42 protein-coding genes and 1 pseudogene (1 of these 43 running past the window's edge) are annotated in these 57,671 nt (G+C 69.1%); 28 read left to right on the plus strand and 15 right to left on the minus strand.

Annotated features, from left to right (window positions below; all coding sequences use genetic code 11):
- Positions 1-306, minus strand: a pseudogene (locus tag HUA75_RS37105) (AAA family ATPase); the annotation flags it as partial.
- A 263-nt stretch (positions 307-569) separates the two neighbouring features.
- Between HUA75_RS37105 and HUA75_RS37110 the strand changes: the two are divergent.
- The 4 genes from HUA75_RS37110 to HUA75_RS37125 all read left to right on the plus strand — a co-directional run bounded on the left by HUA75_RS37110 (position 570) and on the right by HUA75_RS37125 (position 5,115).
- Positions 570-2,249: a DUF1592 domain-containing protein gene (locus HUA75_RS37110; protein WP_371746278.1), complete on the plus strand. Its 1,680-nt coding sequence runs from the start codon at positions 570-572 to the stop codon at positions 2,247-2,249.
- Complete coding sequence (locus HUA75_RS37115; protein WP_174489123.1) at positions 2,246-3,592, plus strand: DUF1552 domain-containing protein; 1,347 nt, start codon at positions 2,246-2,248, stop codon at positions 3,590-3,592. The genes HUA75_RS37110 and HUA75_RS37115 overlap by 4 nt, the downstream gene beginning before the upstream one ends.
- A 71-nt stretch (positions 3,593-3,663) precedes the next feature.
- A complete protein-coding gene (locus tag HUA75_RS37120; RefSeq protein WP_174460622.1) occupies positions 3,664-4,317 on the plus strand; it encodes a CAP domain-containing protein in 654 nt (217 codons plus the stop codon).
- A gap of 69 nt (positions 4,318-4,386) precedes the next feature.
- Positions 4,387-5,115, plus strand: coding sequence for a CAP domain-containing protein (locus HUA75_RS37125; protein WP_174489124.1), 729 nt, complete (start codon positions 4,387-4,389; stop codon positions 5,113-5,115).
- A 9-nt stretch (positions 5,116-5,124) separates the two neighbouring features.
- On the opposite strand, the gene HUA75_RS37130 is transcribed toward HUA75_RS37125, so the two are convergent.
- The 4 genes from HUA75_RS37130 to HUA75_RS37145 all read right to left on the minus strand — a co-directional run bounded on the left by HUA75_RS37130 (position 5,125) and on the right by HUA75_RS37145 (position 9,409).
- Entirely contained in the window at positions 5,125-6,423 is a 1,299-nt protein-coding gene (locus HUA75_RS37130) for an alpha/beta hydrolase (RefSeq protein WP_174489125.1), read from the minus strand.
- Positions 6,424-6,539: 116 nt separating this feature from the next.
- Positions 6,540-7,370 carry a dienelactone hydrolase family protein gene (locus HUA75_RS37135; protein WP_174489126.1) on the minus strand — a complete coding sequence of 277 codons (831 nt, stop codon included), beginning with the start codon at positions 7,368-7,370 and terminating at the stop codon, positions 6,540-6,542.
- A 112-nt stretch (positions 7,371-7,482) separates the two neighbouring features.
- Positions 7,483-8,268, minus strand: a complete 786-nt coding sequence (locus HUA75_RS37140) for an FKBP-type peptidyl-prolyl cis-trans isomerase (protein ID WP_141645450.1) — start codon at positions 8,266-8,268, stop codon at positions 7,483-7,485.
- Between the two features lie 190 nt (positions 8,269-8,458).
- Positions 8,459-9,409: a DUF3445 domain-containing protein gene (locus HUA75_RS37145; RefSeq protein ID WP_174465701.1), complete on the minus strand. Its 951-nt coding sequence runs from the start codon at positions 9,407-9,409 to the stop codon at positions 8,459-8,461.
- Positions 9,410-9,617: 208 nt separating this feature from the next.
- Here HUA75_RS37145 and HUA75_RS37150 point away from each other — a divergent pair, with 208 nt between their 5' ends.
- The 7 genes from HUA75_RS37150 to HUA75_RS37180 all read left to right on the plus strand — a co-directional run bounded on the left by HUA75_RS37150 (position 9,618) and on the right by HUA75_RS37180 (position 17,280).
- Entirely contained in the window at positions 9,618-11,150 is a 1,533-nt protein-coding gene (locus tag HUA75_RS37150; RefSeq protein WP_174489127.1) for a parallel beta-helix domain-containing protein, read from the plus strand.
- A gap of 25 nt (positions 11,151-11,175) precedes the next feature.
- Positions 11,176-12,456, plus strand: a complete 1,281-nt coding sequence (locus HUA75_RS37155) for an SO2930 family diheme c-type cytochrome (protein WP_174453788.1) — start codon at positions 11,176-11,178, stop codon at positions 12,454-12,456.
- A gap of 124 nt (positions 12,457-12,580) precedes the next feature.
- Positions 12,581-13,627, plus strand: a complete 1,047-nt coding sequence (locus HUA75_RS37160; RefSeq protein ID WP_174453787.1) for an ABC transporter substrate-binding protein — start codon at positions 12,581-12,583, stop codon at positions 13,625-13,627.
- The gene (locus tag HUA75_RS37165) at positions 13,624-15,285 is read left to right on the plus strand and encodes an iron ABC transporter permease (RefSeq protein ID WP_174453786.1); all 1,662 of its coding nucleotides are present in this window, start codon (positions 13,624-13,626) and stop codon (positions 15,283-15,285) included. Before HUA75_RS37160 ends, HUA75_RS37165 begins: the two co-directional genes overlap by 4 nt.
- The gene (locus HUA75_RS37170) at positions 15,285-16,319 is read left to right on the plus strand and encodes an ABC transporter ATP-binding protein (RefSeq protein ID WP_174453785.1); all 1,035 of its coding nucleotides are present in this window, start codon (positions 15,285-15,287) and stop codon (positions 16,317-16,319) included. The genes HUA75_RS37165 and HUA75_RS37170 overlap by 1 nt, the downstream gene beginning before the upstream one ends.
- Before the next feature lie 106 nt (positions 16,320-16,425).
- Complete coding sequence (locus HUA75_RS37175) at positions 16,426-16,839, plus strand: hypothetical protein (RefSeq protein WP_174465706.1); 414 nt, start codon at positions 16,426-16,428, stop codon at positions 16,837-16,839.
- A gap of 21 nt (positions 16,840-16,860) precedes the next feature.
- On the plus strand, positions 16,861-17,280 hold the full coding sequence (locus HUA75_RS37180) for a VOC family protein (RefSeq protein WP_141645442.1): 420 nt from the start codon (positions 16,861-16,863) through the stop codon (positions 17,278-17,280).
- Positions 17,281-17,325: 45 nt separating this feature from the next.
- Here the strand turns inward: HUA75_RS37180 and HUA75_RS37185 are convergent, their stop codons facing one another.
- Positions 17,326-18,648: an amidohydrolase family protein gene (locus tag HUA75_RS37185; protein WP_174489128.1), complete on the minus strand. Its 1,323-nt coding sequence runs from the start codon at positions 18,646-18,648 to the stop codon at positions 17,326-17,328.
- Between the two features lie 98 nt (positions 18,649-18,746).
- Positions 18,747-20,168 (minus strand): MATE family efflux transporter, encoded by a 1,422-nt coding sequence (locus HUA75_RS37190; RefSeq protein ID WP_174489129.1) that lies wholly within the window; start codon positions 20,166-20,168, stop codon positions 18,747-18,749.
- 378 nt (positions 20,169-20,546) lie between these two features.
- Between HUA75_RS37190 and HUA75_RS37195 the strand changes: the two genes are divergently transcribed.
- Together HUA75_RS37195 and HUA75_RS37200 are read left to right on the plus strand one after the other, a co-directional pair.
- Positions 20,547-21,512, plus strand: coding sequence for a gamma carbonic anhydrase family protein (locus HUA75_RS37195; RefSeq protein ID WP_246137437.1), 966 nt, complete (start codon positions 20,547-20,549; stop codon positions 21,510-21,512).
- Positions 21,513-21,706: 194 nt separating this feature from the next.
- Positions 21,707-27,415, plus strand: coding sequence for an AAA family ATPase (locus HUA75_RS37200; protein ID WP_174489131.1), 5,709 nt, complete (start codon positions 21,707-21,709; stop codon positions 27,413-27,415).
- 105 nt (positions 27,416-27,520) lie between these two features.
- Here HUA75_RS37200 and HUA75_RS37205 read toward each other — a convergent pair whose 3' ends face one another.
- Positions 27,521-29,755: a M4 family metallopeptidase gene (locus tag HUA75_RS37205; RefSeq protein ID WP_141645437.1), complete on the minus strand. Its 2,235-nt coding sequence runs from the start codon at positions 29,753-29,755 to the stop codon at positions 27,521-27,523.
- A 390-nt stretch (positions 29,756-30,145) separates the two neighbouring features.
- On the opposite strand from HUA75_RS37205, the gene HUA75_RS37210 reads away from it, so the two are divergent.
- The 8 genes from HUA75_RS37210 (at position 30,146) to HUA75_RS37245 (ending at position 37,153) form a co-directional block, all read left to right on the plus strand.
- Entirely contained in the window at positions 30,146-31,180 is a 1,035-nt protein-coding gene (locus HUA75_RS37210) for a DUF2169 domain-containing protein (protein ID WP_174489132.1), read from the plus strand.
- Between the two features lie 117 nt (positions 31,181-31,297).
- Positions 31,298-31,816 (plus strand): DUF6484 domain-containing protein, encoded by a 519-nt coding sequence (locus HUA75_RS37215; RefSeq protein ID WP_174489133.1) that lies wholly within the window; start codon positions 31,298-31,300, stop codon positions 31,814-31,816.
- 95 nt (positions 31,817-31,911) lie between these two features.
- Entirely contained in the window at positions 31,912-32,376 is a 465-nt protein-coding gene (locus HUA75_RS37220; RefSeq protein WP_174453774.1) for a DUF4150 domain-containing protein, read from the plus strand.
- A gap of 36 nt (positions 32,377-32,412) precedes the next feature.
- Positions 32,413-33,591 (plus strand): hypothetical protein, encoded by a 1,179-nt coding sequence (locus tag HUA75_RS37225; protein WP_217446467.1) that lies wholly within the window; start codon positions 32,413-32,415, stop codon positions 33,589-33,591.
- A gap of 39 nt (positions 33,592-33,630) precedes the next feature.
- Positions 33,631-34,401 carry an AHH domain-containing protein gene (locus HUA75_RS37230; protein ID WP_174489135.1) on the plus strand — a complete coding sequence of 257 codons (771 nt, stop codon included), beginning with the start codon at positions 33,631-33,633 and terminating at the stop codon, positions 34,399-34,401.
- A 9-nt stretch (positions 34,402-34,410) separates the two neighbouring features.
- Entirely contained in the window at positions 34,411-34,998 is a 588-nt protein-coding gene (locus HUA75_RS37235) for an imm11 family protein (RefSeq protein ID WP_254627980.1), read from the plus strand.
- Between the two features lie 11 nt (positions 34,999-35,009).
- The gene (locus HUA75_RS37240) at positions 35,010-35,828 is read left to right on the plus strand and encodes a hypothetical protein (RefSeq protein WP_174489136.1); all 819 of its coding nucleotides are present in this window, start codon (positions 35,010-35,012) and stop codon (positions 35,826-35,828) included.
- A complete protein-coding gene (locus HUA75_RS37245) occupies positions 35,825-37,153 on the plus strand; it encodes a TIGR02270 family protein (protein ID WP_174489137.1) in 1,329 nt (442 codons plus the stop codon). Before HUA75_RS37240 ends, HUA75_RS37245 begins: the two co-directional genes overlap by 4 nt.
- 21 nt (positions 37,154-37,174) lie before the next feature.
- Here HUA75_RS37245 and HUA75_RS37250 read toward each other — a convergent pair whose 3' ends face one another.
- From HUA75_RS37250 to HUA75_RS37260, 3 genes are all read right to left on the minus strand, one after another.
- A complete protein-coding gene (locus HUA75_RS37250) occupies positions 37,175-37,573 on the minus strand; it encodes a hypothetical protein (RefSeq protein WP_141648584.1) in 399 nt (132 codons plus the stop codon).
- Positions 37,574-37,687: 114 nt separating this feature from the next.
- Positions 37,688-38,185: a CinA family protein gene (locus HUA75_RS37255; protein ID WP_174489138.1), complete on the minus strand. Its 498-nt coding sequence runs from the start codon at positions 38,183-38,185 to the stop codon at positions 37,688-37,690.
- Positions 38,186-38,346: 161 nt separating this feature from the next.
- Positions 38,347-39,462, minus strand: coding sequence for a GRAS family protein (locus tag HUA75_RS37260; RefSeq protein ID WP_174489139.1), 1,116 nt, complete (start codon positions 39,460-39,462; stop codon positions 38,347-38,349).
- 334 nt (positions 39,463-39,796) lie between these two features.
- On the opposite strand from HUA75_RS37260, the gene HUA75_RS37265 reads away from it, so the two are divergent.
- From HUA75_RS37265 to HUA75_RS37275, 3 genes are all read left to right on the plus strand, one after another.
- A complete protein-coding gene (locus tag HUA75_RS37265; RefSeq protein WP_174489140.1) occupies positions 39,797-42,559 on the plus strand; it encodes a TonB-dependent receptor domain-containing protein in 2,763 nt (920 codons plus the stop codon).
- A 1-nt stretch (position 42,560) separates the two neighbouring features.
- Positions 42,561-43,850 carry a hypothetical protein gene (locus HUA75_RS37270; protein WP_174465720.1) on the plus strand — a complete coding sequence of 430 codons (1,290 nt, stop codon included), beginning with the start codon at positions 42,561-42,563 and terminating at the stop codon, positions 43,848-43,850.
- A 100-nt stretch (positions 43,851-43,950) separates the two neighbouring features.
- Positions 43,951-44,547 (plus strand): hypothetical protein, encoded by a 597-nt coding sequence (locus HUA75_RS37275; protein WP_174453769.1) that lies wholly within the window; start codon positions 43,951-43,953, stop codon positions 44,545-44,547.
- A 195-nt stretch (positions 44,548-44,742) separates the two neighbouring features.
- On the opposite strand, the gene HUA75_RS37280 is transcribed toward HUA75_RS37275, so the two are convergent.
- Positions 44,743-47,334, minus strand: coding sequence for a glycoside hydrolase family 15 protein (locus tag HUA75_RS37280; RefSeq protein ID WP_174489141.1), 2,592 nt, complete (start codon positions 47,332-47,334; stop codon positions 44,743-44,745).
- Positions 47,335-47,544: 210 nt separating this feature from the next.
- Here HUA75_RS37280 and HUA75_RS37285 point away from each other — a divergent pair, with 210 nt between their 5' ends.
- Positions 47,545-50,289, plus strand: a complete 2,745-nt coding sequence (locus HUA75_RS37285; protein ID WP_174489142.1) for a YncE family protein — start codon at positions 47,545-47,547, stop codon at positions 50,287-50,289.
- Positions 50,290-50,428: 139 nt separating this feature from the next.
- Positions 50,429-53,503, plus strand: coding sequence for a P-loop NTPase fold protein (locus HUA75_RS37290; RefSeq protein ID WP_174489143.1), 3,075 nt, complete (start codon positions 50,429-50,431; stop codon positions 53,501-53,503).
- Between the two features lie 9 nt (positions 53,504-53,512).
- On the opposite strand, the gene HUA75_RS37295 is transcribed toward HUA75_RS37290, so the two are convergent.
- Positions 53,513-54,097 carry a Crp/Fnr family transcriptional regulator gene (locus HUA75_RS37295; protein ID WP_217439508.1) on the minus strand — a complete coding sequence of 195 codons (585 nt, stop codon included), beginning with the start codon at positions 54,095-54,097 and terminating at the stop codon, positions 53,513-53,515.
- An 87-nt stretch (positions 54,098-54,184) separates the two neighbouring features.
- Between HUA75_RS37295 and HUA75_RS37300 the strand changes: the two genes are divergently transcribed.
- Both HUA75_RS37300 and HUA75_RS37305 read left to right on the plus strand, forming a co-directional pair.
- Positions 54,185-54,631, plus strand: coding sequence for an isoprenylcysteine carboxylmethyltransferase family protein (locus HUA75_RS37300; RefSeq protein ID WP_174489144.1), 447 nt, complete (start codon positions 54,185-54,187; stop codon positions 54,629-54,631).
- Positions 54,632-54,854: 223 nt separating this feature from the next.
- Complete coding sequence (locus tag HUA75_RS37305; protein WP_141642623.1) at positions 54,855-55,379, plus strand: hypothetical protein; 525 nt, start codon at positions 54,855-54,857, stop codon at positions 55,377-55,379.
- A 36-nt stretch (positions 55,380-55,415) separates the two neighbouring features.
- On the opposite strand, the gene HUA75_RS37310 is transcribed toward HUA75_RS37305, so the two are convergent.
- Positions 55,416-56,750, minus strand: coding sequence for a PAS domain-containing sensor histidine kinase (locus HUA75_RS37310; protein WP_217446473.1), 1,335 nt, complete (start codon positions 56,748-56,750; stop codon positions 55,416-55,418).
- A gap of 35 nt (positions 56,751-56,785) precedes the next feature.
- Positions 56,786-57,671, minus strand: the 3' portion of a protein-coding gene (locus HUA75_RS37315) for a sigma-54 dependent transcriptional regulator (RefSeq protein WP_141642621.1). It continues 554 nt past the right edge of the window; 886 of the gene's 1,440 nt are visible here — the last part of the coding sequence; the start codon falls outside the window, past its right edge; its stop codon occupies positions 56,786-56,788.

Raw genomic sequence — 57,671 nt, forward strand, 5'->3', positions numbered from 1 at the left:
CCCCCGCCGATTCCGGATGGCCGAGACGCGATGCAACGTCCGCTCGATGCCCGCCCGGTTGTCCTCCCCCGGAGCCCCCACCCGCTCCAACACCTGCTGCAAATCCTCGGGCCCCACCAACGCCTCACGCAGCCGCACCACCCGGTCCACCAGCCGCGCCTCGGGCGCCCGCCCCAAATCCAGCACCACCTCCAACACCCCCGAGACAGCAAGCGCCCGCACGCCCTCCCTCAACCCCTCTGGCAGCACGTCCACCAGCAACAGGAAGTCGTCAGCGACGGCGGCATCGGCACGCGATGAAGTCATGGCGCGTCTCCTCTACCGGAGCCTCGAGGCCGCTTCCATGCCCCCCACGAATCCCCTCGTGCTCGGCCACCCGGTGCCCACCCAGGGAAACCCTCTTCACCCCCACATCCCTTCCGCGACCCAGGCGAGCACGGTCCCCACCCGTCCACCCTGCCCCCCAGGACGCCCTCCGCGTTCACTGCCCAGCGCGACGCCTTGGTGAGCGTCTTGCTTTGCCCCGACCGGATTCCGCCAGGCGCGGCGCTGCGAAAGGGGTTGAGGACGTGACTTCCAGGCCTCACGAACGAAGGCTCGGGCACTGGCTCGCGGGCGCGGGCTGCATGCTGCTGCTCGCCGGCTGCAAGGGCGACTCACTGCCCAAGGCTCGCGTCCTCCCCGACCAGGACAACCCCCACACCCAGAATGACGAGTGCGAGAACGTCTCCGGTGACCCCGGCCGCGTCACCCTGCACCGCCTCAACCGCGCCGAGTACGACGCCACCGTGCGCGACCTGCTGGGCGACACCACCCGCCCCGCCCGCGACTTCCCGACCGACGACCACGGCTACGGCTTCGACAACAACGCGGATGTCCTCAGCCTGTCTCCCCTCCTCCTGGAGAAGTACGCCACGGCGGCGGAGAAGCTCGTGGAGACCGCCTGGGCCCAGGGCCAGCTGCGCACCTGCGCTCTGGACGCCCTCAATCCCGAGCCCTGTGCCCGCGACATCGTCTCGCGCTTCGCTCGCCGCGCCTGGCGCCGCCCCGTGACTTCCGAGGAGGTGGACCGGCTGCTGCGCGCCCTCACGCTCGCGAAGCAACAGGGAGACACGCCCGAGGCAGGCGTGAAGCTCGCCCTGCGCACGGTGCTCGTGTCGCCCCACTTCCTCTTCCGCGTGGAGAAGGACCCGGAGCCGACCTCCGCCACGCCGCGCCGGCTCGACGACTTCGAGCTGGCCAGCCGCCTCTCCTACTTCCTCTGGAGCAGCATGCCGGATGAGCCGCTCCTCCAGGCCGCCGAGCAAGGCAAGCTGCGCACGCCCGCGGAGCTGGAAGCCCAGATGCACCGCATGCTCGCGGACCCGAAGGCCCGGGCCCTGGTGAGCAACTTCGCCGGACAGTGGCTGTTCACCCGCGCGCTCGACTCGGCGGAGCCAGACCCCGCGCTCTACGGCGCCTTCAACGAGAAGCTGCGCGAGGCCATGCGCCAGGAGACCGAGCTGGTCTTCCAGGAGTTCATCACCGGCGACCACAAGCTGAGGGACCTCATCGACGCGCCCTTCACCTTCGTGAACGACGCGCTCGCCACCCACTACGGCCTGCCCCCACCCGGCAGCGGCACACCGCGACGCGTGGACCTCTCCGGTCATCCGGAACGCCAGGGCATCTTCGGCCACGGCTCACTGCTCACCGTCACCTCCAATTCGGACCGCACCTCGCCCGTGCAGCGCGGCGTCTGGGTGCTGGAGCAACTGCTGTGCTCCGCGCCGCCACCGCCGCCGCCGAACGTGGAGGGCCTGCCGCCCCCCGTGAATCCTCACATGACGATGAAGGAGCGCATGGCGCTGCACCGCAGCCTGCCCCAGTGCCAGGGCTGTCACCGGATGATGGACCCGCTGGGACTCTCGCTGGAGAACTATGACCCCATCGGCCGCTGGCGGCTGAACGAGGTCAGCGGCGCGCCCGTGGACGCCACCGGAGACCTGCCCGACGGCACCGTGCTCAACGGCAGCGTGGACATGCGGCGCTTCATCAAGGAGGACCCGAAACTGCCCTCCTGCTTCACCGAGCACCTGCTCACCTACGCGCTCGGCCGAGGCATGGCGGAGGCCGACCACTGCGCGGTGAGGGAAATCGCCGCGACGGCGGAGGCCAGCGGCGGACGCCTCAGTGACTACATCCTCGCCATCGTCCTCAGCGACCACTTCACCTCCCGACGGGGAGACCCGGAGGCCCAGTCACCATGAGCAAGAAGCTGTCACTGTCCCGTCGGACCCTGCTGCGCGGCGCGGGCGCGCTGATGGCGCTCCCCCTGCTGGAGCAGATGGTGCCCGGCACCGCGCGCGCCGCTGAGGCCCTGCCCACCGCCCGCCGACTGGCGGTCTTCTACGTGCCCAATGGCATCCACATGCAGAAGTGGACACCGACAGGCACCGGCGCCACCTGGGAGCTGACGCCGTCGCTCCAGCCGCTGGCGCCCGTGAAGAGCGACGTGCTCGTCATCAGCGGGCTCGCCAACGACTCCGGCAGGCCGGACGGAGACGGGCACCACGCCGCGGGCACCGCCGCGCTCCTGTCCTGCACCAAGGCCTTCAAGACGGAGGGCACCGACTTCCACGCGGGCATCTCCATGGACCAGGTCATCGCCAACCACCTGGCCCAACAGAAGGCCACGCGTTATCCCTCGCTGGAGCTGGGCAACGACGCGGGCCGAGGCATCGGCAACTGCGACTCCGGCTACGCGTGCCCCTACGCCAACAACATCTCCTGGGCAGGGCCCCGCACGCCCATGGCCAAGGAGGCTCGCCCCAAGGCCGTCTTCGACCGACTCTTCGCGGGCGTCGACCCCGGGACGACGCAGGCCCAGATAGAGAAGCGACGCGCCTACGGCCTGAGCATCATCGACTTCGTTCGCGAGGACGCCACCACGCTCCAGAAGCAGCTCGGCGCCACGGACCGGCGCAAGCTCGACGAGTACTTCACCAGCGTGCGCGATTTGGAGAAGCAGATGGAGGCCCTGGGCCAGCAAGGCCCCACGTGTGGAGTCCTGGTCTCCCCGAGTGAAGACGAAGACCCGCGCACCAAGACGAAGGCGATGATGGACCTCATCGTCCTCGCCTTCCAATGCGACCTCACCCGCGTCGCGACCTTCATGATGGCCAACGCGCGCAGCAACAAGGTGTATGGCTTTCTGGGACTCAGCGGCGGACACCACGCCTACTCGCATCACCAGTACGTCCAGTCCAACTACGACGCCCTGGCGCGCATCGACCGCTGGGAGGTGGAGCAGTACGCCTACCTCGTGCGGCGCCTGAAGGAGTCCCAGGATGTGACGGGCGCGTCGCTGCTCGACACCTCCATGGTGTACTTCACCAGCGAGGTCGAGGACGGCAACGCACACATCCACCGGAACCTCCCCGTGCTCCTCGCGGGCAAGGGGGGTGGAGCCGTCGGGACGGACCGGCATCTGCGCGCACCGGGCATGCCCATCGCGAACCTCTACATCTCCATGATGCGGGCCATGGGCGTCCCCAACGTCACCACTTTCGGAGCGGATGGCACGGGCGAGCTGGCGGGGTTCGGGGGGTAGACGCCGACCTCGCGAACGCGGGGATTCAACGTCACATGCACGCGTGGGAGTCCTGACGCATCATTCTCGTCATGCGTCCGTCTTCCCTCGCGCTTCGCTGGCCTCTCCTCGTCCTGCTCGTCCTTCCGCTCAGCTGCGTCCCGGCCACCTCCAAGTCGGGGCAGCGCAAGTCCTCGACGGCCCCGCGCGCCGCGACCACCGCGTCCCGGGGGCAGCAGACATCCGCGCGCGGCACTCCCCAGGAGTCGCGCCCCACGCCGTCCCCCGCGAAGGACTTCGCGCGGGACATGGTGGAGGCGCACAACGAGGCCCGCGCCCAGGCCCGGCCGACACCGAAGCCTTCGCTTCCGCCGCTCGTCTGGTCCGAGGACGCAGCGCGACAGGCCGCCTCGTGGGCGAAGGCGTGCAAGTTCGACCACAACCCCGACCGGGGTGACTTCGGGGAGAACCTGGCCGCCGCCACTCCGGATGCGTGGGGGACACGACAGGTGGTGAAGAGCTGGGCGGACGAAGTCGCGGACTACGACCACGCGCGCAACACCTGCAAGAAGGGCAAGGTGTGTGGCCACTACACGCAGGTGGTGTGGCGCAAGACGGGCGCGGTCGGCTGCGCCACGGTGCTGTGCAAGAAGAACTCACCCTTCGGCAGCCAGTTCCCCACGTGGCAGCTCTGGGTGTGCAACTACACGCCACCCGGAAACTTCGTCGGACAGCGGCCCTACTGAGTCGGGCTGCCACGGGTACGCGGTCCGCACACCCTTTCGGACGTGGCGAGGGCGGCGGATAATCCGCGCATGAACCGCTCCCTCGTCCGACCCCTGCTGACCTGCGGTCTCCTCGTGGCCTGGCTCGCCGGTGCCGGCTGCGGCTCGGATGAGCCGGACGATGACGGCCCGGACGCCGGAGACTCCGGCACTCCCGACTCGGGTTCTGGCACGCCGGACTCCGGTTCGGGCACACCTGACTCGGGTTCCGGTACGCCGGACTCCGGTTCGGGCACACCCGACTCGGGCTCTGGTACGCCGGACTCTGGTTCGGGCACACCCGACTCGGGCTCTGGCACGCTGTCGCCGTTCGCCCAGGACATGCTCGCGGGACACAACGCCACCCGTGCCGCCGCACAGCCCACGCCGAGCCCCGCGCTGGACCCACTCACCTGGGACACGGCGGCGGAGAACGTCGCGAAGGCGTATGCGGCGAAGTGCAAATTCGAGCACAACCCCGACCGTGGCAGCTACGGCGAGAACCTCACCGCCGCCACGCCGAACTCCATGTCCACCCGGAACGTGGTGGAGGGCTGGAGCAGCGAGGTCAAGGATTACAACTACGCGAACAACACGTGCACGAGCGGCAAGATGTGCGGCCACTACACGCAGGTGGTGTGGCGCAACACGAAGCGCGTGGGCTGCGCCACGCAGGTGTGCACGACGAATTCGCCGTGGGGCAGCCAGTTCCCCACGTGGCAGCTCTGGGTCTGCAACTACGCGCCTCCGGGCAACTACTCGGGCCAGCGACCGTACTGAGTCAGGCCCTCAGCGCTCCAGCGCGCGAAGCCACGCGGAGAGGGTGTCGAGCGCATCGCTCGTCACCACCTCCACTCCCGGCTGGTCCTCTCGCGCCGGCTCCGCGAGCCAGTGGTCCGCGCGGGCAATCACCTTCACCAGCGCCCTGCCCGGCGCCCCTGGCCGCAGCTTCAGCCCGCGATTCAGCGCCCGCGCCGTGAGCGAAGCGGGCGTCGTCTCATCGCGCTCGCCCAGGAGCGCGAGCACCGGCCCGCGCACCCGCCGCAGGTCCTCCGCAGCGTCGTAGGACAACACGTTGCGCCACATCTTGCGCTGCACGTCCAGGAAGCGCGCCACCGGCAGGCCCTTGAAGGGCGGCATCGCCGTCACCGCGTACCAACGCTTGCGCTTGGCCCGCTGGAGCTGGAAGTCGAGCGTCTTCAGCGCACGCGCCGCGCCCTCGTCCGTGTACAGGCGCGCGTCGTACAGCACGTCGAGGAACTCCGTCAGGTCCACCAGCTCCGGCCCCGTGAGGCCCCGCCGCCGACCCTCGTTGCGCATGCGGTGCTGCTCCTGCTTCCACACCGCGCCGCCCCCTCCGGACACCAACACCAGGAACCCCACGTCCTCCGGCGACTGCGCCGCCGCGCTCACCGCCGTCCACGCGCCCTGGCCAAAACCCATCAACCCCACCGCGCCACCCGGCGCCACCCGCTGCCGCAACAGCCGCGCCGCCACCAACCCATCCACCGCCCGCTCCCGCACCCCGGACTCCCACGGCTGACTGTCCCCCGTGGAGCGCCCCGTGCCCCGCGCATCGAACGTGAGCACCGCGAGCCCCTGTTCGACGAGGAACGCCGGATAGGGCTCCAGCGACTCGCGCGTGCCCTGCCCCGCCTCGTGCAACAGCACCACCGCGTGCCGGGGCGGCCCTCCCGCCGGCAACCACAGCGTCGCGGACAAGGTGACGTCGCCGCTGCGCAACGAGAGCTCCTCGGTACGCACCGGCACGGGCTCCAGCACGAGCGCCCCGGCGGCCACTCCGCTCAACGTCAACGTCGGCGCGCGCCACACGGCCAGCGCCGCGGGCCGGCTGCCCTCGAGCGACCACAACCCCTCGCCCCGAGGCTCCAACCTCCAACGCCGCCGCGAGGCGAAGTCCATCAAGAAGGCCGACGACGCGTCCCGGCCCACCCGCACCAGGCCCCCATCGGGTCGCCGCCACGCTCCCGCGAACGGCGGCGGCGCGTCAGCCACCACGGGCGACGCCGCCAGCGCCATGCTCCCGGAGAGCAGCAGCCCCAGGCCCACCACGACACTCACACCCATCCTCGACAACCGCACCTCCCGAAGCCGTGCTCCTGTTCAAGCCGACCTGGAGCCCAGGAGCAACCTCGCGTCACGCTCCCGCGAGCACATGTGGACCGCTGGACATCCGCGCCCTGTCAGCGCCTCAGGTGGTGCTCGAAGAACATCGACGTCTCCGCCCAGGCCATCGCCGCCGCGCGCTCGTCGTAGCGCTGGCCGGACGGGTTGGCGAACGCATGCTCCCCTTCCAGCTCGACGATGCGGTGGCGCACTCCCGCCGCGTTCAGCCCCTCCCGGAACTCCTGCACCGTCTCGGGCGGAATCGATGCGTCCTTCGTCCCGAAGATGCCCAGAAGCGGCGCCCGGATGGCCGCCAGCTCCTGGGGGTCCGTCACCGGATTGCCGTAGTAGATGACCGCCGCGTCCAGCTCCGGAATCGCCATGGCCGCGTGCAGCGACCAGCTCCCACCGAAGCACCAGCCCAGGCTCCCCGTGCGAGTCGCGCGCACCCGCGAGTCCTCCCGCAGGAATGCGTGCGCCGCCTTCAGCACCTGCATCCCACGCGCCGGGTCCACCGCCTTGAGCAACGCGAGCGCCTCATCCGACGTGGTGGCCACCTTGCCGCCATACAGGTCCACCGCCAGCGCCGCGTAGCCGTTGGCCGCCAGCCGGTCCGCCCAGTGTCGGATGTGAGGATTCAGGCCCCACCACTCGTGGATGAGCAGCACGGCGGGCAGCGGCGCCTTCGCGTCGGGCGGCAGGCTCAGGTACGCCTTCGTCCCGGCCACCTCCACCTCCTGGCCCAGGAGCTCCGGCGGCGCGTCACCGCGCAGGGTGTGCATCGCCTTGAACTCGGCCTCGGAGACCGCGCCCGTGGACGACGGCTCGCGCAGCACCTCGTGGGGCTTGCCCCGCGTGCAACCTCCCACCAGCAACAACGCGCCCAACAGCAGCAGGTGACGGTGCATCGAGTTCCTCCCTCGGCGTGTGGCGCTCCGAGCGCCCCAAACGAAGAGGGCTGGCAAGGGATTCCCCTGGCCAGCCCTCCTATCTCCCGCTCCGAGTGGAGCAGGGAGGTGACTACTTCTTCTGCGCGGCCGACGGAGGCGTCGCGGGAGCACCCGGCGCACCCGGCGCGCCAGCAGCAGGCGCCTCGGGGGGCTTGACGATCTCCAGCAGCTCCACCTCGAACACCAGGGCCGAACCACCCGGGATGTTCGGGGGCGCGCCGCGGTCGCCGTAGGCGATGTCGGACGGGCACACCAGCTTGGCCTTGCCGCCGACCTTCATCTTCTGCACGCCCTCCGTCCAGCACTTGATGACGCCCTGGAGCGGGAACTGCGTGGGCTCGCCCCGCTTGTAGGAGCTGTCGAACTCCGTGCCGTTGGGCAGCGTGCCCTTGTAGTGGACCTTCACGATGTCCGTGGCCTTCGGGGAATCACCCGTGCCCGCGGTCAGCTCCTTGTAGACGAGACCCGACTCGGTCTTCGTCGCGCCGGACTCCTTCGACGCCTCGTCCAGGAACTTCTTGGAGTTCTCCTTCTCCTTCTCCGCCTTCTGGGTGCTGCGCGCACGCGCCAGCTCCTGCAGCTTCGGCCCGTACGTCTCCAGCTCCACCGCGGGCTTCTCGCCCTTGACCTGCGCGGTGAGGCCCGCCTTGACGTACTCCAGCTCCTCCGGAGTCATCTCGAACACGCTGATGCTCTTGCCGATGGACAGGCCGAGCGCGTACAGCGTCTTCTGGTCCTCGCTCTGCGGGGTGGCCGCCGCGCCCGGCGTCGTCGCCGTGGCACTGCCATCCTTCGCACCCTGAGGCTGGCACGCCGCCACGCTCAGCATCATCGCAACCAGACACATCTTCCGCATGTGTTTGCCCTTCCTTGGCTTGCAGCGGCAGCGAACCCGCTGCCAGTCACAGTTCCGGAGGGGCGACTTACTACAGAAACGCGCGTTCATCTGCTCGCCGGCACCACCTGGACGCTCAACAGCGCCAGACTTTGGCCTTCATTCCATCTGGGTGGGATATTTCTCCACCCGGCGTCTTCGTCGCCCGGACTCAGGGTGACTCGGACGGACCTGCATCCGAGGGGGGCGCCTCCAGGTACGCCAGCAGGGGCTCGCGCAGGGGGCCCAGGCGTTTGTAGCCGCTCATGTCATCGGGGACGGTGCGCAGCACCTGGGCCAGGCGGCGGCGGCGCTCGGGCGTGGGCACCTCGCCGGCCACGGGCGCCAGGTACGTGTGGATGGTGAAGAGGACGGCGCCGGACTCCGGGAGGCGGCTGAGCGTCTGACGCTCCAGGCGCAGGAAGCAGCGCTCACCGGCGTTCTGGGGGGTGAGGCCGTCGAAGAGGTGCAGCCACTCCGCCCGCGCGTGGGGCTCCATGCACAGCCGGTCCGTGACGGTGAGGGCCCAGTTGCAGCGCGTGACGGTGCGCCCCGGCTTGAGGCCCTCCATCAACCGCAGCGTGGCGGCGCCCACCTGCTCGGCGAAGCGCGGCACCGGTGCGTGGACCTCCAACAACGGCCGGCCCAGCTTCTGGTCCAGGCACCACCCGGAAGGAAAACAGAGCTGGCCGGCGACCAGCGGAAAACCCTCACGCGCGCCGTCGAGCACCAGCAGATCCTCCTGCACCTGCCGGCCCACCCAGTCCAGCGGCGCCAGGGGCAGGCTTTCCGCGTCTCCCGGCACGAAGCGGGAATCCGTGCCGAGCAGCGCGTTGCGCCAGTGCCAGCGTCCGCCCTCGCCTTCCAGCCGCGTGAAGTGAGCGGGCGACTCGTCCGCCATGCGTGTCAGTAAAAGCCTCAAAACCTCCCATTGAAGCGGCTCCGTTCCTGGCAATGCCTGGAATCGCGCGCGGAAATCCTCGCGCAGCAGCGACGCCTTCAACGCCAGCTCAGCCGCATAATGCGGTGCGTCTATCTCGATGAGTGTTTCACCTGCCCGCAGGGCGCGTACTCCAAGTGCCGTCGCATAGGTGTCCTGCTCGAAGGGGAAGTAGGGCAGCACGAGGGACGCGTCTCCTGACCCGCGAAAATACAGGCTCCATTCCATTGCACATCGCACCGCGTCACGAAACCCAGGCGTGGAGGAATTCCTCACCGAACGCTTGAGGTCGGGCGGCGCGGAGACGAGTATTCGCGCATCCCTCGCCGCGCTTCTCAGCATCGCACTCATGTGAGTCGAAGAGGCGCGCCTTTCCGCAGGAGGAAACCTGATGAACCGTCTGCCGCTTTCGCGCGTGTCACGTGCCGTGCTCGTCGCCACGCTGGGTCTGCTCGCCATTCCCGCATGCTCGGATGATGACGATGACCGGACGTTCGCGAGCGCCAACCCGGACCCGGGCCCCGGTGTGCCGGACTCGGGCACGCCGGATTCGGGGACCCCGGACCCCGGGACTCCTGACTCAGGTACCGTGTGGCCCGCCGAGTTCTCATGTACCGACGCGCAGCGGACGACGGTGACCTTCAATCCGGGTCAGGAGCAGGCGCTGCAGAACGAGGTCAATGAGCTCAAGCCCTGCACCACGATTCAGCTGGGCGCGGGCACGTTCCGCTTCGACAACGCGGTGACCATCCGCCAGGACGGCATCACCATCGTCGGCGCGGGCCGGGGCGCGCAGGGTGAGGGCACCGGTGGCGCCGCCAGCACCGTGCTGGACTTCTCCAACGCCGCCTCCAACACCAACGGCATGGACGTGATTGGCAAGCTGTTCACCGTGCGCGACCTGGCGCTGTGGAACGCGAAGAAGGACGCGCTGCGCGTGGAGAACTCCGCCAACGTGTTCATCCAGCGCATCCGCACCGAGTGGGCGCAGGAGAACAACCCGGACAACGGCAAGTACGGCATCTACCCGGTGAAGTCGCGCTACGTGCTCGTCGAGGACAGCGAGGCGTACAACGCGGCCGACGCCGGCATCTACGTGGGCCAGACGCGCTACACCATCGTCCGCCGCAACATCGCGAAGAAGAACGTGGCGGGCATCGAAATCGAGAACACGAAGTACGCCTATGTGGAGGGCAACACGGCCATCGACAACACCACGGGTCTGGTGGTGTTCGACCTGCCGGGCAACCCCATCAAGGGCACCGACATCCTCATCACCAAGAACATCATCACCGGCAACAACCGCCCCAACTTCGCGTCGGTGACGACCAGCAGCAGCACGGTGTCGCAGGTGCCGGCGGGCACGGGCACGTTCATCCTGGCGTCGCGCCGGGTGGAGTTCGTGGGCAACACGTGGGGTGACAACGAGACGGTGGACATCGCGGTGCTCAGCGGCCTGTCCATCGAGCCCAACCCCGTCCTGTGGGCGGCGGCCTTCTACAACTTCGCCAGCGCGGACGTGAGCATCCACGACAACACCTTCACGGGTGGCAGCGGCGGCAACATCGACCATGGCGCGCCGAGCATGACGCTCCGTCCGCTGGGCTTCCTGATGTCCAACCTCTACGCCTACGGCAAGGCCGTGCACGGCGTGGAGCGGGTGGAGCACGTGCTGTGGGACGGCATCGACCCGTATCCGCGCAACGAGACCATCGCCAACGGCGTCAACATCTGCTTCGTCAACAACACGCTGCCGGCGTCCTCGAAGGAGTCCGTGGTGGACCTGGACCTGATGGCCGTGACGGCGAAGCTCACCGCGACGACGCCCGACCCGACGGGTGCCTGGGCGGAGACGCGCCGCTACAACCAGGGCGTGGCGCCGTTCAACTGCTCGGGCTTCAGCCCCGCGCTGGCGCTTCCCTGAGCTGCGGTTCAAGGACTGACTCGCCATGCGCGCGCCGTACATGACTCGCCTGGGCCTCGCCGCGGTGCTGTTCGCCGCGGCGGTGGCCGCCTGCTCGGGTGGAAACGATGACCCACCGGGCGGCGACAACCCGCCTGACTCGGGGAACCACGACAGCGGCACCCCGGATGCGGGTGACTCTGGCACTCCGTCCACACCCGACGCGGGGCCGGACGCTGGACCGGATGCCGGTGAACCCGACGCCGGAGTGGATGCGGGGACGGACGCGGGCACTCCCGATGCGGGGCTGCCCGAGGGCACCGTCACCATCCCCAACAAGCTGTCGGACCTGGGGCTGTTCACCGGGAGCCCGGCGACCAGCGACTTCCAGCCCGTGGCGGGCAACATCCCCTACGAGCTGACCACGCCGCTGTTCTCCGACTACTCGCTGAAGTCCCGCACGCTGTATGTGCCCGCGGGCAAGGCGGCGGTGTACTCGGCGTCGGATGTGTTGGATTTGCCGGTGGGGACCATCATCACCAAGACGTTCGCGTTCCCCGCCGACTTCCGGGAGCCGGACAAGAATGTGCGCCCCCTGGAGACGCGCATCCTGGTGCGGCAGCCGGGCGGCTGGGAGGCGTATCCCTACGTCTGGAATGACGCGCTGACGGAGGCGGACAAGGCCGTGGGCGGCAAGGTGTTCAAGAACTTCGAGTTCATCGACGCCCAGGGCGTGGCGAAGAAGTTCGACTACCTGGTGCCCCAGCGCAACCAGTGCCAGAAGTGCCACCATGTGGTGGATGAGCAGGACAACCAGCAGCTGCTGCCCATCGGCGTGAAGGCCCGGTATCTCAACCGGGACCATGTCTACGACGGACAGACGCTCAACCAGCTCCAGCACCTGGCGGACCTCGGGAAGCTGACGGGGTTGCCTCCCGCCATCCAGATTCCTCGCGCGCCGGACGCCTTCAACACGGCGGAGGCGAGCCTGGAGATTCGCGCGCGCACCTACCTGGATATCAACTGCGCGCACTGCCACAACCCGAAGGCGCAGCCCGGCATCACCAGCCGGCTGTTCCTGGACATCAAGACGACGGACGAGTTCAGCCTGGGCCACTGCAAGCGGCCGGGCTCCGCGGGCAACGGCGTGGGCGGTGAGTTCGACATCGTCCCCGGAGACCACTCCACGTCCATCCTCTGGTACCGCATGAACACCGAGGAGTCGGGAAAGATGATGCCGGAGATTGGCCGCGCCCTGCGCCACGACGCGGGCTCGCAGCTCATCGCCGACTGGATTGACGCCATGACGCCCCGCACCTGCAAGTAGGGCGACACGCGTGTCGACTGACAGCCCCCTTCGTGCCTTCCGGGCGCGGAGGGGGCTTTCCTTTTGAAGAGGTGTCCGTGAGGGACGACGACTTTCGGCGGGGGTGCCGCATAATCCCGGGCGCATGTCCCTTCCCGCCCTGGCCCGAGCGGCCGGCCTCATCCTCGCGCTGGCCGTGTTCGCCTCGTGCCGCATCGAGTCCGCCGCGCCCTCGTCCGGCGCCACCCTCTCCCACGAGGGCGCGCCATCCGGCGAGGTCTGGGTCTACACGTCCATGTACCAGCACGTGCTGGACGCGCTGGAGCCGCTGCTGAAGAAGAAGCTCCCCGGCGTCACGGTGCGCTGGTACCAGGCCGGCAGCGAGAAGGTGGCCAGCCGGGTGGAGGCCGAGCGCGCCGCCGGCGCCGTGCGCGCCGACATCCTCTCCGCGTCGGACCCGTTCTTCGTCGAGCGGCTGGCACGCTCCGGCGCCTTCCTGCCCTATGCCTCCCCGCATGTGCTGCGCGTCCCGCGCTCGCTGCTGGATTTGGACGCCCGCCATGCCTCCATCCGCGTGTCCACCATGGTGCTGGTGCACCGCGAGGACTCCCCTCCTCCGCCCACGTCCTTCGCGGCGCTGGTGGACGGGACATGGACGGGACGGGTGGCCATTGGCGACCCGCTCACGTCGGGCACGGCCTTCACCTGGGCGGTGTTCTGTCAGTCGAAGTATGGCGACGGGTACTTCACCGGCCTGCGCGAGCGCGGCGCCATCGTCGCGGGCGGCAACGCGGCGGTGCTCCAGAAGGTGGAGAGCGGCGAGGCGGACGCGGGCGTGCTGCTGCTGGAGAACGCGCTGACGGCCCGCTCACGCGGCAGTCGGATTCGCGTGGTCTGGCCCACCGACGGCGCCGTCACCATCCCCGGGCCGGTGGCCCTCTTCGCGACGACACCCAACCCCGTGGCGGCGAAGGCGGTGGTGGACGTGCTCCTGTCTCCCGAGGGACAGCGCCTCATCGTCGAGAAGGGTGACATGCACGCGGTGGATCCACGCCTCCCGGGCCCCGGCGGCGAGCCCGGCGTGGACACCCTGCTGACACGCACGCAGCCGTGGACACCCGCGCTGATGGAAGAGGGCCTCACGCGCGGTGGCGTCATCAAGGAAGCCTTCAGCCGGGCCTTCTCGAAATGAGCCCCCCGGCGCGGTGGCTCGGGCTGTTCGCGTGGCTTGTGCCCCTGGTCCTCTTCGCGGTGGGCCCGGTGGTGTTGCTGCTCGCGCGCGGCGCGGGAGCCCCGGGAACGCTCGGCTGGGATTGGCTGGCCTCGGAGGCGGGCGCGCTGGGCAACACGCTGGCCATCTCCGGCGGGGCGGCGGTGCTCGCACTGGTCCTGGGCACGCCCCTGTCGCTGTTGCTGTTCCGCACGGACCTGCCGCTGCGCGGCGCCTTCACCGTCCTCTTCACCCTGCCCTCGGCGATTCCCGCGTTCATCTGGGGCATGGGTTGGCTGTCATTGGCCAGTCCGCGCGCGGGCTATCTCAACCGGCTGCTGGGTGAGGGCACGCTCGACATCCACGGCCCGGTGGGCATCGCCTTCGTGGAGGGATTGTCCGGACTGCCGCTGGTGCTGCTGGCGGGCGCGGCGGCCTTGCGACGCGTGGACCCCGCGCTGGAGGAGGCCGCGCGCGTGTGCGGCGCCTCGCCCGCGCGGGCCCTGCTGACGACGACGGTGCCGCTGGTGCTCCCCTCGCTCCTGTCCGGCGCGGTGATGGTGTTCCTGATGGCGGCGTCGTCGTTCGGCGTGCCGTACCTGCTGGGGGTGTCCGCGTCTCCGCCCACGCGCGTGCTCACCACGCGTATCTACGAACTCGTGCTGCTCGGGGACGAGGGCCTGGGCCGGGCCTCCGCGCTCGCGCTCGCGCTGCTCTTGCTCACGCCGCTGTCCCTGCTGGCGACGTGGGCCCTGGGCCGCTCGGGCCGCGTGCGGCTGAGCACGGGCAAGGGCCTGGCCTCGCGTCCCCTGTCCCTGGGCCGCGCGCGCACCGGGGCCACCGTGGGGGTCGCGAGCACGTGCGCGCTGCTCGTGTTGCTGCCGCTCGCCGCCATCCTGCTCACCTCGCTCCAGCGCAGCTTCGGGGCGAGGCTTGCGTGGGAGGAGCTCACGCTCGCGCACTGGTCCGGCGTCCTGCTGGAGCCGCGCACCCTGCGCGCCACGGGGCTCAGCCTGCTGCTCGCGACGGGAGCGGGCGCGCTGGTGTGTGGGCTGGGGCTCGCCGCGGCCCTGCTCCAGCGGGCCTTCCGCCGACTCGGCGCGGGCGTGGAGGCCGTCGCCGTCTGGCCCTATGCGGTGCCGGGCACGGTGCTGGCCCTGGCGCTGCTGCTCGCCTTCTCGCGGGACTGGCGCTTCATCCTCGTGGACAAGGTGGCCTTCGTGCTCGCGCTGGCGCACACGCCGTGGTTGCTGCTCATCGCCTATGCGGCGAAGTACCTGGCGCTGGGGACGCGCAACAGCGCGGAGGCGCTGGCCCAGTTGGACCCGTCCCTGACGGAGGCGGCGCGCATCAGCGGAGCGGGGCCGCTGCGGGCCTTCGTCGACGTGCCCCTGCCCCTCTTGCGACCCGCGCTCATGGTGGCCTTCATCCTGGCCTTCCTCTCGTGCGCGACGGAAATCACCATGTCCGTGTTGCTGGTGCCCGCGGGCTCGGAGGTGCTGGGCAAGCTGCTGTTCGACCTGCAGAGCTACGCGGACCCCGCCGCGGCGGCGGTGCTGGCCTGCGCCTTCGTCGCGCTGGTGGTGCTGGGACAAGCGGTGCTCGCGCTGGTGGCCCGGCGCGCGGCGGAGGCGCGGTGATGGCGGCGATTTCGTTGGAGGGGTTGTTCAAGTCCTACGGCGCCACGCCCGTGGTGCGCGGCCTGAGCCTGGAGGTCCGCGAGGGCGAGCTTGTCTCGCTGCTGGGCCCTTCCGGCTGCGGCAAGACGACGACGCTGCGGATGCTCGCGGGCCTGGAGCACCCCGACACGGGCGTCATCCGCATTGGCGGGGAGATGGTGGCGGGGCCGGGCGTGCGCGTGCCGCCCGAGCGGCGCGGACTGGGCATGGTGTTCCAGGGCTACGCCGTCTGGCCGCACCGCTCGGTGGAAGAGAACGTGGCCTATCCGCTGACGCTGCGTCGCATGTCGAAGACGGAGGTCGCCGCGAAGGTGCGCGAGGCCCTGCGTTGGGTCCGCCTGGAGGCGCTGGCGACTCGAAGGCCCCACGAGCTGTCGGGCGGACAGCTCCAGCGCGTGGCCCTGGCGCGCGCGCTGGTGGCCAGCCCCCGCGTGCTGCTGCTGGACGAGCCGCTCTCCAACCTGGACGCGGCGCTGCGTGAGGAGCTGCGCGCGGAGCTGGCGGCCCTGCGCGCGCGGCTGGGCACCACGCTCGTCTTCGTCACGCATGACCAGGGCGAGGCGCTCGCGCTGTCGGACCGCATCGCGGTGATGAACCAGGGCGTGCTGGAGCAGGTGGACGCGCCCGAGACGCTGTATCGCGAGCCGGCCACGCCCTTCGTCGCGGGCTTCGTCGGCGGAGCGAACGTCCTCACCGGCGAGGTGCGCGAGGGCGCCTTCCACACCGCGCGGAGCGGCACGGTGTTCCAACTGCCCGCCGACACCTCGGCGCCCCCGGGCCCCGCGACCCTGGTCGTGCGACCCGAGGACCTGGCGCTCGGTGAACAGGGCACCCCTCTGCCCCTCTCCGCGCGCCTGTTCCTCGGACACGCCGCCGAGTACCGCTTCCCCGTCGACGGCACCCTGCTGCGCGTGGTGGCCCCACCACTTGAAGTGCGCCCGGGTCAGACACTCAAAGTCCAGCTCCGCAAGGCGCGCCTGTTCTCCGTCGGCTGAGATTTCGAGAGTCTTCGGAGGAGTCGCCCTGGATGATTCCGGACTCGTTGATTGAAAAACGAGGCTCCGACAACAATCCCGTGTCCCCCCGGTATTCGGAGTCACCTTGCCCCGTCACATCACCCTGCTCGCGCTCCTCGTGCTGTCCCTCGGCCTCTCCGCCTGCACCGAGGACGACGTCTGTACGGAGATTTCCACCTGCGGCTCGTGCGCGAGTGAGTACGTCGCCAATGCCTGCAAGTGGTGCCCGTCCGACAGCACCTGCTCCGCGTATGGCGAGAACAGCTCGTGCTCGTATTCGGAGCTGAAGGACGACGCGGACGAGTGTGGCGGCACGTCGGGCTCGTGCACCAGTCCGTACTCGGGGCCGGCGGCGGACCCGCAGTCCTCCGCGTTCTGCCAGGCCGCGTACCACTACGGCTGCCAGGGCAACACGTTGAAGCGCAACGACAACTGCCGCGTGTACGCCCAGTTCGAATCAGACAATCCGGGCATGCCTTCCTGCCCCTACTGCCCCTGAGCCGATAGGTTCGAGGAATCCATGAGCGACGAAAACCCGAGCATCCTCTCTCACGTCTCCGTCGGAACGAATGACTTCGCCCGCGCGGTGGCCTTCTACGACCAGGTGCTCGCCACGCTGGGCTGTCGTCGGGTGCTCGACTTCCCCAACGCCGTGGCCTACGGCAAGCAGTTCCCGGAGTTCTGGGTGCAGATGCCCCTCGACGGACAGCGCGCCACCGTCGGCAACGGCACGCACTTCGGCTTCATCGCCACCTCGAAGCAGATGGTGCACGCCTTCCACGCGGCCGCGCTCGCGGCGGGAGCCACCGACGAGGGCGCCCCCGGTCCGCGCCCGCTCTACGGCGAGCCCTACTACGGCTGCTTCGTGAGGGACCCGGACGGCCACAAGGTGGAGGCGTCCTTCTGGGATGCCTCGCTGGGTGACGCGCACGGCGCCTGAAGCAGCCCCCCACCCACGAGCGATGCGGGCCCGCGGGAGGGGCGTTCAGCGGGCGGCGGAGGGCACCGCGGGCTCGGTGTCATGGCGGTAGATGACGCCCTCCTTCATCACGAAGAACACGGCCTCCGTCTTCCGGATGTCCTGGAGCGGATTGCCCGGCACCGCCACCACGTCCGCCAGCTTCCCCGGCTCCAGCGTGCCCAGCGTGGCGGACACGCCCAGGAGCTCCGCCGCGTGCACCGTCGCCGCGCGCAGGGCCTCGGCCGGCGCCATGCCCGCTTCCACCAGCAGCGCGAACTCGCCCGCGTTGCGCCCGTGCTCGAAGACCCCCGCGTCCGTGCCGAAGGCGATGCGCACGCCCCGCGAAATCGCCTTGCGCAGCGACTGCTTGCGCGCCTCGTCCACCGCGCGCACCTTGCGGATGTTGTCCTCCGGCAGGCGGCCCTGGTCCGCGCGCTCCTTCACGCCCTGGAAGGCCATGGCGGTGGGCACGAACCAGGTGCCCTTGCGCTTCATCAAGTCGAGCGCCTCGTCATCCAGCAGCGAGCCGTGCTCGATGGAGTCCACGCCGGCGCGGATGGCCCGCCTGGCCCCCTCCGCTCCGTGGGCATGCGCCGCCACCTTGCGCTTGCGCGCGTGCGCCTCATCCACAATCGCATCCAACTCCGCCTGGGTGAGCTGCGGCGAGTCCACATCCGAGTTGAGGCTCAGCACGCCGCCCGTCGCGCACACCTTGATGAGGTCCGCGCCGTACTTGAGCGTGTCGCGCACCTTCGCGCGCAGCGCCTCCGGCCCGTCCGCCACGCCCGCGCCCGTCTCGTCCGCCAGCACGCCCTTGCGCCAGGAGTTGCCCTCGTCGCAGTGGCCGCCCGTCGTGCCCAGTCCCGCGGTGGCCGTCAGCATGCGCGGCCCCACCACCGTGCCTCGGCGGATGGAGTTGCGCAGCCCCACGTCGATGAAGTCTCCGGCGCCCAGGTTGCGCACGGTGGTGAAGCCTGCCATCAGCGTCGCGCGCACACGCGGCAGGGACTCCAGCGTCTGCTCCGGAATGGTCCGCTGGAGCGAGTCGATGACGTCCTGCCTCCAGTCCTCGCCCGGCTCGCCCGTCAGGTGCGTGTGCGAGTCCATGAAGCCAGGCAGCAACGTGGCGTCCCCCAGCTCCACCACGCGCGCGCCCTCTGGCGCCTTCGCGCCCGCGCCCACCGCCGCCACCTTGCCGTTCGTCACCACCACCACGCCCGGCGTGACGAGCTTCCCCGTCTTCGCGTCGAACAGGCGCGCGGCCTTGAGCACGTAGGCCCGGGGCGGCTCGGCCGCGGAGGAAGGGAGTCCCAACACCAGGCAGGCCACGAGGAGCGCACGTCTCATGAGGCCCATTGCCCTCCGCTCCCCCCACCCGAGTCAAGCGCCCGGGTGCATTCCCACCGTGAGCGCACCGCGCGCTCACGGAAGAAGCCGGAAGCCCCCTACACCTCGCGCAGCTTCCAGGTGCCTCGCCGGAAGAGGATGGCGGAGACGATGGCCAGCATGGAGAAGGCCACCGTGAGGGCCAGGAAGACGCCCGAGGGCCCCATCCCGACAGGCCCCGACAACACCCACGCCAGCGGCAGCTCGAGCAACCAGAAGCAGAAGATGTTGATGAGGGTGGGCGTGGCGGTGTCCCCCGCGCCGTTGAACGACTGCGTGAGCACCATGCCGAAGGCGTAGAAGAGGAAGCCTCCGCTGATGATGCGCAGCGCGTGGGCCCCGTAGTCCACCACCGCCGCGTCGGGCGAGAAGGCGCTCACCAGGGGCTGGGCGAAGACGATGAACAACAGCCCCAGCGAGCCCAGGAAGACGGCGTTGATGACGCCCGCCGTCCACACCGCGCGCTCGCCGCGCTCCGGCTGCTTCGCCCCCAGGCTCTGCCCCACCAGCGTGGCCGCCGCGTTGGCCAGGCCCCACGAGGGCAAGAGCGCGAAGAGGACGATGCGCATGGCGATGGTGTAGCCCGCCACCGCCGCGCTGCCGAACGTCGCGACGATGCGCGCCAGCACCACCCAACTCGTGGTGTTCACCAGCGACTGCGCCGTGCCCGCGCCGGACAGCTTCAGCATGGCCAGCATCGTCCCCGGCTCCAGCCGCAGGTGCTCGCGGCGCACCTGGAGCCGCCCGCTGCCCCGCGCCAGCCGGTAGAGCTGGTACACCACGCCGCAGCTGCGGCCGAACGTGGTGGCGACCGCGGCGCCCATGACGCCCAGCTCCGGGAAGGGCCCCAGGCCGAAGATGAGCATGGGCGCCAGGACGATGTTGATGGCGTTGGCCAGCCACAACACGCGCATGGCGATGGCCGCGTCCCCCGCGCCCCGGAAGATGGCGTTGATGAGGAACAGGAGCAGCACGCTGCCCATGCCGCCGAGCATCACCCGCGTGTAGCGCACGCCGTGCTCCAGCACCCACGGCGAGCCGCCCATCAGCTCCATCAACGGCCGGGCGAACACGACGCCCGCCACCGCCACGGGAATGGCCAGCAGCACCCCCAGGCCAATGGCTTGCACCGCCGTGCGCGCGGCCCGCTCCGGGTCCTTCTCACCGATGCGGCGCGACACCAGCGCCGTGGCGCCGATGCTCAGGCCCGCCGCCGCCGCGTAGATGATGGTGAGCAGCGACTCCGTCAGGCCCACCGTCGCGACGGCATCCGCGCCCAGCCGCCCGACGAAGAACACGTCCACCACGGCGAAGATGGACTCCATCACCATCTCCAGCACCATGGGGACCGCGAGCAGGAAGATGGCCCGCTTCACCGGCAGACCCGTGAGGTCCCGCTCGGTGCCATGCATGGCTTCCTTCAGCGAAGCCCAGAGCCCCACCGCGGGTTCCCGCGACGACGGCGCATCCACCTCCGACATTTCCGGCCTCCATGCCGCCCCGAACCTGGGCCCTTCTGGCAGGAAGGCGCGGGCGCGTCCAGGGACGGCCGCCGCCGTCATCGGCTGACCCCGGGCCCGGAGCACGTCGGGAGGACGAGCGGGCGGGCCCTTGTCCTTCGCGCCCGGACGAGCGTGCGTGGAGGTCGCTTGCCCCGTACCGGAGGCGGAGCCCCGAGGGGTTGGTCGTCCTGCCTCGAACACCCATCCAGCGCCGGCGGGCCGTCCTTCTGTCCCGAGCCGAGGTGTAGCTTGCCCCCACTCATGGTGACGAGCTTTTCGCGTGTGGCACCCTCCACGGACCCCAGTCAGGGCGCCGCTCATTTCCGTCTGGCCAGCAGTGCGCGCCTCCTGGGACGCATGCACCTGGGACCGGGGGTCCACGTCGCACAAGGCGCGGTGGTGTGCTCTCCGGAAGGCGCGGTCCAACTGGGCGCGGGCTCCGCGGTCCGGGAGAACGCCGTGGTCATCGGCACGGCCCGACACCCCGTCGCGGTGGGAGAGAAGACCGCGCTCGGTCCGAGGAGCCTCATGCTCGGCGCATCGGCGGGCCACCTGTGTGACGTGGGCGCTGGCGCCATCCTCATGCCCGGCGCGCAGCTGGGAGACCGCTGCCTCGTGGCGGATGGCACGCTGGTGCCCGCGGGCATGTTCGTGCCCTCCGATTCCGTCGTCGTGGGGCGGCCCGCCCGGGTCGTCCGCAGGGTCGACACCGGCGACCTGGAGCGGCTGCGCACCGCGCGAGGCGGCACCCTCTCGCTGCCCGAACAACCCCTTACCCCCTTCTTCGCGAGAGACCGCGCCGAGGACGCTCCCATGGGACAGCTGTACTCCTTCCGAGACAAGCACCCGCTCGTCCACCCCACCGCCACCCTCTTCTCCTCCTGCGAGGTGACGGGAGACGTGCTCATCGGACCGGGCGCCATCATCGGCCCCGGTGTGAGAATCGTGGGCGAGTCCCACGTCCCACTGCGAATCGGCGCGGGGGTGCGCATCCACGCCAACGCGGTGGTGCACCTGCAGCCGGGCGGCTCGCTCGTCATCGAGGACGGCGTCTTCATCGGGCCGGGCTGCCTGGTGCACGCCTGCTTCGTGGGCGCGGGGACGGTGGTGGAGCCAGGCGCCATCCTCTGCGACCGCAGCCGCCTGGGCCGGGGCTGCATCGTTGGCGCGGGCAGCCTGGTCCGCGCGGGGACCCTGTTCCCGGACGCGGCGCAGGTGGACGGCTTTCCCGCGGTGCAGACGGGCTTCCTCTCCGCGCTGCCACCCGCGCCCGTCTGGGCCCTGCGGCCCGAGGACCTGCCCGAGCTGCGCCGCGTGAGCTGAAGACCGTGTCCGGCGGGCGCGCCACACCCGGAGGCCGTGCGAGGCCCCGGCGGGTCGCCCGTCAGCGCGTGCGCCGCGCGTGCCGTAAGGCACCTCCGTCCAAATCGTGAAGGAAGCGGGAAGCCGCGCGGGGAGTGGCCGGGTGGGCCTGGCCGCGCGGGGACCGGACGGAGGGCTTTCACGGCGAGGGCGAGATGTGGCAGGCGCCGGGCACCGAAGGACTTCAGGAGATTCATCGAGGACGCCGCTACGTCGTCCTGCGGACCTGGGGACAGGACGGCAGACCCCTCGTCATCAAGCAGGTCCGCCGAGGTCCGCTCGCCGTCGGCAGCGGCCCCATGCTGCGCCACGAGGACGCGCTCCTGCGCGAGCTGCGCGACGCGGTGCCGGACATCTCCCGCGTCGTCTCGCTCACCGAGGAGCCCTCACAGCCGCTCGCGCTCGTCCTGGAGGACGCCGGGCCCCACAACCTCCAGGAGTGGCTGCATCGCAGGCCGGTGGGCGTGGAGGTCTTCATGGAGCTGGCCCTCCAGCTCGCCGGCATCCTCTCCCGCCTGCACCAGCACCACGTCATCCACCGCGACCTCAACCCCACCAACCTCGTGATGAGCGCCAGCGGCCAGCGCCTCACGCTCATCGACTTCGACCTGGCCACGCGCGTCTCCGGACTTGCGCCCTCCGGGGACATGCCCGGAGAGCTCCAGTGGGCGCTGGCCTATATCGCCCCGGAGCAGACGGGCCGGATGAACCGGCTCATCGACCACCGCGCGGACCTCTACTCCCTGGGCGCGACGTTCTACGAGCTGCTCACGGGCCTGCCGCCCTTCACGTCCGCGGACCCCGTGGAGCTGGTCCACGCCCACCTGGCCCGGCATCCCGTGCCGCCCGCGTTCGCCAACCCCGCCGTCCCTCGCGTCGTCTCCGACATCGTCCTCAAGCTGCTCGCGAAGATGCCCGAGGAGCGCTACCAGAGCGCCGACTCCCTCCTCGTGGACCTCCAGGAGGTCCGCCGCAGGAAGGGCGCGGACCTGTCCGACGACTTCGAGCTGGGGCGGCTGGACCTGGCCCGCCAGTTGTCCCTTCCCGAGCGACTGTATGGCCGCGAGCCGCAGCAGGCCGAGCTGCGCGCGGCACGGGAGCGGGTGCGCCAGGGCACCAGCGAGCTGCTCCTCCTGTCCGGCGCGGCGGGCATCGGCAAGTCGGCGCTGGTCCACGAGCTGGCGCGAGACGCGGCGCGCGGCGACCGGCTGCTGACCGGCAAGTTCAACCAGCTCCAGGGCAACGTGCCCTACTCCGCGTTCGTCCAGGCGTTCCAGGGCCTGCTGCGCGAGCTGATGGAGGAGGCTCCGGAGGCGCGGGACATCTGGCGTCAGCGGCTGCTCGGCGCCCTGGGCCCCCACGCCCGCGTCATCAGCGACGTCATCCCCGCGCTGGAGGAGCTGCTCGGCCCGCAGCCCCTGCCACCGAAGCTGGGACCGGTGGAGGCGTCCGCGCGCTTCCATCTGCTCTTCCAGTCCTTCGTGCAGGCGCTGGCGACGCCCCGCCATGTCCTGCTCCTCTTCCTGGATGACCTCCAGTGGGCGGACCCCGGCTCGCTCCAGCTCCTCAAGAGCCTCTGCGGAGACCCCGGCTCGCTCCACGTCCTTTTCGTCGGTGCCTGGCGCTCCCAGGAGGTCGGCCCCGAGCATCCGCTGCCGCGGCTGTTGAGCACGCTGGAGGAGCAGGGGGCGATTCCCTCCCACGCCTTCGAGCTGGAGCCGCTGGATGCCGCCGCCATCACCGCGCTGTGCGCGGACACCTTTCGCCGCGAGCCGTCGGAGGTGGCGCCCCTGGCGGAGCTGCTCCTGAACAAGACCGCGGGCAACCCGCTCTTCCTCACCCGCCTGCTGCGGCTCCTGCACACGTCCGGACTGCTGAACTTCGATTTGGAGCAGGGCACGTGGACGTGGGAGCTGGAGCGGCTGCGGCGCGTGGAGGTGACGGAGAACGTGGTGGAGCTGATGCTCGCCGCCATCCGTCGGCTGCCGGAGCGGGCGCAGTACGTGCTGGAGGTCGCCGCCTGTCTGGGGGACCGGGTGGAGCTGGGCCTGCTGTCATCACTCGTCGACGAGCGCGCGACGGAGGACACGGCCTCCGCCTTGTGGAGCCTGCTGCGCGAGGGGCTGCTCATTCCGGAGAACGAGCGCCCGCAGGCGCGCACGGAGGACACCCCCATCACCCCCGAGGCCACGTATCGCTTCGCGCATGACCGCGTCCGACAGGCCGCGTACTCGCTGCTCACCGAGGACCAGCGCGAGGAGCTCCATCTGGCGGCGGGGCGCCAGCTCTTGCGCGGGGCGCGCGGGGACGTGCTCGAGGAGCGCCTCTTCGCGGTGGTGGACCACCTGTCTCGCGGCGCGCGCAAGCTCAGCGGCGCCGGGGAGCGCCAGACGCTGGCGGAGCTGCTCTTCCGCGCGGGCCTCAAGGCCAAGGAGGCCTCGGCCTTCGGCGCGGCGCTGGTGTACCTCACGCGGGGACTGGCGCTGCTGCCCCGCGAGGACTGGCCCCGGCGACACGAGCAGATCTTCCAGGTCCACAAGGAGGCGGCGGAGTGCGCCTACCTGTCCGGCAACGGGAAGCTGGCCGAGGAGCTGCTCCACACCGCCCACGAGCACGCCGCCTCCGCGCCGCGCAAGGTGGACCTGTACGTCCTCCAGGTGCTGGCGCTCCTGATGAACGGCCACTACGCGGAGGCCCTGCGCGCGGGCCAGGAGGGGCTGCGCCTGTTCGGGATGGAGCTGCCCGAACATGGCTACGCCCAGGCGCTCGCCTCGGAGCGGGCGCGGATGGAGCAACACCTGCGCGGGCGCGCGGTGGAGGAGCTGCTGGAGGCGCCCCTGCTGGAGGACCCGCGCTACCTGGCGTGCGTGCAGCTCCTGTCCGAGCTCGTCACGCCCGCGTTCTTCGTCGACCCGAACCTCTTCTCGTACCTCAACACCCTCGCCCTGGTGCTCACGCTGGAGCATGGCAACTCCCGCTGGGCGCCCGCGGTGTACGCCTGTCACGGGATGCTGCTCGCCAGCGAGGGCGACGCCGCGAGCGCCTATACCTGGTGCAACCTGGGCGTGGCGCTGGCGCGGCGGCTGGGTGACGCGCGCCAGGAGTGCCGGGCCCTCATCACGCTGACCCTCAACATCAATCACTGGCGCGCGCCCCTGCGCACCAACCTGTCGCTCTTGCGGCGCGCCGTCACCACGGGGCTGGCCAGCGGCGACCTCCAGTTCACCAGCTACGCGCTCACCACCGTCGTCTCCACCGAGCTGGCCATGGGCACCGAGCTGGTGCGCGTCCTGGGCTCCATCGACACCAGCCTGTCCTTCGCGCGCCGCGCGGGCGTCCAGGTGATGGCGGACGTGTCCATCCTCTCCCGTCAGGCCATTCGCGCGCTCCAGGGCCGCACCCACCAGCTCGCCCGACTCAGCGACGACGACTTCGACGAGCAGGACTTCCTCGACTCGGGGCTGACGACGCACACCAGCCTCTATCTGCACGCCCTCTTGAAGCTGCTGGTGGCGTATGTGCTGGGCGACCTGGACGAGGCCCTGAAGATGTCGCGCGAGGCGCTGCCCTACGAGCACTTCGCGCAGGGCTTCTTCCGCAACGTCGACTTCAACGTGCTGACGTCGCTGACGCTGGCGGCGCGGGCCACCCGTCTTCCCGAGGAGCGCGAGGCGATGCTCGGCCTGCTCGCGGAGAACCAACGGAAGCTCGGCGGCTGGGCGGAGACCTGCCCGGAGAACTTCCGCCACAAGCACCAGCTCGTCTCGGCCGAGGTGGCCCGACTGGAGGGGCGGCACCTGGAGGCCATGGCCCTGTACGACAGCGCCATCGACGGCGCCCACACCGAGGGCTTCCTCCAGGACGAGGCCCTCGCGAACGAGCTGGCGGGGCGCTTCCACCAGCAGCTCCATCACAAGCGCTTCGCCACGCTCCACCTGCGCGCGGCCCTGGACGGCTACACGCGCTGGGGCGCGCAGGCCAAGGTGGTGCTGCTGGAGGAGGAGTTCCCCGAGCTCAAGTCCCTGGTCGACCGCTCCTGGAGCGAGCCGGGCATCACCCCGACGAGGCCCGATGCCCCGGGCGCGTCGCTGGATTTGCTCACGTTGCTCAAGGCGTCGGAGACGCTGGTGGGCGAGGTGGTGCTGGACCGGCTCCTGGAGAAGCTGATGGCGGTGTGCTTCGAGGCCGCGGGCGCCACGCGGGGCGCGCTGGTCCTGGATGAAGCGGGCGCGCTCCGGGTCCGCGCCGTGGGCGCCATCTCCGAGCCCGTCAGCCTGGAGCGCACGCCCCTGGCGCATGCCAGCCAGGTGCCCATCACCCTGCTGGAGCACGCCTTCCGCACCGGGGAGACGCTGGTGCTGGCCGACGCCGCGCACCAGGGACGCTTCGTCCAGGACGCCTATGTCCTCCGCCGCGCCGTGAAGTCCGCGCTGGCCATCCCCATCCAGCGCCATGGCAAGACGGTGGGCGTGCTCTACCTGGAGAACGACCTGGCCACCCGCGCCTTCACGCCCGAGCGCGTGGGGGTGCTGCGCACGCTGTCGTCGCAAATCGCCATCTCACTGGAGAACAGCCGCCTGTTCGAGCAGCTCCATGTCGAGGTGCAGGAGCGCCGCCGCGCGGAGCGGGCCGTGCGCTTCCTGGCCGACTCCGGACTCGCGCTCGCGGAGTCGCTGGATTTGGAGCAGACGCTCGCGAAGGCCACGCGACTGGTGGTCCCCTTCCTCGCGGACTGGTGCATGTTCACCGTCGTCGAGCGAGGCGACACGCTGCGCACGCTGGCGGTGGCCCACGTGGACCCGGTGAAGGAGGCGCGCCTGCGCGAGCTGCTGGAGCACTACCCCGTGGACTGGACGTCTCCGCCCGCCGTCATCCACGCGCTGCGCACCGGCCAGCCCTTCCTGCGCGCGGACGTCACCGACTTCATGCTGCGCGAGCACGGCCACGGCCCGGAGTATGTCGAGCGCCTGCGCGAGCTGGGCTCACAGGCGGCCATGCACGTGCCGCTCATCGCCGGAGGCAGGACGCTGGGCGTCGCGACGTTCGTCTCCGGCACGCCCGGTCGCCGCTACAGCGAGGTGGACCTGGGCCTGGCGCAGGAGCTGGCCCGCCGCGCCGCCGTCTGCATCGACAACGCCCGCCTCTACCGCGAGTCCCAGGATGCCATCCGCCTGCGCGACGAGTTCCTCAGCGTCGCCTCCCATGAGCTGAACACCCCGCTCACGTCGCTGCGCCTCATGGTGCAGACGCTCTTGCGTCACACGCCCCAGGGGCTGCCGCCCGTCGCCATCCGCGGACTCAAGACGCTCGACAGCCAGAGCCTGAAGCTGGCCACGCTGGTGGAGGAGATGCTCGACATCTCCCGCCTCCAGGCGGGGCGTCTGGATTTGCACCTGTCGCGGGTCGACCTCGTGGAGGTCCTCGGCGCTGTCACCCGGCGCATGCAAGAGCCCCTGAAGCGCGCCGACTGCGAGCTGGCGCTTCATGTCGAGGGAGAAGCGTTGGTCGGCCGCTGGGACGCGGCGCGGCTCCAGCAGGTGTTCGTCCACCTCGTCTCCAACGCGCTCAAGTTCGGCGCCGGCAAACCCATCACCCTGCGGGCCTGGGGCGACGCGGACGTCGTCCATGTGAGCGTCCGGGACGCGGGCATCGGAATCGCCGCCGACCGGCTCGCCCACATCTTCGAGCGCTTCGAGCGCGCCGTCTCCGTGCGCGCCTATGGGGGGCTCGGGCTCGGGCTCCACCTGGTGCGGGAGCTGGTCACCGCGCTCGGAGGCTCCATCCGCGTGGAGAGCACGCCCGGCGAGGGCAGCACCTTCACCGTCGAGCTGCCCCGCGAAGGACCTCCGGACACGCCCGCGTGACGGGAGGGCTGGCGGACAGGTGCCACCCCAAAAAGACAGCACCCGGGTGGCCGCCACGAAGGCCCCCCGGGTGCTTGCTTCAGACCAGCGATGTGACGTGAAGGACTAGTACGCGCCCTTCAGCGTGACACCGGTGTAGGCCGAGTAGCCACGCACCATCACGTAGTACTTGCCCGCCGTGGTGTTCGTCAGGGCGCACGTCTCGACGTTGCCCGACAGGTACGGACGGCAGTTGTAGGTGGTCGTGGTGGGGGCCGCGTTGAAGCGCACGTACAGGTCCGCGTCGCCCGTGCCGCCCGTGGTGGTGAACGTCACCCGGGTGTTGGCCGGCACGTCCATCGTGTAGTTCACGGAGGAGCTGGCGGCGCCCGCCAGGCCCGTCACCGGCACGTTGTTCTGCAGCACGTTGGTCGGAGGAACAACCGTGCTGAACGAGCCCGTCAGCGTCGCGCCGGAGTAGGTGGCGTACGCGCTGATGAGCACGTGGTAGACGCCCGCCTGCGCGGTGGGGATGGTGCAGGTCTCCGTGTTGCTGCTGCTCTCCGACTTGCAGTCGTAGGTGGAGGAGCTCGGCTGCGAGCCGAACCGGACGAACAGGTCCGCGTCACCCGTGCCACCGGCGAGCGTGAACTTGAGGTTCGTGGCGCCGGCCGGGACGGTCAGGTTGAAGAACTTCTGGTTGCCCGTGGCACCGCCCAGGTTGTTCACCGGGATGCCGTTGGTCAGCACGACGGACGGCTGGGGAGGCAGGGTGACGCCCACGCCCACCGCTTCCCACGCGGCCTTCACGGCATCCTGCGTGGCCTGGTCATAGCCGAGGTCCAGCGCGGCCTGGATGGTCCACGTCTTCGCCTGAACGAAGGTGGTGGAGGCCGTGTAGATGTCGGTGTTGGCCTTGTACCAGATGCGGGCGGCCTTCTCGACGCCGATGGCCGGCACGGAGATGGTGGAGCGGCCGCGCGGGTGCGTGCCACCCTTGGAGAGCAGCGCGAACGCCAGGTTCGGGATGCCCGAGCTGTAGTGCACGTCCGTGCCGGAGGTGAAGTCGGAGGCGAAGTCCAGCGAGGCGCCGTCCTTCTTCGGGTCATCCATGTAGCGCAGGGCGTCGTTCGCCGTGCCCGGCGTCCACACGTCCTCGCCAATCATCCAGATGGCGGGCGTGGTGGCCCAGGAGCCGGAGGCCCAGCTCTCGCAGATGGCGGAGAAGGTGTCCGACATCGCCTCGTTCAGACCGCCGGACTGGCCGGAGTACGTGAGGTTGGACTCGTTCTCCGTCACGGCGTGGGTCAGCTCGTGGACGGTGACGTCCGCGTCCTTGCCCAGCTCGATGGAGTTCACGCCGTCGCCGTCGCCGTACACCATCTGGGTGCCGTCCCAGTACGCGTTCACGTAGTTGCTGCCGTAGTGAACGGTGCTGATGAGGGTGGCGCCCGCGTTGTTGATGGAGTCGCGGCCGAACAGCGTCTGGTAGCAGTTGTACGTGTACCCGAGCTGGTCGTAGTTCATGTCAACGTGGGCGTCGCCGATGGCGGCCTGGCCCTCGCTGCGCTTCAGCGTGCCCGGCGTGCTGCTGCCGTTGTTGGCGCTGTACACGCGGCGGTTGAGCGCGGAGTGGATGCGCGGGTGACGCGCGACCACACCGGCCTGGCCACGGGCGTCGACGAACACGTCGTCCACCAGCGGGATGCCCTCGACCTGGGTGCCGACGACGCGCACCTGCCACGCCAGGAAGAGCTGCTCGTTCACGTCACGCACATAGACGAGCCGGGGCTCGCCCTCGGTGGAGATGCCGGTGCCGGCCGTGGCGCGGGCCGCCGCACGGGCCGCCGCGGAGCCATCCACGCGGGGAACCGCGGGCAGGTCCTGGCCGTCACGCGCGGAGCTGTTGGCCGCGTACACCTGGCCGTCCGGGCGAACGTGCAGCACGAGCTCGCCGTTGACGACCTCCAGGCCGTTCTTCGTCTGCCGGTAGCGCAGGTGCTGGTTGCCCTGGGCGTCGGTGCGGGCCTTGTTGAGGAACATGTCGTCCGCGCTCAGGCGGAAGATGGGGGCGATGCCCGACAGCGCGGGAGCCGCGGCGAAGGCCGCGTGGCCCACGGAGAGCGCGGACAGCGTGCGCTCCACCTTGCCCAGCTCACCGACCACCGTGAAGGGGATGCCGTCGGAGTGCACGCCCGCCACGCCCGCACCCGGCAGCTTCCCGAGGGAGCCCTGGATGTCGCCGCCGGACTTCGCTTCAGGAGCCTTCGTCTCGTCTCCCGTGGAATCCACGGTGCCGCACGCAGTGAGCGCTACTCCCAGCCAAGCCGCACCAATCGTCTTCAGGACTCGATGAGCCAAACGCACTACCTCCGGTAGAAAGACGGGATAGTCGTGACACACCTGGAATCAGGATTTCAAATACAAAATCGAAAATTCATGTTTCCGATTATTTCCTGACATGATTTGTAAAGCTCATTTACGCGTTTTTCCTTGTTGAGCAAGAAACGTCCAGACCGGGTGCGGGGTAACAGCTCACAGGGAGAAGCGGGCGGTAGAAGTCGACCCTGCCTGAAACACGGGCGCGTCTGTGAGGAATTCGAACGTTCTTGAGAGACATTGATGTCGAAGAAATGAGCCGATGTGACGACGGATGGGAGGAGGGCCGGCCTCGCGGAGGTGGGTGGCCTGCTACAGTGACGTACTTGTCCGGCGCGAGGGCTTCGCGCCTGGTGCCTGGGGGCGCGCGCCATGGGGCATCCCGCCGTCGAGAACGAGACTCCGTTCGCCTTTGACCTGATGGGGCTCTGCGACGAGGAGGGGCGTCCGTTGCTCCTGCTCGTGGTGAAGGCGACGTATGGACTCGGCGAGGCGGGGCTGACGTGGGTGAAGGCGCAGCCGAAGGTGAGCTGGCAGGGGCAGCCTTGGGGCGAGCCCGGAGAGTCCAGCTACCGGTACGAGGTGGAGAGCGCGTTCATCAAGCCCGCGACGGACGTGGTGTTGTTGGGCCATGCGCATGCGCGGCGCAAGGGGGACACGGAGGTGCTGGTGGCGCTCCAGGTGGGGCCGCTGACGAAGGCGGTGCGGGTGTTGGGGGAGCGCACGTGGTTCCGGAGCCTGGGGCGGGTGTCGGCGACGAAGCCGCTGCCGTTCGAGCGGATGGCGTTGCAGTGGGAGCGGGCCTTCGGTGGGTGGGACAGGACGGATGCGGGGAGGCCGGCGTTCGAGCCGCGCAACCCGGTGGGCACGGGCTTTCGCGCCAGCGCGAGACACTTCGAGGAGGGGTTGCGGTTGCCCAACCTGGAGGACCCGGCGGAGCCGCTGCGGGAGCTGGGGCAGCGGGTGACGCCGGTGGGGTTCGGCTTCACGTCACCGGACTGGCAGCCTCGGGCGCGGTACGCGGGGACGTATGACGAGGCGTGGAGCAAGACGCGCAAGCCGCTGTTGCCCAAGGACTTCGACCGGCGCTTCTTCAACGCGGCCGCGCCGGGGCTCGTGGCGCCGGGGTACTTGAAGGGGGACGAGGCGGTCATCATCGCCGGGGCTTCGCCGAAGGGACGGCTGGCCTTCTCGCTGCCCGGGCAGGCGCCGCCGGTCATCACGGTGGAGCTGGCGGGCACCGAGGACGCGAAGCCCGCGATGCACCTGGACACCGTCATCCTGGATGCCGACGCGGAACAGGTGACGCTGCTGTGGCGAGGGCATGTCCTCCTGGGGGACGGCCTGCACGACGTGCGGGGACTGCGTGTCACGGCGGAAGGTGTGTCGAAGCCCACATCGGATTGAGGGGCCGCGCTGGCCGATTCCGCGCACGGCGAGGGCCCTCCGGCGCCTGTCAGGCGGCCTCCCGCATGAATGCGCTATCATTCGTTGTCAGCCACCTCGTTCGCCAGGGCCTTCCGCATGAGCTCACACCCCGCCAGCAAGTCGAGCCAGCCCGGCCCCCAGGTGCGGGAGCCCATCCTCGGGAGTCGTTCCGGACAGCTCGTGGGACTCGAGGCCTCGGGAGCACCGCTCGTGGATTTTCCTGGCAACTCCACGGGCCCCGTCACCGCGCGACTGGCGGTCGCACTGGAGTCCCGGGCCCTCCAGGAAGCCGTGGCCCGACGCCAGAAGGTGGTCCTCCTCTTCGAGAACGGAGACCCGGCGCTGCCCTTCATCATGGGCCTCATCCACGAGCCCAGCCCCACGCCCTTGCTGGATGCCTTGCTGGAGACCGCCGAGCCAGCGCCACCGCCTACCGAGGCACACGTCGACGGCAAGCGGGTGGTCATCGAGGGCCAGGACGAAGTCGTCCTCAAGTGTGGCGAAGCCAGCATCACCCTGCGCCGCAATGGCAAGGTCATCATCAAGGGGACCTATCTGGAGTCGCGAGCGACGGGCACCCACCGCATCAAGGGTGGCTCGGTGGAGATCAACTAGACGACATCCAGCGCGCCCCAGGACGCTCTCTGGGGAGGGGGACTCGAACCCAGACTCACTCGCAGTGTATCCTTGACGGACCTGGAGGTGGGGCCATGGCCGTCAACACAGGCGTCAACAAGATGTCCGTCGTCACCAAGGACAGTGGGGGAGTCACCACGGCCTTCCCGGATGTGTGCAAGACGCCCAGCCCCGCGGGGCCCGTCCCCATTCCCTATCCCAACGTGGCCCAGTCCTCCGACACCGACAAGGGCACGAAGAAGGTGTCTGTCGCGGGCAATCCCGTGTGCGTGAAGGACTCCAACTTCAAGACGAGCACGGGTGACGAGGCGGGCACGGCCGGTGGCGGCGTGGCCTCCAGCAAGACAAAGGGCAAGGCGGAGTTCATCAACTTCTCCTTCGACGTGAAGTTCGAGGGGAAGAACGTGGCCCGCGCCTTCGACCTCATGCTCCACAACGACAAGAACACGCCGCCGTTTCCTCTCATGCAGGGACCGGTGGTCGCGGGCGCGGGGAGCAAGGAGGAACCCAAGTGCCTCGTCTGCAAGAAACACCTCTAGCAGAGTCCACGCCGCCGACTCGCCATGAGTTCGTCCATGCGCACGCAGGTGGGCATTCCTCCGGAAGAGGCCATCGCCATCACGGGACTCGGGATGGTGTCCGCGGTGGGCTCGGATGTGATTTCGAGCTGCGCAGCCGCGCGGGCCGGGCTGACACGCTGGCGTGAGCTGGACCTGGTCGTCAGCGACGAGCAAACGCTGGAACCCTTGCCGCTGAAGGGCCATGAGGTCACCTCGCTTTGCTGGGGCTTTCAAGGCTACGCGCGCTGGCTCCGACTCGCGGACGCCGCGCTGCGCGACCTGCTCGACTACTCAGGACTGGAGCGGGCCGCAGCCGAGAAAACAGGCATCCATGTCCAGCTTCCTGGCGATTGGCTGCAAGAGGTTCACCTCCAGGGAAACCTGCTCGACCAGTTCCCGGAGAAAGAACGGCCAAAAGTTCACGAAGACCTGGTCGCGGAGCGCGCCGAATGGAGAGAGCGCGTCACCCAGCGACTCATCCCGGAGCTCCTTGCCCTGGGCACGTTCCCTATCGTCCCGTCCCACCGGGCCTATACCTTTGGTGGAGCCGCGACCTTCACGTCGGTTCTCATGCGCGCGATTGCCTCCATCCAGAGCCGAGTGGTGGACCGGTTCATCGTCGGGGGAATCGACTCCTGGGTGGACGAAGAGGCGCTGCGTTGTGCCTTCGAGCTGGGACTGCTGCGCACGCCCAATCTCGCGGTGGGTCGATATCCCGGTGAAGCAGCGGCCTTCGTCCTCCTCGAGCGAGCAGCCGCCGCACGCTCCCGGGGAGCTCGCATCGAGGGATTCCTGGGTCAGGTTGCGTCTTGTTCGGAGGACGGCCACCGGTTCTCGGGGAAGGGCAGCACAGGCATTGCGCTCTTCGAGGCGATTTCAGCCTGCTTCCCCGTCGGAGCGCCTGCGAAGGACGATATCGGACTCTCCATCGTCAACCTCAACGGGGACGAACCTCGTGCCCGAGAGTATGGACACACCCTGGTCCGCCTTCAATCCGCGGGGCTGCCCACGCCTGACCAGCGCTGGTATGTGCCCGCGTCCTTCGGAGAGCTTGGCGCGGCGACAGGCGCGGCGGCGGTGTGTCTGGGCGTGCGAGGCTTCGCGAGGAACTATGCGCGGAGCGCCCGCATCCTGGTGGCACTGCTCGATGACGAATCCTCCCGGGGTGCCTTCATCCTGAGAGAAACACCCTGAGCCTTGCGTGGAGCCCGGCCCGCCGGATGAGAGGTCGTCATGAGCGATGAACATGTCCTTGAACTCGCGCACGACGAGTCGCATCAGCAAGACAGCGACGGCTGCGTGACCCGGTGCCTCTTCGAAGGGAAGGGAGCCAGGCGGGTCTACAAGTTCCCGAGCCACGACCACAAGAAGACGGGCTTCGACTACCAGGTCAGTCAGGGAGAGGACGCCTGGTACAACCTGCCCATCCACCAAGAAGGCAGCGCGGCCCGGAAGCGATTCCAAGCCATCTTCACCACGCCCTTCGCCCACGCATGGAGGGACCCCAGTCAACGCGTCGAGGTCTGGTACATGAACGCGGGCCCCTACAAGGACCTCAACTTCAAGGGCAGCCACATGTGGCCCTGGGGCAACAATGCGCACCACATCATTCCCGTCGATGATGCGCTGAGCAGGGTCTTCAAGCACGACCACCTCAAGACGCTCCAGCAAGCCAGGTACAACGTCAACGCGGGCATCAACATCATCTACCTGCCCACGAGCACGCGTCATGGAGAGCTATTCCAGCTTCTCACCCACCCCAGCTATCACAGCACCTACAGCATGGAAGTCCGCACCCGCTTGAAGTCCATCAAGCACAGGCTCGATGAGGCCGCCGACCCAGAGAAGCAAGCCCATCCCGACGTCACCCAGAAAACGCTTGCGAACATCGTCACCCAACTCAACACCTTCTCGGAGACGATGCGAAAACAGATCCGCGCAGCAGGCGTCCTGAAGCCCGGCGCTCACCTCAACGAACTGGCGAACATCCTTGCCACCCGGTAGGTCCAGCGCATGTCTTCCTTCTCCATCCTGGCCACCAGCGACGACCCTCGACACTGCCTCATCGACGAAGTCCCGGAGTCACTGGAGTCGAAGATGTGGCGCATCGCCGCGGGGCTCCCCATGGAGCATCGCTATCCAGCGGATGTCGTCCTTCCCATGGACAAAGGTCACAAGGGGCTGGTGGTCCCTGACCTTGTCAGCAATACCGAGCGAATCGCCATCGTCTCCACCAGGCTCAAGACGCTTCTTGAGCAGTATTCTGGGGCCCGCATCGAGTTCCTGCCCGTCTCCATCTCCAACCACAAGGGTCGCATCGCCGCGAAGGACTACTTCATCGCCAATGTGCTCGAACATGTGGACTGCATCGACAAGGAGCGCAGCGAGGTCGAGGAGCTGGACCCAGACCCCGCACGACTCTCGGGACTCTTCCGCCTTCGAGTGCTCGACGACCGGATTCCGGCGGAAGCGGCCCTCTTCAGACTCAAGCCCATGCCGCCCGCCATCCTCATTCGAGAGGACCTGCGTGCCCGACTGAGCGCCGAGAGTCTCTCCGGCATCCGCTACATCGAGCTGGGCGAAAAATGCGCCATCTACTGAGCCCTTGAGCCATGCCCGCCTCGACTGCGTTGGAGACCCTCCGGGATTCCTCTCTCTTTGGACTCGAGGAGGCCATCCGCGGCATCCAGCGCCGCGACGCGATGGAGCAGTCCGGGCAAGCCTACGTGGTCGCCGCCATGTGTCACCGTCGGCTCGCTTTCTGCGCACTGCTGGCGGACGCACAGCCTCGCTCCTTCTTTCGTCATCTCTGCCATTCCGCGCACGCACGGCATCAACTCCTCCGTCTCGTTGACGACGGCCACGGTGCCGACCCTCGCTTCCTGTGCGCGACCCGTGAGTTCCCTTTCATCGATGCCTTGGCCGCGGGCCAGCTCGACCTGGCTGTCGCACTGGCGCAGCTCGCCGCGCGACAGCATGAACCCACTCTCGAATATGAGGACGACTTCCTGCTCCACCACTTCCTTCACCAGTACTGCCTGAAGCTGCGGGGAGTGGGCACCGCGGACCTCTCCGCCATCCTGAAGCGCTGGGAGGTCGTCCTGGAGGGGAGCTCCGATACCTATCTCGAACTGTGCCGAACGCTGCTCGCTCATCAAGTCACCGCGTTTGACGAAGCACTCCAGGCCACAATCGACGCGCGCTTGTCGCAGTTCTCCAAGTTGACGAGAGACTCCGGGCCCAACGACGAACTCCGCAAGACGGAGGGCGCCCTGTTCATGAATGGGCTGGCGCTGCTGCGGCTGGCGGAAATGCAGGGCCTGGAGACGCGACGCGAATACATCACCATTCCTTCCCTGGCGCGTCTGCCCCTGGGGTTGGCCCCACCGCCCACGTCAGCCTGGATGAAGACGGAGTCCCAACACGTATGAGTTCCTCATCTCTTTTGAAGCCCTCGCGGTGGGATATCTACGAAGAGCATCTCGGCGAAGCGGCCTTCCGGTGGAGCCAGTGGGAGAAGGCGCTCGACTCACCTGACTACTCACTCGCGGAGCTGGCCGAGCTCGAAGAGTCGGGTGCGGCCCATCTCGATGCCCTGGTGTTGGGCGGCGAGCCCGTGGCCCATCGGCTGCTCATCTCCGCGCTCGCGGATGAGCCCGAGCACATTCTCGCAGGGGCACTCGCCCTGCTTCGCGCGGAGTCACCTCCCGGCCCTTCCGCCGTGCTCACGGCGCTCGCCGCCGCGGAACCCGATGCACTGGCTCCCTTCCAGCGGGCGCTCGAGCTGGCACCCACCCCCTGCATCCCACCGGAGTTCGCTTCGCTGCTGAAGAAGGCGGATGCGGCGCCTGAGCTGTGGGCCTCGGTGGTCGACGTGCTTGGCACCCATGGTCGGGCCACGGCGGCGCTGTGCGCTCCGCTCCTGTCGCACCCCGAGCCCCTCGTGGTCGCCGCCGCCCTGCGCACCCTGAGCCGCGCACGCCTCCCCGTGGAACCCGCCGTGCTCCAGCGGGCGCTCGGCTCGGATGCACCCGCCCTCAGGGATGTCGCGCTGACCGTGGGACTGATGAACGGACACATGGGCGCCTGGGCTGCCTGCCAGTCGGCGGTGGACTCACCCGCGCCAGGAAATCGACACCCCCTGCTCCTGCTCGGACTGAGTGGTGATGAGCGGGCCGTGACGCGGCTGGTGGGCTTGCTGTCTCACGAGAAGCTTCGGCCCGATGTGCTGTGGGCTCTCGGCTTCTCTGGACGCATCCAGGCCGCGGACGCGTGCGTGGAACTGATGCGCCACAAGCCCGTGGCGGCGCTCGCCGCAGAGGCTTTCAGTGCCATCACCGGGCTCACCATCGAAGGTGGCTTCGCCGCCGCGAAGGAGGACGCAGCGGACGAAGCCCTGACGCCATTGGAGGAAGACCTCGAACGAGACCTCTCCCCCAAGCCCGAGGACGACCTGCCCCAGCCCATGGCCGAACAGGTCGCGGCATGGTGGAAGGAGACACGGCCTCGCATGGACCCGAAGCAGCGCCATCTCTCCGGCCAGCCCTTCACCCCGCAGGGGCTCGTCGAGGCGTTGCTCAACGCCCCCCTCCGCAGGCGTCATGCCCTGGCACTGGAGCTGGCACTGCGCAGCCGAGGGCTGCATCAGGTCCCGACACGCGCTCCCGTGGAGCAACAAGTGCTCGCGTGGAAGAGTGTCCGCGCGGCCCCTGCGTCCAGCTTCAATCGGCCCTTCGCGGAAGGACTTCGGGGCTGAGACTGCTCCGCGAGGGTTGCTTCACGGACCCGACGCCGCTCCATCCTCCACGTCGCCGTGGATGAGCCAGTGACGCGCGGGAGCGTCTTCCCAGAAGCGGCGCAGAATCTTGTCCGTGTGGCTGTTCTCGGCGACGCGGTTGAGCTGGAGCGCGACAATCTCGCTCTCCACCAGCTCCGCGACTCGCACCACGCCAGAGCGCAGTCCGTACTCCTGCACCCGGCGAATCATGTTCGTCGCCTCCGGTGACGCGGGACGGAACGTTCTCAGGTCCGCCTTGATTTTGATGTCGCGCCCCGCAAGCGAGTCTGTCGCCGCCTCCAGCTCCGACACGAACACTTCCATCTCCTGGACCCGGATGTAGCCCTCCAGGACGAACTCCACGATGGAATGCTCGACATCCACCCCGATTCGGAACACCGGGCGCTCCTTCGCCACACGGACACACGGAGGCACTTCTCTCCGACGTCCTACAGCGTAGGGGTCACCTCGGCGGGTGCCCAGACACCCGGGAGTGCGGGGTGAACGTCCAGTTCAAGATTCGACGTTCAACCGCGCCAGCAACAACACCAGCGCACGTCGCGCCACCGCGTGCCGCACTTCACTCCGATTCCCCTCGAAGACGTGGCGCTCCACGGTGGCCGTCCCGCCTCGACGCAGCACCACGATGAAGGCCAGTCCCACGGGCTTCAGCGGCGTGCCTCCGCTCGGCCCCGCGATGCCTGTCTCCGCCACCGCCCAGTCCGCGCGCGAGTGCGCAAGCGCCCCATGCGCCATGGCCTCCACCGCCTCCGCGCTCACCGAGCCGTGCTCCTGGAGCAGCGCCAGCGACACACCCAACTGCTCCACCTTGGACTCATGCGAGTACGGCACGAAGCCGCGCTCCACCACCGCGGATGCGCCCGGTACGTCCGTCAGTTGCGCGCAGAGCAGGCCCCCGGTGCACGCCTCCGCCAACACCAACCGGACTCCCGCGCGTCGACAGCGCTCCAGCACCTGACCGGCCAGGTCCTCACGTCCCTCGTCCGTCACCTGTGCTCCTCCGACTCCATGACCTCGACCTCACGTGGCCCCGACGTTCATGCCACGCGCGTCACATCTTCGCGAAGCCTCGCTCCCACGCTCAACGCACCCCATCCTCGCACGACCCGGACGCCCAGCCTCACGAGGCACACGCACCACACGCCGCGCCCTCACGCACGTGCCTCCTCCGGCCTCACGCCCATCACCGCCACCAGCACTTCGTTCTTCCAGCTCAAGCCCACCAGCCCTGGCTCCCGCCGCAACTCCAGCACCGGATGCACGCCTTCGGGCTCCACCTGCTCCAGCACTTCCAACGGCACGAAGCCCGCGCGCTTCAGCCTCGCCATCCACGTCTCCGCCAGCTCGTGTCGCTCGCAGCGCGCCGACTCGTCCACCGTCCCCACCACGTCCTCCACCTCCCTCCCGAAGAAGCGCTTGATGGCGGCTCGCTCCTCGCGAGGAACCTCCAGCGTGTCCAGTAGATGGAAGACCTGCGTGAAGTGCTTCCACGCATTCAGGAAGCGCTCCAGCGGCGGCGCGCGGAAGTGGTCCGTATTCGGCTCGCACAACACCACCCCCGACGGCTCCAACGCTCGCAGCCGCCGCAGCACCGCGTCTCGCACCGCGCCCACGCTCCCGGGCTCCTCCGCCACATGGTGCAGCGCGAAGGCCGCGTTCACCACCCTCGGCCCCGGCAACCCTCGCAACACCGACCACGTCGACTCGGACAGGCTCTCCACCGGCGCCTCCACCCCCACGAAGCGCACCGACGCTCCCACCTCACGCGCCACCTTCGCCGTCGACTCCTCCGCCTGCGCGAGGCTCGCTCCGCTCGGGTCCACGCCCACCAGCGTCAACCTGCGCGGCAGCGCCCCCTGCTCCGACAGCGCCTTCAACAACCGCCCCTCCTGCCGCCCCTGGCCGATTCCCACGTCCACCAACGTCGCCTCGTCCCGCTTCCCCAACAACTCCACCAACACCGCGTTCGCCAACGCATCGGCGGCGGAGGCCAGCGGCATGTGCGTCATCAACAGCCGGAACAAATCAATCTGCCGCGCCCCCTCTTCGGGATGCGGATACAGATAGGGATTGCGCGCCCCCACCCCCACGCCCTCCAGGCGATGCGACACCGCCGTGGCGAAGAGCAGGTAGCCCAGGTCCTCCGGCACCGAGTCCACATCCAGCAACGTCTCCAACGACGCCAGCTCGTGCGCCGCCTCGATGGGCTGGCCCGACAGGGTGTGCTCCACCGCTCGGAAGAGCAGCTCATCCTTCACCGTGCGCATCGCCCCACGACTCCTTCCCCCAGAGACCCCTGCTCGACTCAACGGTAGTGGTGCCCTCCAGGGACCTCCACCCGGTCAGCCCGCCTGCACGCGCTCTTCGTGAAGCGCCATACACGCGAGCAGACGAACGAACAGGCCAACGTCCTGGCGCCTACGCCTCGCTTGTACCTTTCGCACAGACAGCCGCGGGTCCCGTTTCCGGGACCCCGGGCCATTCGCGCAATCCCGTGTCGAGAACAGTGGACGCCCGTGCCCGGGGAGGTGAGGCTGCGCCGCGTGAGAGCACACCGGCCGGGGTGACAGTTCTCTGCCCATCTGGTGTTGAAGGGTTCCCATGCGTCTTGAGCGCAGCTCTCTCCTGCCACTGCTCGTCCTGGCGGCAGTGCCCTTCCTCGTACGAGCGCAGGGCCTCCCCGCCCCCTCCGCCGAGTCCCGCACCGTCGAAGTCGAACTCCAGTCCACCGACGGCGGCACCTCCGTGTCCGCCGAGGACGCCACGCGACTGGGCCTCACCACCGATGGCGGTGAAGCCGCGCTCGTGCCACCGACCCTCGTCGCCGACGCACCCGCCGCATGGCCCGTGGGCCTGGAGGGCACTCCCGGTGAAGTGACCCTGGAGCTGCTGGTGGACGAACAGGGCGCGGTGGCCGAGGTGAAGGTCGTCGACGCACCGCACGAGCCCCGCCTCACCGAGGCCGCGCTCCAGGCCGCACCGGGTCTGCGCTTCACTCCCGCCACCCTCGCCGGAGTGCCCGTGGCGGTGCGCCTGCCCTTCGTCTACCGCTTCGTGCCTCCCGCCGCGCCCGTCCCCGTCTCCACCGCGCGACTCACAGGAGAGGTGCGCGCGCGCGGCACGCGCCGTCCCCTCGCCGATGCGCTCCTCTTCGTGGACGGGAGCACGGAGCCCGCGGGCACCGTGGACGCACAAGGGCGCTTCACCCTGGAGCTGCGCCCCGGCACCCACCGCGTGGAAGCGCGCGCCCCCGGACACACGCCGAGCACCTTCGAGGAGACGCTCTCCGAGGGCCAGTCGCTCCAGGTCATCTACCGCTTGCAGCCCGGGCGCGTGAATCCCTACGAGACGGTGGTGCGGGACGACCGCCCCCGCACGGAGGTGACGCGCATCACCCTGCACGAGCAGGAACTCCGCGAGGTGCCCGGCACGCTGGGCGACCCGTTCCGCGTCGTCATGTTGATGCCCGGCGTGGGCAGCCTCGCCTCGGGCATCAGCTACCCCGTGGTGCGCGGCAGCCAGCCCGCCGCCACCGGCTTCTTCCTCGACGGCGTGCGCATCCCCATGCTGTACCACCTGATGCTCGGGCCCGCGGTGATTCACCCGGACTTCATCGACACCGTCGACTTCTTCCCTGGCTCGCCGCCAGTGCAGTACGGACGGTTGCTGGGCGGCGCGGTGGAGGGACGGCTGAGCCGACCGCGCGAGGACCGGCTGCACGTCACCGCCTACGCGGACCTGCTCAACAGCGGCGGCTTCATCGAGTACCCCTTCGAGAGCACCGGCACCTCCGTCAGCGTCGCCGGCCGCGTCAGCTACTCGGCGTTGTTGATCTCCCTGGGGTCCAAGCTCCTCAGTGGGTCCGACGCGGAGAAGGTGCACGCGAACTTCTGGGACTACCAGGCGCGCATCGAGCAGAAGGTCGGCGAGGGCCGCGTGCGCCTGTTCGCGCTGGGCAGCTCGGACGACGTGGGCTCCAGCCCTTCGACCTATTACATCGGCTCCACCGGCGGCAGCATCGTGTCCCGCTTCCACCGGGTGGACCTGCGCGGAACCCATCCGCTCGCGGGGGGTGATGCGGAAGTGGGCCTCACCGTGGGCTCGGACGCGCTGGGCCTCGACGGAGAGGAGTCGGAGCGCCTGCCGAGCGGCGCCATCTCCTTCCGCAAGGTGGGTGAGTACGCCCTGCGCCAGACGACGTTCGCGATGCGGGCCGGCTGGAAGCGCCGCCTGGACTCCACGCTGGAGCTCGCCGTGGGAGGCGACGTGGAGCACCGGCGCGCCGCCACCGACATCACCGGCACCGGCATCCCCCCGGGCACCAACCCCGACGACCCGGTGGACCCCATCAAGAGCCCCTCCTCGCTGGCGACCTTCTCCGGCGTCTACGCGGCGGTGACGTGGGTTCCCGCCGAAAAGTGGGTGCTCCAGCCGGGCGTGCGCCTGGACAACTACCACCTGTCCCCTGGCATCAATCACGCGGTGGTGGAGCCTCGGCTCACCGTGCGCCACCAGCTCACGGACGCGCTCGTGCTCAAGGGCGGCGCGGGCGTCTTCCACCAATCGCCCACCGTGCTGGTGCACCTGCCCGCCGTGGACACCTCCAGCCTCCGCTACGGACTCCAGGAGGGCCTCCAGTTCGACGTGGGCGCCGAGTGGAAGGCGATGGACGGCCTGGAGCTGAGCGGCGACGCCTTCTACAACCCGCTCACCCGCGCGGTGGAATTGGACCTGCAGCAGGTGGTGGAGAACCGACGACGCCGGGGACTCGCGACACCGGACCCCTCCACGAGCGGCTACGCGTATGGCTTCGAGCTGATGGCCCGGCACCCGCTGGGCCGCGACTGGTTCGGCTGGGTCTCCTACAGTTTCCTCCAGAGCAAGCGCCGCGTGCTCATCGACCGCTACGGCGACGATGACCACGTGGTGAGTACTCAGAAGGGCACGCTGCCCTTCGCCTTCGAGCAAGCCCATGTCATCAACGCCGCGCTCAGCTACAAGTTCGGCAACAACTGGACGGTGGGCACGGTGGTGCACTTCAACACCGGCCGCCCCGAGTCCGGCGAAATCACCACCCTCACCCAACGCATCGTGACGACGCCGGAGGGGGAAGCGCACTGGGTGCGACAGGACCGGGACAAGTCCGAGCGACTGGACGCGTTCTTCCGCGTGGACCTGCGCGTCGCCAAATCATGGGCCATGGAGGACTTCACGCTCGACGCCTATCTGGACGTCCTCAACGTGTCGGCCCGGCAGGAGGTGATTGCCTATGACTATGGCTTCGACCGCGCGGGCACTCCCCAGCGCAAACCCCAGAGCCTGCCCATCATCCTCCCGCTCCTCGGCGTGAAGGGGACCTACTGACATGCGCCACCCGCTCCGCTCCCTCGCCCTGCTCGCGCTCGTCGCCGCGGGCTGCGACCGCAAGCCCGAAGACCCCATCTTCGTCTATGGCCGACTGCAACACCTGGACGGCTCTCCGAACTCGGACACGACGGTGACCGTGGAGCGCAAGGTTCACACGCGCTCCGGCTTCGTCGACCCCACCGCTAGCGAGTTCGAGCGCTACGGAGAGAGCCGCAGTGAGCGCTCGGGGGCCTTCACGCTGGAGGTCCTCTACGGCGACTCCATCGACGAGCGCCTCTCCGACTTCACCCAGTATCGCTTTCGCGTGGCGGCGCCGCTGGAGGAAGGCCACGGCGTCTTCAGCTCGTTCGTCTTCTACGATGACGCGGAGCTGCCACCGCTGCGGCCCTGGGCACCCCAGCTCGCGCTGGCCCTGGGCGCGGAGGGCCCCGAGTTCTCCTTCGCCTCGGCGCCTCCGCCGCCCGCGCTGCCGGCCTCCGCGGAGCTTCCGGAAATCTACTTCCAGGACAACGGCGACCCGACGCCCGTGGAGCCCCTCACCCCGTACCCCGTGCTGCAGCTCCATGGTCCCGGAGGCCGCGTGTGGGAAGTGCACGACCCCACGTCGCCCTGGCATGCCAATCCCTATCTCCTGGAGGACTTCCCGGGCGTGGAGGCGCAGGTCCGCGCCGTGACACTGGGCTCGTGGCTCTTCTATCCCCTGGCCGCCAACAGCAGCAGCGTGTCGTTCCGGGTGGAATGGCGTGGCCCTTGGCTGCCCGTTCCCAGCGGAAGCCTGCGCCCCATCAGCCGCGGCGCCTCGTGCGTCCCGACTCCCACGGGAGCGCCGTGCCCGTACACGGATGGCTCACTGCTGACCGTGCGGACGGACCTGACTCGCGAAACGTCGGGCGTGAACAACGTGACGCTCCAGTGGGAGACCGCCGTGCGGCCCCGGCGCGCCGTCATTCGCGACCTGCAGATGGTGACGGGGTTCGACCCCATCATTCAGGTGCGCGTGGAGGGCAGCGCGGATGGCGCCACCTGGTCGACGCTCGCCGAGGTGCCCTACGTGAACCACGACCCCTCGAGCCCGTTCGACCCGGTGTTCTCCACCACCATCGAATCGACGGGGGAGGACAGCCCCTATGGGGATGGTCCGCTGGACATGGAGCGCAAGGCGCGCTTCCTCGACGTGCCGCTCACGGGTGACGCGCCGGTTCGTCAGGTGCGGCTGCAGGTGAGGGCGGGGAACGCGGGAGGACCCGTCCTCATCTACGCGCTCTCCGAGTTGTCCATTTTCGAGTAGCGCCAGCGCCCCCAATCACCCTGGAGAGCAGGTTGCTGCGCGGGGGACACGTGCCGACGTTTCCGCGAGGAAAGCCACACTGCCTTGAAGGAGCAGGCCCTTGCGTACGATTCCCTCGAAGAAGATGTCCCTGTTGTCGGAAACCGAAGCCAGGCTCGTGTTGTCGAGCGCCCCGCGCAACCTCACGGAGCTGTCGACCCGGGAGCTGCGCGGTCGCGTCCTGCGCGCGCGGCGATTGATGACCAAGTACGAGAGCCTGGCGCGCCGTCAGCGGCGTGAGGCCCTGGGCCGGCGGCAGCCGACCCGTGCCCGTCGCGCCGAGGGCAACGCCAACACCCTGCGCAAGGCGACGTACTTCCGTCAGGCCCTGATGCGCTTCGAGAAGCGCCTGGCCATGATGGAGCGCCGTGAGGCGGTGGCGGCCAAGCGGGCTCGCACCGTGCGAAAGGTGAGCAGCACGCGGAGGACTCGCGCCTCGGCGCCGGCCCGTCGGGCGACAAGGACCGTGGGTGGGCGCAAGCCCGTGCGCCGCGCGCGCACCGCCGGACGCACCGCCACCACGTCCGTGCGAGCGACGCGGGCCCAGCGACGCAAGGGCGGTGCGCGCAAGCAGCAGCGCTTCGGCGCCGTCCGTCGCAACGCGCACACCACCTCTCGCAACCGTCGCACCCAGGCCCGGAGCGACCAGCGGCGCTGAAGCACGACGGGACCACGGGGCGGGCGGTCATCCACGCCCGCGCTTGCGGCGAACTCCAGCGACATCCCGTTGCTCCGACACCGAATGGAATGTCTCCATCTGGAAGTCTGGGGCGCGTCATGTCTCGTTGGAGTGTCCACAAGCGCCGGGCGTTGTCCCGCCCTGCTCCCAGCCCCTTGAGCCGAGCCCCTTGCCTCAGGCCCGGCGACGCCGCGTCAGCGCGGTGAGTCCCGCGAGCGCCAGCATCAGCCACACCGCCATCGCGCCGGGGCCCGAGGCGCTGCACCCGCCGCCACTGACACGCGGCGCCTCCGAGTCCCCCGCATCCGGCACGAACGGGCCCGCATCCGGCTCGCCCGAGCCCGCGTCCGGCTCACCCGAACCCGCGTCCGGCGGCTTCGACAGCGTGCTCTCATCCAGGTACGCGCCACACGCCGGGTCCGCCGTGCCGTCCGCGCGGTGCGCCAGCGCGAGCGCGTACGCCCCCGCGCCAAAGCCCACCATGGGCGAGTTGAACTTGTACGTGCCGTTCAGCTCGTCATACGTCTCCGACACCGCCAGGTAGTTCTTCACCGACTGGTCCGTCACCCACTTGAGCACCCGCTCCGCGCGCTCCGAGTCCCCCGCCATCCGCTTCACCATCGCGCCGCGCAGGCTCACGATGACCCACTCCGCGCTGTCGTACTCGCTGCCCCACGGGCTCATGTCCGCGCCACCCGTGTGGTCATAGCGGTCATCGTTGCGCGACCAGCCCGCGCCCGCTGGCGACGACAACCTCAAGTCCAATCCGCGAATCGTCTCCCGGGCAATCTTCCCCGCCGGGTCGAACAGCTCGAACGCGAACGCGTCGAACACCGCCGTGTCCCAGTACCCCCGGCCCGACTTCAGCTCCTCCAGGTTGGAGGCCAGCGCGAAGTTGCTGTCCGTCAGCTTCTCCGCCATCGCCCGGCGGATGGACTCGCCCGCGGCGCGGTAGCGCGTCGCACGCTCGGCATCCCCCACGCGCTCGGCCAGCACCGCCGCGTCACACAGGCCGCGCGCCGCCGTGAGGCTCGTGTACGCCCACGCGCGCTGCCGCCCGTTCCAGTGCGTCTCCCAGATGGACGAGTCCGGCCGGATGAGCCCCGTCTCCGGGTCGATGAGCGCCACCAGCGCGTCGCCCACCTTCGTCGACACCGTCTGCCAGTGCTGGTCCACCAGCGTGACGTCCCCCGTGGTGCGCTCGTAGTGCCGCAGCGCCCAGAGGAAGAGCCCGAAGCCGTCGAACTCGAGGTTGGGCCCCGCCTCGTTGAAGTCCGTCTCCTCCACACCGAAGCCGTGGTAGCGCGTGAGCGTGATGAGGTACGGCGGCATCGAGTACGGCTGCAGCTCGCGCCAGTTCTGGAACCGCCCGCTGTCCGCGTTCAGGTAGTACGTGAGCGCCTCGCGCGCGTCGCTCCGCATGCCCAGCGTGGCCATCGCCGCCGCCGCGTAGGCGCCGTCTCGAATCCACGCATACGTCCACTGGCCCGGCGGAAGGCTCGCCAGCACCGCGCCCTTGCCCGCGTGTTTCACCATGCCCGGCAGCGTCGCCGGCGCGCCGTTGGGTGCCTTGAAGCGCGTCAGGCGCGTCTCGCCATCCCGGCTCAGCGACTCGCGCATGAACGTCTCACCCTCGCGGACCTGCGCCATGTGCAGCACCACCGCGGAGTGGCGCACCAGTGATTCCTCGTTCTCCACCGTGCCCGTCGGCACCTTCACGGTGTCCGTCTGGAAGGCCGCCCAGCGCGCGACCTCCGCCTCCACCAGCGCCTTCGCATCCAACGCGCCCACGTAGTCCGTCAGCCACTGCCGCGCCGTGGCCGTCCCCTCCGGATTGCCGAAGTGAACGAAGGCCACGCCGGCCCACTTCTCCGCGCCCGCCGCGATGTCTCCCAGGTTGAACTGATACGCCGTGGCCCAGCCCGTCCCCGCCGACGGCTGCGCCGTGAACTCCTGCAGGTCCTGCTGCCCGCCCCCCTGCACCACGTTGAACGCGTTGCCCGCCCCCGTCGCCCCCGACAGCCACGCCGCCTTCCGAGTCACCGCGCCCAACGGCCGCCCCACCACCACGCCCGCGTAGCCCTTCTCCACGAAGTCGCTGCCGCTGACCTCCACCGTCTCGCCGTTCTCGTCCAGGTCCGCCAGCACGCCGGGCCGACCGAAGCCGACATGGAAGTTGTGGAGCGAGAACACGCTCACACCCGTGGACGCCACCGCGCCCGTGTTGCGCACCCGCACCGCCATCACGAACGATGCGTGCGGCACGGACTGGGGCGCGAAGACATACGTCGTCACCTCCAGCGTCCCCACCCGCTGCACCATCGTCGCCAGCCCCGTGCCGCCCGTCTTCCCCGGCGCCCACGCCGCGTAGCCGCTGGCGTCCAGGTCCGCGTCCTGCGTGCTCAACCAGCGCTGCGTCCCACCCGAGCGCAGGCCGAAGAACGCGTCGAACAACACGTCACGCGAGTGCACCACCTGCGGCTGCCCGCGCACGAAGACGTCGTTGCCCAGCGCATCGATGACGGGCTCCTCCGTCGCGAAGCTGTGCTCGCGGAAGTGCGACACCTTCTTCTGCTCCAAATCCAACATCACCGCGCCGTGCCCGTTGGAGGACGGCAGCTTCAGGAAGGTGCGCCGGACGGCGACCTCCGCGTGCGCGTCCGACGCCAGGCCACACAGCAGGGAGGTCAGGAAGAGGGCCACGGCACGCGCGACACTCGAGGTCGCCCGGCCAGGGCCCAGACACAGGTGGGGGAAACGCTTCATCCGGCGGATTCTGGAGTGCTTCCCTCCCCGGGCCAACGGGGACCTCCCAACCCGGTGACGCCCAAGGGTGCCCGAGGACCCCTCGCCCCTGCCGCGACCCGAGTCAGCCGCTCGTGTTACAGGTCCATATTTGTCAGAATAATCTGACTTAACAGACTTAGTGGAATTCTCCATCCAGAGCGAGCCGGGTGCTCGAAGCCAGGGGGTCCCATGTCCGTTGTCCGCAGGGTGCTGGTCGCGTTGTTGCCGTGCCTCGTGCTGCTGGCGAGCGCGTCCCGGGCGCAGTCGCCGGGCGCGTTCGTGAACTGGGAGCATCCGCATGTCCATCCGCTGGAGCTGACGCCGGATGGCACCCGTCTGCTCGCGGTGAACACGGCGGACAATCGGCTCCTGGTGTTCTCCGTGTCGAGCGGCACGCCCGTGCTCACCGCCTCCATCCCCGTGGGCCTGGACCCCGTGTCCGTGCGAGCCCGGAGCAACACCGAGGCGTGGGTGGTCAACCATGTCTCCGACAGCGTCAGCATCGTCGACCTCACCACGCTCAACGTGAAGGCCACGGTGCCCACGGATGACGAGCCCGCCGATGTCATCTTCGCGGGCTCGCCGCAGCGCGCGTTCATCTCCTGCTCGCAGGTCAACCGCGTGCTGGTGGTGGACCCGTCCACGCCGCTCGCCGCGCCCACGCGCATCGCGCTGCAAGGCGAGGAGCCTCGCGCGCTGGCCGTCAACGCCGCGGGCACTCAGGTGTATGTGGCCTTCTTCGAGTCTGGCAATCGCAGCACGGTGCTCGGGGGTGGCAACGCGATGGGAGGCGGGGGCTTTCCGCCCAACGTGGTGAGCAGCAGCGTGGGGCCCTATGGGGGCGTCAATCCTCCGCCCAACTCGGGCAGCACGTTCAAGCCGCCGAGGAAGAGCGGCAACCCGGCCCCTCCTCCCGTGGCCCTCATCGTGAAGAAGGACGCCAGTGGCCGGTGGATGGATGACAACAGCCGTGACTGGTCGAGCGTCGTCTCGGGGAGCAACGCCGCCGCGTCGGGGCGCCGCGCGGGTTGGGATTTGCCGGACCGGGACGTGGCCATCATCAACGCATCCACGCTGGCTGTGACGTATGCCAGCGGGTTGATGAACCTGGACATGGCGCTGGCGGTCCACCCGGGAGGCCATGTCGTCGTGGTGGGCACGGACGCAGTGAACGAGGTCCGCTTCGAGCCCAACCTCCAGGGCCGCTTCCTGCGCGTCATGGCCGCGTCGTTCGACCCGGCGATTCCGTCCGTCGTCTCCCGTTTCGACCTCAATCCGCACCTGACGTACACCACGGGCACGGTGCCGCAGGCGACGCGGCAGTTGGCGCTCGGAGACCCTCGGGGGCTTGCGTGGAACGCGGAGGGGAGCCGCGTCTACATCACGGGCATGGGCTCCAACAACGTCGCGGTCATGGACGACGCGGGCGGCCGGATTACCCAGGTGGCGGTGGGTGAGGGGCCCACGGGCGTGGTGCTCTCCGGGACGCGGCTCTACGTGCTCAACAAGTTCGCGGCGAGCGTGTCCGTGGTGGATACGGTTTCGAATACCGAGGTGGCGCGGGTGCCGTTCTTCGACCCGTCACCGGGTGCCATCAAGGTCGGCCGCAAGCACCTGTATGACACGCACCGGAGCTCGGGCCTGGGGCATGTGTCGTGCGCGTCGTGCCACATCGACGGACGGCTGGACCGGCTCGCGTGGGATTTGGGAGACCCGGCGGGGGACCTCAAGGCCGTGACGGGGCAGAACCTGGGCATGGGCATTCCCGGACTGACGGGGGGCTTCCAGCCGTGGCACTCGATGAAGGGGCCCATGACGACGCAGACGCTCCAGGACATCATCGGCAAGGAGCCGCTGCACTGGCGTGGAGACCGCGCGGGCATCGAGGAGTTCAACGGTGCGTTCCTCAGCCTCCAGGGTGATGACACGCAGCTCACCGTCATCGAGATGCAACAGTTCGAGGACTTCCTCGCCACGCTGACGTTCGCGCCGAATCCGTTCCGGAACCTCGACAACTCGCTGCCCACGAGCCTGCCGCTGCCGGGGCACGTCACGACGGGACGGTTTGGCACGGCGGGGTTGCCGCTGCCCAACGGGAACGCGGTGAACGGGCTGCAGATGTATCGGCCGCCGCGCTTGCTGGACTCGGGGGCGTTCGCCTGCTCGACGTGTCACACGCTGCCCACGGGCCTGGGCGCGGACGTGCGGTGGACTGGGAGCCAGTTCGTCACCGTCTCCGCGGGCCCAAGCGGCGAGCGTCACACGGGGCTGGTCTCCGTGGATGGGTTCACCAATGTGACGATGAAGATCTCCCAGCTGCGCAACCTCTACGAGAAGGTGGGCATGGACTTCACGCAGACGTCGAACCTGGCGGGCTTCGGGTTCTCGCATGACGGCAGCGTGGACACGATTGCGCGCTTCCTCACCGAGCCGGTGTTCACGCTCCAGAGCAACCAGGAGGTCGCGGACATGGTGGCGTTCATGCTGGCGTTCTCGGGTTCGGATTTGCCCAAGGGCACGGCGACGACGGTGGGAGAGCCGCCGGGGCCGGACAGCAAGGACACGCATGCGGCGGTGGGGAGGCAGGTGACGCTGACCACGGCGAGTCCCACTCCGGCGCAGTTGAGTGCGCTGTCCACGTTCCAGGCGCTGGCGGACAGCGGCAAGGTGGGTCTGGTGGTGAAGGGGAACCAGGGAGGCATCGCGCGAGGGGCCACATACATGGGCGGCGGGTTGTTCCAGACGGACCGCGCGGCGGAGACCGTCACTGCGTCACTGCTCCAGACACTGGCGCTCGCGGGAAGTGAGCTGACGTACACGGTGGTGCCCAAGGGCTCGGAGGTGCGCATCGGCATCGACCGGGATTTGGACGGTGCGCTGGACCGCGATGAGCTGGACCGTGGCACCCGACCGGATGACGCGACGAGCCGGTAGGGCTGCGTGAGGTGTGACCGTGGACCTGGAGTGATGGGGTCCACGGTGCTGCCTCGGAGGGACGTGGGGGGCCTGGCTTTCCTTCGTGCGCGTGACGGTGCCAACATCGTTGGCGCAGTGCATTCGCGCAGGGGGGGACATGCAACGACCGGAAGAGGACGAGAGCGTCGAGGCGGCCGAGGACTCCGGGTCGAGCATCGTCCGCTTCCAGGACATGGATACCGGTGCGGTGACGGAACTGGGCCCTCTCTCCGAGGAGCTCGCCGCATTGCTCGGACGCGCCGCACAGATCTCCCTGGCCGTTGGGGATGTCTCGACGCAAGCCCACCTGTCCTTCACTTCTCTCATGGGCGCCATTGGCAGCGCGCGCGATCCTGCCTCCACCTGGATGGCCAATACGACCGCGCAGTTCGGTTCGGACATGTCGGCCATGAACATCTCGTCCGACCAGCTCAGGCGTTCCGAAGCCATGCCCCACCCCATGGATATACTGAGGGAGCCACTCACGTGGACGACCTCGGCACGACGGGCGCTGATGCAAGCCGAAACCTTCCGCGCGAACATCCCCGACCTGTCTTCCGTGATGCTCGATGTGCACCACCTCATCGCGGCATTCTTGTGGCTGCCCGACTTCCATGACGAGGCCTTCCACGCGATGCGGCTGGACCGGAGGAACCTCCGAGGACCGTTCGTCCAATTCATGTCCTCGATGCATCCTGACGAGGCCGAGAACTGGCGCGACATGTTGCGGAGTGAAGGCAACCCAGTGCGTGTGCAGGCGCCCTCACCGCATGCGCCGACACCGTCAACGTCAACGTCAACGTCAACGTCAACGTCAACGTCAACGTCACCCCTGAGCTGGCTGGACAACGACACTCAGCGCACCCTCTATTCTCCTCGCTACGACGCCGACGGCCGGGAGAACGAAGACCTCCTGGACATCGACCGTGACGTCGATGCGCTCAGCGCGCTGATTGCCTCGCGCACCATGGCGCCGCCGCTGTCCATCGGCGTGTTCGGAGACTGGGGCTCGGGCAAGTCGTTCTTCATGCACCACCTGCGCAAACGGGTGGAGGAACTCGCGGGCCGGGCCGTGAAGTCCCAGCGTCCCCAGCGGGAAGTGGCCTTCTACAAGAACATCATCCAGATCGAATTCAATGCCTGGCACTACGCGGAAGGCAACCTGTGGGCCAGCCTCGTCGAACACATCTTCCGCAACCTCCGGAAGCGACAGGACGAGCCCGAAGCAGACATCGGCAAACGCAGGGATGACCTGCTGACACGGCTCGCACAGCGGGAAGCAGAGCTGCTCAAGAAGCAGGCCGAGGTCACCGCGAAGGAAGCCGAGGTCGCGCTGGCGCAGCAGAAGGTCGGCGAACTGGAGCAACAGAAGGAATCAAAGCGCGTCGAGCTGGAGCAAGCCCTCTCCGAAAAGCGCACCCTGCTGGAGTTGATGCCCGCCACATTGAAGCTTGAGGAGGGTGTCCAGCAGAGGGCCACCGCATGGCTGGCTGAAACAGGCTTCAGCTCCCTGGGACGCACGGCCTTCGATTTGCGGGATGCCCTCGGCAATGCCCAGGCCGAGCTGCGACAGACCGGCGGATTCGTCGCATCCCTCCTGGATACGCGGAGCGCGAACAAGCGACTGCGTCCTCCCGCCATCATCTTGATCGTCTCTCTCGCCGTGAGCCTGGCGCTTCCGTTCGTGCTCGACGAGTTCGGTAAGCAGGACCTCGCGGGCCTGATGGCTGGACTCACGACACTGACAGGCCTCGTGGGCTCCGTGACGCTCTGGCTCCAGCGGCAGACCGCGTGGCTGCGAGAGCGGCGGGAGCAGAACGAGAAGCGACTGCGCGAAGTCGAGCAGGCCATCGAAACCGAACTCCAGAATCGACTCAAGCCGCTCGATGAAGCCGCACAGGTCGCTCGGGAGCAGGTCGCCTCACTGGCCCAGGCGGAGGAACAGCAACGCGCGTCCATGGCCAAGGCCCAGGACGAAGTCCTCCAACTGAAGCAAGCCATCGCCGAGCTCTCCAGCGCGCGGCTGCTGGACAAGTTCATCGAGAACCGCACCGGCAGCGACGACTACCGCAAGCACCTGGGACTCGTCGCCCTCATCCGCAGGGACTTCGAGGAGCTGTCGCGACTGATGGAGGCGGTCAACCGCGACGAACAGACGGACCCGAACGTCCCCGCCATCAATCGCATCGTCCTCTACATCGACGACCTGGACCGCTGCTCGCAAGACACCGTGGTGAAGGTGCTCCAGGCCGTGCACCTGCTCCTCGCCTTCCCGCTGTTCGTCGTCGTCGTGGGCGTGGACTCGCGCTGGGTGGCGCGCTGCCTGAACCACACCTTCAAGGACCTGCTGAAGATGGAGGACCCGAACGCCCTGCCCCTGGATGCGATGACCCCAGGAGCCACGGCCTACGACTATCTGGAGAAGATCTTCCAGATTCCCATCTGGCTGCGGCCCGTGAGCAGCGACCACCGCTCGAGCATGTTGCGCGGGTTGCTGGCCCGTCCTTCCGCGGAAGAGCACTCGCAAGAGGCCACGGTCCTGGAGCTGAAGCCCAGGTTCGTCGTCGACACCCCAGACACCGTCGACCCGATGGAAGAGTGGGACTACAAAAAGGGCTCACCGGCCCTGATGAAGGTCGTGTGGCCCACGAGCGCCGCACCGCAAGCAGCAGCATCCGTACACGGCAAGCCGAAGTCCTCCGCATCCTCCAGCCACGCCCAGGTCGCGTCGAATGAACAGGAAGAGCTCAATCCTCCCGGCCTCGTCATCAGCGAGAGAGAACTGGCGTTCATCGACTGTCTCGGCCCGCTGCTGAGCCCCACGCCTCGTGTGCTCAAGCGCTTCGCCAACACCTATCGACTCATCAAGGCGTGTGTCCCGAGCGCGGGACAGACCGAGTTCATGGGCGACGGACAGGAAGGCACCTCTCCGTCCCAGATGTGCCTGTTACTGCTGGCGCTGGTGACCTCGAAGCCCCAGCTCGCCGAGGAGTTCTTCGCGCGGCTCAAGCGCTACGAACACAACGAGGAGATGCTCACGCTCCAAGCGCTCGACCTCGCCGCCGACGAGCCCGAGCACGTCATCTCGGAGCTGTTCACCTGGCTCCGCGCCATGCCGCCCGCCATCCAGAGCACTCCGCTCACCCTGGTCCGGAAGCTCGTCCCCTGGGTCACCCGCTTCAGCTTCCGGTAGGTACGCGCCTCACGACGCCCGTCGCCTTCGCAGCCGTGAACGGATGCGACTGAGCGCCACGGGCGTGACGCGGATGTAGCTCGCGATATCCCGCTGCGACAGCAGCGGCGCCAGGTCCGGGTGCTCGTCCAGGAACCGCTGGTAGCGCTCCTCCGCGGACAGCGTGAGCAACTCCATCTCCCGCTTCTCCTTGCGCAGCCCATAGACCTCGAAGGCCCGGCTCACCGCCCGCTGCCACTCCAGGTGGCGCGACGCCAGCCTCCGCACCTCGCCATAGTCGAGCTGCTCCACCCGCGACTCCACCACCGCCTGCGTGGAGAAGCTCGTGACGCCTCCCGGCGCCAGCGCCACCAGACTCGCGAAACACGTCCCCTCCCCCGCGAACGCCTTCACCCAGGCGCCACCCTCGCTCGTCTCGTAGACCATCTTCACCAGCCCGCGCGTGACGATGAAGATGCTCGGCCGCGCCTCGCCCACGTGGAAGAGGTACTCGCCCTTGCGCAGCGTCTTCGCGCGCAGCAGCGGCGCCACCGCGTCCCACCCCGGCAGCGCGCTCCCCGCCAGACCCCGCAGCACCTCCCTCGCCGTCGTCACGGACACCTCTCAACGTAAACCCGGGTTAACGACGCCGCTCCCCCGCACCGGAAGACTGCGCGACACCAACGCACGGAGACATCCACGATGCGAGCCCTCTTCCTTCCCCCCGTCGTCCTGCTGGCGTCCATGGGCGTCATGGTCCTCCTGAACAGGACCGCCCCGCTGCACGAGCTGTGGGGGCGCCCCTGGAGCTGGCTCGGAGGCGCCTTGCTGCTCGCGGGAATCGCCGTCGCCCAATGGCACGCCCGACTCTTCAAGAAGCTGGGCACCAACATCAACACCTTCGGGGACCCTGGCACCCTCACGCGCGAGGGCCTGTTTCGCTTCACCCGCAACCCCATGTACCTGGGCTTCGTCGCGAGCCTCGTCGGCCTGGGCATCACCCTGGGGTCGGTCTCACCCTTCGTCGTGCCGCTCGCCTTCGGCCTGCTCACCCACTTCTGGTACATCCGCGTCGAGGAACAGGCCCTGCTCCAGAAATTCGGCGGCCAGTACGTCGAATATCAACGCTCCGTCCGCCGGTGGCTTTGACGCCCGGCGTCGCCCGCATCGAGAGGCGTCAACTCCCGGAGTCTCCTCGGGTTTCCGCTCCGGGCCCTTCGCCGACGGCTGAATCCGCGTTCAGCCCGGCGCAACCCCCGTGGCGTCAGGACACAAGCGGTTGTCGCCCACGATGTTTCAAGACATGGGACTCATCACGTTCTGTCAGATGAACAGCCCTCGGTCGCCCAGGCCGAAGCACGGGGGGGAACACATGGTTTCGCTCGACGGGTCCACGCTGAGACTCTGGAAGACGCTGAGTTGCTTCCTCCGAGTCCTCATGACGCAGGTGCTCTACGTCGCACCGCTCTTCTGGTTCATGGAGCTGTCCCAGAACGTGGCCTGGCGCTGGATGAACAAGGACTGGGGCTGGTACTACCCCGAGTCCCCGTACCACTGGTTCTCCTTCGGCAGCATGATGCTCTGGGCTGGATGCGTCGGCCTGCTGTGGACCCTGCACTACTTCTGGTTCTACCCGCAGCGCGTCAAGGTCTGGACGCGCGTCGCCATCGGCGCCCTGGTCTGCTGGATGGGCGAATGGTTTGGCGGCTACATGGCGGCCAACGTCTTCAACCACCCGCTGCAAGTGTGGCCCGGCTCGCCCCTCGTCTACGTCCACTACGCCGCCATCTTCTTCTGGGTGAGCAACGTCATCGTCTACCACCTCGTCACGGTGAACGTGGTGGACCTCACGCCCACGTATGACGCGCCGCCGGACACCGGCGCCCAGGTGGCCTGAAGTCTCCAAGGCCCGGGAACTCGAGGGCCCGACGTCTCAGCCCACGGCCTGCGCCGCGGTGCTCGCACCGTGAGCTTCCAGCGGCAACTTCAACCGCGCCCGGCACCCACGTCCCTCGGGACGGTTCTCCAGGCGCAGCGTTCCGCCGTGCGCCTCTGCAATCTGCCGACACAGCGCGAGGCCAATGCCGCTGCCCTGCGGCTTCGTGGTGAAGAAGGGCACGAAGAGGTTGCCCGTGTCCGCGAGGCCCGGGCCCTCGTCCTCCACCCAGACCTCCACCGCGCCCGGCGTCAGCACCGCCCATGACACCCAGACCTGTGCACCCGGGGCCTCGCCCAGCACCGCGTCCACCGCGTTGCGCACCAGGTTGATGAGCAGTTGCTCCAATTGGTCCGAATCTCCGCGCACCGCCAACGCCGGCCCCGCCCGCACCGACACCGGCCGCCGCTTCTCCAGCGCCGCCACCCGCCGCACCCAGCCGTCCACCTCCACCCCCGCCAGCACCGGGGGCGGCAGCCGCGCCAGTCGCGCATACGCGGACATGAAGCGCGCCAGCGCCTCCGAGCGCCTCGCGACGATGCCCAGGCCGCTCTTCGCGTCGTCTTCCCAATCCGAGGGACGCGGCTCCATCAACAGCGTGTCGCGCAGCGCCTCGGCAATCGATTGGATGGGCGCCAGCGAGTTGTTGATTTCATGGCTCAGCACCCGCACCAGCCGCCGCCACGCCTCGCGCTCCTGCTCACGCAACGCCAGCCGCAGATCCGCCAGCACCACCAGGTGATGCGGCAGGCCGCCCTGGCGGAAACCACCGCGCCGCAGCTCGTATGGCCCGCCCTCCTCCACGAAGGAGCGCGACAACCTCCGAGGCGCCGGGCCGTCCAACAGGTCCGCCAGCCCCAGCGAGCCGGCCCCCTTGCCCATCAACTGCGAGCGCGCCTGGCCCAACAGCTTCTCACCCGCGCGATTCACCAGCCGCAGCGTGCCCGCGACATCGAAGGCGAGCACCGCGACGTCAATCTCCTCCATCACCTGCTCGAGCAGCGCTCCGGCCTCCAGCGCCCCCAACCGCTGCTCGCGCAAGGTGTCGCCCAGGGCGTTCACCTCCAGCAGCACCTCGCCCAGCGCATCCCCCACCCGCGCGCCGCGACCGCGCGTCGAGTAGTCCCCCTCGCGCAGCGCCGCCAACAGGTTCGCCAGCGCGTGCAGGGGCCGCATCACCCGCTCGCGGACCAGGAGCCCCACGCCCAGGAAGACGCCCACCACCAACGTGGACAGAGTCCAGCGGACCTTGGATGAAAAGTCTCCCGTCCACACCAGCGCGAGCGAGACCACCCCTCCCGGCAGACCCGCCAGCCACGTCAGGGCGAGCATCTGCAGGTCATGTGGCCAGGGCTCGCGCTTGCGTCTCACCGGGCTCCCTTGATTCCGTAGTACTGGAGCCGACGGTACAGCGCGCTGCGCGACAGGCCCAGTCCCTTCGCCGCCTCGCTCACGTTGCCCTCATGCCGCGCCAACGCGCGCTCGATGAGGTAGCGCTCCACCTCTTCCAGCGTCATCTCCTCCAGCCGCGACAGGCCCTCGCGACCCGCCCGGCGCAAGAGCAGGTCCTCCGCGGACACATCGTCCCCCACCGCCATCAGCAGCGAGCGCTCCACCGCGTGCTCCAGCTCGCGCACGTTGCCCGGCCACGGGTAGGCCAGGAGCGCCTCCAGCGCCCCAGGCGTCAGCCGCGCCGCGTTGCGCCCGTAGCGCTTGCCGTGCTCGGCCAGGAAGTGCGACGCCAACAGCGGGATGTCCTCGCGGCGCTCACGCAGCGGCGGCAACGGCACCTCCACCGTGTTGAGGCGGTACAGCAGGTCCTCGCGGAAGCGGCCCTCGGCCACCGCCTTGGCCAGGTCCACGTTGGTGGCGCTCACCACCCGCACGTCCACGCGCCGCGTCTTCGACGAGCCCACCGGGTGCAACTCCCCCGTCTGGAGCACGCGCAAGAGCTTCGCCTGCTGCGACAACGGCATGTTCCCAATCTCATCCAGGAACAGCGTGCCGCCATCCGCCAGCTCGAAGCAGCCGATGCGGTCCGCCTTCGCGTCGGTGAAGGCGCCCTTCACATGGCCGAAGAGCTCGCTCTCGAAGACACCCTCGGAGAGTCCTCCCGAGTTGACGGCCACGAAGGCCCGGTCCGCGCGCGTGGAGGACGCGTGCAGCAGCCTGGCCACCACTTCCTTGCCCGTGCCGTGCTCACCCGTCACCAGCACGTTGGCCCCAGACGGCGCCACGCGCTCAATCATCCGG

This window comes from Myxococcus sp. CA040A, from assembly GCF_013336725.1.
GTDB lineage: Bacteria > Myxococcota > Myxococcia > Myxococcales > Myxococcaceae > Myxococcus > Myxococcus llanfairpwllgwyngyllgogerychwyrndrobwllllantysiliogogogochensis.

Coding starts and splice junctions, on each gene's coding strand:
- HUA75_RS37115 (WP_174489123.1), top strand. CDS start 2,246: ATGAGCAAGAAGCTGTCACTGTCCCGTCGGACCCTGCTGCGCGGCGCG.
- HUA75_RS37120 (WP_174460622.1), top strand. CDS start 3,664: ATGCGTCCGTCTTCCCTCGCGCTTCGCTGGCCTCTCCTCGTCCTGCTC.
- HUA75_RS37125 (WP_174489124.1), top strand. CDS start 4,387: ATGAACCGCTCCCTCGTCCGACCCCTGCTGACCTGCGGTCTCCTCGTG.
- HUA75_RS37130 (WP_174489125.1), bottom strand. CDS start 6,423: ATGGGTGTGAGTGTCGTGGTGGGCCTGGGGCTGCTGCTCTCCGGGAGC.
- HUA75_RS37135 (WP_174489126.1), bottom strand. CDS start 7,370: ATGCACCGTCACCTGCTGCTGTTGGGCGCGTTGTTGCTGGTGGGAGGT.
- HUA75_RS37140 (WP_141645450.1), bottom strand. CDS start 8,268: ATGCGGAAGATGTGTCTGGTTGCGATGATGCTGAGCGTGGCGGCGTGC.
- HUA75_RS37150 (WP_174489127.1), top strand. CDS start 9,618: ATGAACCGTCTGCCGCTTTCGCGCGTGTCACGTGCCGTGCTCGTCGCC.
- HUA75_RS37155 (WP_174453788.1), top strand. CDS start 11,176: ATGCGCGCGCCGTACATGACTCGCCTGGGCCTCGCCGCGGTGCTGTTC.
- HUA75_RS37160 (WP_174453787.1), top strand. CDS start 12,581: ATGTCCCTTCCCGCCCTGGCCCGAGCGGCCGGCCTCATCCTCGCGCTG.
- HUA75_RS37165 (WP_174453786.1), top strand. CDS start 13,624: ATGAGCCCCCCGGCGCGGTGGCTCGGGCTGTTCGCGTGGCTTGTGCCC.
- HUA75_RS37170 (WP_174453785.1), top strand. CDS start 15,285: ATGGCGGCGATTTCGTTGGAGGGGTTGTTCAAGTCCTACGGCGCCACG.
- HUA75_RS37180 (WP_141645442.1), top strand. CDS start 16,861: ATGAGCGACGAAAACCCGAGCATCCTCTCTCACGTCTCCGTCGGAACG.
- HUA75_RS37185 (WP_174489128.1), bottom strand. CDS start 18,648: ATGAGACGTGCGCTCCTCGTGGCCTGCCTGGTGTTGGGACTCCCTTCC.
- HUA75_RS37190 (WP_174489129.1), bottom strand. CDS start 20,168: ATGTCGGAGGTGGATGCGCCGTCGTCGCGGGAACCCGCGGTGGGGCTC.
- HUA75_RS37195 (WP_246137437.1), top strand. CDS start 20,547: ATGCACCTGGGACCGGGGGTCCACGTCGCACAAGGCGCGGTGGTGTGC.
- HUA75_RS37200 (WP_174489131.1), top strand. CDS start 21,707: ATGTGGCAGGCGCCGGGCACCGAAGGACTTCAGGAGATTCATCGAGGA.
- HUA75_RS37210 (WP_174489132.1), top strand. CDS start 30,146: ATGGGGCATCCCGCCGTCGAGAACGAGACTCCGTTCGCCTTTGACCTG.
- HUA75_RS37215 (WP_174489133.1), top strand. CDS start 31,298: ATGAGCTCACACCCCGCCAGCAAGTCGAGCCAGCCCGGCCCCCAGGTG.
- HUA75_RS37220 (WP_174453774.1), top strand. CDS start 31,912: ATGGCCGTCAACACAGGCGTCAACAAGATGTCCGTCGTCACCAAGGAC.
- HUA75_RS37225 (WP_217446467.1), top strand. CDS start 32,413: ATGCGCACGCAGGTGGGCATTCCTCCGGAAGAGGCCATCGCCATCACG.
- HUA75_RS37230 (WP_174489135.1), top strand. CDS start 33,631: ATGAGCGATGAACATGTCCTTGAACTCGCGCACGACGAGTCGCATCAG.
- HUA75_RS37235 (WP_254627980.1), top strand. CDS start 34,411: ATGTCTTCCTTCTCCATCCTGGCCACCAGCGACGACCCTCGACACTGC.
- HUA75_RS37240 (WP_174489136.1), top strand. CDS start 35,010: ATGCCCGCCTCGACTGCGTTGGAGACCCTCCGGGATTCCTCTCTCTTT.
- HUA75_RS37245 (WP_174489137.1), top strand. CDS start 35,825: ATGAGTTCCTCATCTCTTTTGAAGCCCTCGCGGTGGGATATCTACGAA.
- HUA75_RS37260 (WP_174489139.1), bottom strand. CDS start 39,462: ATGCGCACGGTGAAGGATGAGCTGCTCTTCCGAGCGGTGGAGCACACC.
- HUA75_RS37265 (WP_174489140.1), top strand. CDS start 39,797: ATGCGTCTTGAGCGCAGCTCTCTCCTGCCACTGCTCGTCCTGGCGGCA.
- HUA75_RS37270 (WP_174465720.1), top strand. CDS start 42,561: ATGCGCCACCCGCTCCGCTCCCTCGCCCTGCTCGCGCTCGTCGCCGCG.
- HUA75_RS37280 (WP_174489141.1), bottom strand. CDS start 47,334: ATGAAGCGTTTCCCCCACCTGTGTCTGGGCCCTGGCCGGGCGACCTCG.
- HUA75_RS37285 (WP_174489142.1), top strand. CDS start 47,545: ATGTCCGTTGTCCGCAGGGTGCTGGTCGCGTTGTTGCCGTGCCTCGTG.
- HUA75_RS37290 (WP_174489143.1), top strand. CDS start 50,429: ATGCAACGACCGGAAGAGGACGAGAGCGTCGAGGCGGCCGAGGACTCC.
- HUA75_RS37300 (WP_174489144.1), top strand. CDS start 54,185: ATGCGAGCCCTCTTCCTTCCCCCCGTCGTCCTGCTGGCGTCCATGGGC.
- HUA75_RS37305 (WP_141642623.1), top strand. CDS start 54,855: ATGGTTTCGCTCGACGGGTCCACGCTGAGACTCTGGAAGACGCTGAGT.
- HUA75_RS37310 (WP_217446473.1), bottom strand. CDS start 56,750: ATGCTCGCCCTGACGTGGCTGGCGGGTCTGCCGGGAGGGGTGGTCTCG.